The following is a 55413-nucleotide window of genomic DNA, read 5'->3' on the forward strand; positions in this document are numbered from 1 at the left end:
GCCACAAGGCGCTACACGTAAAGAACCCTGGAGAAACCAGCCCAGCTCCGAGCACTTGTCGGGCTCGGCGTTGACCGGCTCGCGCCCCTGATCCGCCCAGGCCTCGAAGAACCAGCCCATCCGGGGGTCCCCGGTCGGGGAGCGGTGCTGCATCACGAGGGCGACCTTCAGCTCCTCGGGCGCGAGGCGCAGCCCGATCTCCTCGTACGCCTCCCGGAGCACCGCCTCCCGGACGTCCTCACCGTCCTCGGCGTGACCGGACGGCGCGTTCAGCAGGCCGTCCGCGTAACCGGTGCCCGCCCGGCGCGCGAGCAGCACCTCCTCGCCACGCCGCAGCACGAGGTGGACGTCGACGATCTCCCTGTGCCGTCTTCTGTTCCGCAGACTCCTCATGGTGCGCGATCATCGCACCATCCCGCGACATCGGCGCCCCCCGTTCGAACGCGGGCCGGGCCGGGTGCGAGGACGGGGAGGCCGGGAGCCCCCCTCCCGCTCCCGGCCTCCCCGCGCGGCCGCCGGGCTCAGCCCATCGGCGCCGGCAGGTCCGCCGGCACGGCGAGCGCGGCGCGGTGGCGGTCGGGGGTGCCCAGCGCGATCTGGTCGGCCTTGGCGCGCTTGAGGTACAGATGCGCCGGGTGCTCCCAGGTCATACCGATACCGCCGTGGAGCTGGACGCACTCCTCGGCCGCCCGTACCGCCAGCTCCCCGCAGTGGGAGGCGGCCACCGCGACGGCCACGGGGGCGTCCGGGTCGCCGGTGGCCAGGGTGTCGGCGGCGTACCTGGCGGCGGCCCGTGCGCCGACCACCTCCAGCCAGAGATCGGCCAGCCGGTGCTTGAGCGCCTGGAACGAGCCGAGCTGCCGCCCGAACTGCCGCCGGTCCTTCAGATACGCGACGGTGGCGGCCAGGCACCACTCGGCGATGCCGAGCTGCTCGGAGGCGAGCAGTCCGGCGCCGGTCAGCAGCGCCCGCTCCAGTGCGGCGGGGGCCTGGCCGGCGCCGGCCAGCCGCCGGGCGGCGGTGCCGGTGAACGTCACGTCGGCCACCGGGCGGGTGAGGTCGAGGGAGGTGCGCGGTACGACGGCCAGGGCGGCGGCGGTGGCCTCCACCGCGTACAGCCCCGGCCCGTCCCGGCCCTCGGCCGGAACGATCAGGACGTCGGCGGCCGCGGCGTCGGCGACCGAGGTGACCGTTCCGGTCAGGGTGCCCGCGCTGTCGGCCCGTACGGCTGAGGGGAAGTCCCCGGTCCCGGGCACCGCGGAGAGCGGTACCGCCAGTGCGGCGGCGCGCTCGCCCGCGGCGAGGGAGGCGAGCAGCTTCGCCGCCTCCGCCGCGCCGTCGCCGCCGTCCGCGTCATCCAGTGCGAGCAGTGCGGTGGTGGCCAGGACGGCGCTGCCCAGGTACGGCGTCGGCGCCGCCGCCCGGCCCAGCTCCTCCAGCACCACGGCCACCTCGCGCACCGAGGCCCCCGCGCCGCCCGCCTCCTCCGGCACCGCCAGGGAGGCAGCGCCCAGGTCGCGGGCGAGGGTCTGCCACAGCGCGCGGTCGTAGGGCTCGCCCGTCTCACAGCGGGCCAGGGTGTTCTCGGGCGGGCAGCGGTCGGCCAGCAGCGCGCGGACGCTGGCGCGCAGCTCCTCCTCGATCTCCGAGTAGAGAAGGTCCGTCATCGGGCCAGTTCCTTCCAGGGGAGGTCCTTGTCGGTGCGGGGCTCGGCGGGCAGCCCCAGCACCCGCTCGGCGATGATGTTGCGCAGGACCTCCGAGGTGCCGCCCTCGATGGAGTTGCCCTTGGCGCGCAGGTAGCGGTAGCCGGCCTCGCGGCCGGTGAAGTCCACGGTCTCGGGGCGGCGCAGGGTCCAGTCGTCGTAGGACAGGCCCTCCTCGCCCAGCAGCTCGACCTCCAGGCCGCTGAGCTCCTGCGCCAGCCGGGCGAAGGCGAGTTTCATCCCGGCTCCCTCGGGCCCGGGGTGGCCCGCGGTGAGCTGCTGGCGCAGCCGTTCACCGGTGAGCCGGGCGACCTCGGCGCCGACCCAGCCCGACAGCAGCCGCTGGTGGAGGCCGTGGGTGCGCAGTTCGGGGCGCTCGCGCCAGGTGGCGGCGACCTTGCCGATCATGCCGCTCTCACGCGGCATGCGCTGGCCGCCGATGGCGACGCGCTCGTTGTTGAGGGTGGTCTGGGCGACCTTCCACCCCTCCCCCACCCCGCCGAGCCGGTGGGCGTCGGGGACACGGACGCCGGTGAGGAAGACCTCGTTGAACTCCGCCTCGCCGGTGATCTGGCGCAGCGGCCGCACCTCGACCCCGGGGTCGGTCATGTCGCAGACGAAGTAGGTGATGCCGCGGTGCTTGGGGACGTCCGGGTCGGTGCGGGCGATCAGGATGGCCCAGCGGGCGTTGTGCGCGCTGGAGGTCCACACCTTCTGGCCGTCCACCACCCAGGAGTCGCCCTCGCGTACCGCCCGGGTGGCCAGTGCCGCCAGGTCGGAGCCGGCTCCGGGCTCGCTGAACAGCTGGCACCACACCTCCTCGCCGGTCCACAGCGGGCGCAGGAAGCGCTCCTTCTGCTCCTCGGTGCCGTAGCGCAGGATCGTCGGCGCGGCCATGCCCAGGCCGATGCCGTTGCGGCCGGGGTCGTTGCCGGGGGCGCCGGCGGCGGCCAGCTCGGCGTCGACCACGGCCTGGAGGACGCGGGGCGCGCCGAGTCCGCCGTGGCCGTGGGGGAAGTGCACCCAGGCCAGGCCCGCGTCGTAGCGGGCGCGGAGGAAGTCGAGTGGTTCGGTGACGGCCGGATCGTGCTCCGCGAGCAGCGCCTGGGTACGTCGGCGCAGTTCGTCCGGGTCGGTCACGGGGGCGTTCGCAGGGGGCACGGGATCTCCTTCACGGGCCACGACTAAGCGCTTGCTTATCCTCGCGGCATACCGACCGGTACGTCAATGGCTCCGGCGCCGCGCCCGTGATGCCGGCCGCGTCCGCACCCGGTCTCGGCCGGAACCGGCGGTTTCACCGATGCGGAGCCGCGCGCTCCGGCACCACGATGCATCCGTCCGACCCCAGAAGGTCACCCCTCACACACCTGGAAAGGGTCAGCATGGAGCCGCAGCAGCACGACACGACCCCGGGCACTGCCACCAGAGGCCGCCGCACCCCCCACCGCCTGACGAAGCTGGGCGTGGCCCTGGCCATGGTCCTGGGCGGCGTGGGCGTCGCCCTGCCCACCGCCCAGGCCGCTCAGGACGCCGGCGCCGCGACGGCCGCCGTCCAGACCGCCGAGAACCCCTACGAGCGCGGCCCGGCCCCGACCGAGCGGAGCATCGAGGCCGTCCGCGGCCCCTACTCCGTCTCCGAGGAGCGGGTGTCCTCCCTGGTCTCCGGCTTCGGTGGCGGGACGATCTACTACCCGACCACCACCAGCGACGGCACCTTCGGCGCGGTCGCGATCTCGCCCGGCTACACCGCCGACCAGTCCAGCATGGCCTGGTACGGACCCCGCCTGGCCTCACAGGGCTTCGTGGTCTTCACCATCGACACCATCACCCGCTACGACCAGCCCGGCAGCCGCGGCGACCAGCTGCTGGCCGCGCTGGACTACCTGACCCAGCGCAGCTCGGTCCGCGGCCGCGTCGACAGCAGCCGCCTGGCGGTCATGGGCCACTCCATGGGCGGCGGAGGCAGCCTGGAGGCCGCCAAGGAGCGGCCCTCCCTGAAGGCCGCGATCCCGCTCACCCCGTGGAACCTCGACAAGACCTGGCGCGAGATCACCGTCCCGACCTTCATCGTCGGCGCCGACGGCGACAGCATCGCCCCGGTCCGCTCGCACGCCGAGCCCTTCTACGAGAGCCTGCCGTCCACCACCAACCGGGCGTACATGGAGCTCAACAACGCCACGCACTTCGCGCCGAACGTCTCGAACACCGAGATCGCGAAGTACAGCATCTCCTGGCTGAAGCGCTTCGTGGACAACGACACCCGCTACGAGCAGTTCCTGTGCCCGCTGCCCCGGCCCAGCCTCGCCATCGAGGAGTACCGCGGCAGCTGCCCGCTGCGCTGACCCGCGCCCCGGGCATCCGACGGTCTCGCACAGTGAAGGTGGCGGTCGCCGTGAGGCGGCCGCCACCGCCTTGTGCGCCCGCAGCCACGAGCGTGAGGTGAACCACAGGAATTGGCACCCTCCCGCCCGGCAGGGCAGGGTAGAGGGTTGACGCAGCGGGACACGCACGACAGAAGGAGCCCCATGAGAATCGGCATCGTCGGAGCCACCGGCCAGGTCGGTGCAGTGATGCGCGAGATCCTGGCCGAGCGCGACCTCCCGGTGGAGCGGCTGCGGCTGTTCGCCTCGGCTCGCTCGGCCGGACGGACGCTGCCCTGGAAGGGCGGCGAGATCACCGTCGAGGACGCCGCCACGGCCGACTACACGGGGCTGGACGTCGTGCTGTTCTCCGCGGGCGGCTCGACCTCGAAGGCCCTGGCCCCGAAGGTGGCCGCTGCCGGGCCCGTGGTCATCGACAACTCCTCCGCCTGGCGTCTGGACCCCGAGGTGCCGCTGGTGGTCTCCGAGGTGAACCCGCAGGCCGCCGCCGAGCGCCCCAAGGGCATCATCGCCAACCCCAACTGCACCACCATGGCCGCCATGCCGGTGCTGCGGCCGCTGCACGCCGAGGCCGGGCTGACCGCCCTGGTCGTGGCCACCTACCAGGCGGTGTCCGGCAGCGGTCTGGCCGGTGTCGCCGAGCTGGACGAGCAGACCCGCAAGGCGGTCGAGGGCGACGCCACCCGGCTGACCTTCGACGGCTCCGCGGTCGAGTTCCCCGAGCCCGACAAGTACGTGCGGCCCATCGCCTTCAACGTGCTGCCGATGGCGGGCTCCATCGTGGACGACGGGCTGGGCGAGACCGACGAGGAGCAGAAGCTCCGCAACGAGAGCCGCAAGATCCTGGGCATCCCGGAGCTGAGGGTCTCGGGCACCTGTGTGCGCGTGCCGGTCTTCACCGGCCACTCGCTCCAGATCAACGCCCGCTTCGAGCGGCCGATCAGCCCCGAGCGCGCCCGGGAGCTGCTGGAGGGCGCCCCCGGCGTGGTCCTCTCCGACGTGCCCACCCCGCAGCAGGCGGCCGGCCAGGACCCGACCTACGTGGGCCGTATCCGCGCCGACGAGACCGCCGAGCACGGCCTGGCCCTGTTCTGCAGCGGCGACAACCTCCGCAAGGGCGCGGCGCTCAACGCCGTCCAGATCGCGGAGCTGGTCGCGGCCGAGTCCCGCTAGTGCCGCCGACAGCCACCGCCCGGTGACGGCCCGGCCCCCGCCTCCTGAAGGAGGCGGGGGCCGGGCCGTCACCATGGGTGCGGGGAACCGTCAGCCGATCCGGACGCCGTGGTCGCGCAGCGCCTCGGTCAGCGGCTGGTAGAAGGTCTCGCCTCCCCGCGAGCAGTCCCCGCGCCCGCCGGAGGTGAGGCCGTGGCCGGTGGTGCCGGAGAACAGCGGGCCGCCGCTGTCGCCGGGCTCGGCGCAGACGTCGGTCTGGATCAGCCCGTCGACCCTGCCCTGCGGATAGGTCACGGAGACGTTCACCGCCGTGACCTGGCCGTCGTGGACCTTCGTGGTGCTGCCGCTGCGCCGCACCTGCTGGCCGACGATGGGGTCGGCGGCCCGGGTGATGGCCTGGCTGGACCCGTTGTACAGGTTCACCCGGCTCTGATGGTCCGTACGGGTGGTGTACCGCACCAGGGCGTGGTCGTCGCGGGGGAACTCGCTCGCCACCGTGATCCCGATGCTCCGCCCGGAGCGGGTGGCGGACCAGCGGTCGAAGAGCCGGGCGCAGTGGCCCGCGGTGAGGAAGTACGGCATGCCGTTCCTGACCACGTTGAAGCCGAGCGAGCAGCGCGCGCCGTCTCCGCGCCAGATCGCGTCGCCGCCCAGGGCCATGGGGGCGAACCTCCCCTCGGCCCGCCTGAGGACCGCCGTGCCGCCCTGCGCCGCCACCCGCTTCTCCAGGTCGGCCAGCTCCTCCTCCCCGACCGTGCTGTCTGCGGTGACGACGACCCTGTTGAGGCGGTGGTCGACGGCGCGCGCGGTGCCGGGGACGCTCTTGGCCGTGAGGTCCTTCTGCACGGTGTCGAGCCGGGCGAGGGAGTGCTCGACGACCCGGGGCTCGGCCCCTGCCTGCCGGACCTTCTCGGCGCCCGCCCCGCTGAGGACGTTGACCACCAGCTTGCGCCCCTCGGCGTCGTAGTAGGCGCCCGCCATGTCGTCCTTGAGGTCGCCGGCGAGGGAGGAGGCCAGCTGGCCCGCGGCGGTGGGGGTGAGCGGTCTGGGCGCGACGGGGGCCGGGGTGTCCGCGCTCGCCGGGGCGAGGGGGGCGGAGAGCATCGCCGCCACGCCCACGCCCGCGATGGCGACGCGCCGCGTGAGTGTCCGTCGGTGTTTCAGCACAGTGCCTCCCGTGGGGGGTGGGACCGCCTGTGGGGGTGCGGCCCCGGAGGAATGTCCGGCTCGGTCATCCTTTCCTCCACCGACGGGATTACACACCGAGAGTGCGCACACGGAGTCGGAGAGTGACGACCGACTCCGTCATTATCCCCGCGCCGGCGCCGTCCGGCACGCCGGGCCCGCCCGCCTCGTCCGGCGGGCACGGCATGCGCGGCGGGCGCGGCGGGCACACGGCGGAGCCCCCGCCCGGCGCGGCCGGACGGGGGCTCGGAAGGCGGTGGCGTCAGTAGACGCTCACGCCGTACGCGTTCAGCGCCTCCACGACCGGCTGGAAGAAGGTCGTGCCGCCGGTGCGGCAGTTGCCGCTGCCGCCGGAGGTGAGACCGAAGGCGGTGGTGCCGTAGTACAGCGGGCCGCCGCTGTCGCCGGGCTCGGCGCAGACGTTGGTCTGGATCATGCCGTAGACGACGTCGCCGCCTCCGTAGTTGACCGTGGCGTTCAGACCGGTGACGCGGCCGCTGTGGGTGCCGGTGGTGCTGCCGCGGCGGTAGACGGTCTGGCCCACGGACGGGTTGGCGGCGCGGGCGATGTCCTGGTTGCCGACCGTGCCGGGGCGGCTGATCGAGCTGGTGTAGCGGACGATGCCGTAGTCGTTGACCGGGAAGCTGGAGCCGGCCGTCGAGCCGATGGTGGAGGAGCCGTTGCTCCAGCTGGAGGTGCCGTTGGTGCAGTGCCCGGCGGTCAGGAAGTAGTCCACCCCGCTGCTGCTGCGGACGTTGAAGCCCAGCGAGCAGCGCCCACCGCCGCTGTAGATGGCGTCGCCGCCGGAGATCAGCTTGTTGAACTTGCCCGGGGTGCGCTCGATGCGGATGGCGTCCGCGCCCGCGCCGGCGGTCCTCTTGATCTTGGCTATCTCGGCCTGGCTGACGGTGCTGTCCACCGTGACGACCAGGGTGTTGGTCGCCTTGTCGGTGTACCAGGCGGTACCGCCGACGTCCGCGGTCTTCATCGCCTTGTCCGCCATGGCGACCTGGGCCGCGGGCGAGGGGGTGGGGGCCGCGCTCGCCGAGGTCGGCAGGGCCATGGCCGCGGCGGCGACGACGGCGGAGGCCGCGGCGATCAGGCGGATGCGGCCTCGTCTGGCGGAAGCGCCGCGGGGGGAGGTGCGCTCGGTCTTCACTGGCTGTTCCTCCTGTGAAGGAAATGGGGGGAACCCGCGATGGGGCGCGGGCACGCGGAGCCGCCGGGGACCCGCTGTCCGACGCGTCCCTGACAAGCACCGGGAGGGAGTATTCACACGTTCGATCCGTGCGCGCAAGGGTGCCGTTGCGCCAAGTTGCATCGCTCAGCGCACCGTTCACCCCGTATAACGGACATGAGCCGCCGTCAGTCACAGCCCCCGCAACCGCAGTTGCAGTCGCAGTCTCCGCCTCCACCACCCGACCCGCCGGAACCCCCCGACCCGCCCGAGCCGTTGCAGCATCTGCAGCAGTTGCCGCAGCACTCACAGCAGTCCGCGCAACCGGAGCAGTCGCAGGAACGGCACAACCCCTCGCGCCTGCGCCCCGTCCAGGGGCCCTCGTACTCCTTGCGGCAGCAAATCTGCCCGGTACAGAACAAGCCCGTCCACACCATGCAGCCGGCCACCGCGCCCCGGCGGCGCGACGGTCCGGGAAACGGTGCTCCGGGACGCCCCGGACGACCGGGATGTCCGGGATACCCCGGCCGCGGCGGGTGGACGCGCGCCGCGGCGAAGGCCCGGTCCACCGCGTGCCCCGCCTCGCGGCCCAGCAGCGCCCGCACCAGTTCGGCTCCCTCCTCGTCCGCGAACTCCACGTCCCGCAGGGCCAGTCGTATCCCGTGCACGGCGTCGTCGCACAGTCTGCGGACCTCCGGCAGAGGGGTGCCGGTGACGGTGACCGGGTTCCACGCGCCCGCCTCCTCGTCGGCGGCCAGGTCCTCGACGGCGTCCAGCAGATGCGCCAGCCGTCCGAAGAGCCGACCGGCCTCGGCCAGCGGCTCCGCGTTGCCGGGCCGGCCGGCGAGCCGGGCGGTGTGGGCGAAGGCCGCGGCGGTGGCGGTCTCGGTCGGCTCGGTGACCGCCACCAGCGAACTGCCCGGGCCCGCCGCGGCCTCCACCAGCGGCTGCCGCAGGGCGGCCCCGGTCAGCACCGCGGTGTCGAAGCCCAGCTCGACACCGGTACGCGCACCCGCCCGGTCCCAGCCGGCCGCGATCCGGCGGGCCGCCGCGGCGACCGGGCGGCGCGCCATCGCCCCGTCCCCGTCGGCGACATGGTCGCGCACCTTGACGGAGGCCAGCACCAGGGACACCGCCGCGGCCAGCCGGGCGCCCTCGCCGCGGGCCACGGAGGCGGTGCGCATACCGCGCAGCGGGCACGGGCCGGCGGTGCGCCGCAGGGCGCCCGGGCCGCCCGCCGGGCGCGGCGTCTGCGCCTCGGTCAGCGCGGAGACGACGATCCCGTCGTAGTTGGTGACGACGCGCGCGAACTGGCCGTGGTCGCCGCGCAGCGCGAGGCAGAGCCCGCACAGATGCGCGGTCCAGGCGGTCAGCAGCCGCTCGCCCAGCCGGTGACGGCACGGCCTGATGATGCCGAACAAGTTTCCCCCCGTTACCCCTGATGTATGAGTGCGCGTCACGATACCGGGCACTTCACCCGTATGCCCTTGGTGACCACTCGTCCGGCGGGGCCGCCCGGTTCGGCGCCACGTCACCGCCCTTACAGGCTCCCGGCCCTCGCCGCGGGGGCGCGCCACACGCGTGCTGTGCACCAGAACCGTCACGAATCCCGTGCGGAACGGGTAACTGTTTGGCGCGTTGTCAGCATCATGGACGACGATAGGGGTGCGGGCCCCGCGGCGGAGGCGCTGCCAGACACGGTGGACCGTGCATGTGAGAGGAGGCGTCCATGGGATCGGTGCGCAAGGCGAGTGCCTGGCTGGGCCTCGTCGACGACAGCGAGATGCGTTACTACGACGACGAGTACGCCGGGGGTTCCGAGCCCGAGGACGCCCGCGACGCCTGGGTCACCGACCCTCGGGTGCGCGTGACCGCCGAGACCGCCCAGGACCAGGGCACCCGGATCGCGACGGTCACCCCCGACGGCTTCCGGGACGCCCGGGGCATCGGCGAGCTCTTCCGGGAGGGCGTCCCGGTGATCGTGAACCTCACGGCCATGGAGCCCGCCGACGCCAAGCGGGTCGTCGACTTCGCCGCCGGCCTGACCTTCGGCCTGCGCGGTTCGATCGAGCGCGTGGCCACGCGCGTCTTCCTGCTGACCCCTCCCGACTACCAGGTGATCAGCGGTCAGGAGCGCCGCAGCCCCGACGGCTTCTTCAACCAGAGCTGACCGGCGCCCCGTCCGGCGCCGGTGCCGGACGAGGCGTTCACCGGAACGCGTCGACGCCGGTCAGCGCCTTGCCCAGCACCAGCTGGTGCATCTCCACGGTGCCCTCGTAGGTCAGCACCGACTCCAGGTTCGTGGCGTGCCGCATCACCGGGTACTCCAGGGAGATCCCGTTGGCGCCCAGGATCGTGCGGGAGGTGCGGCAGATCTCGATCGCCTCGCGCACGTTGTTGAGCTTGCCGAAGCTGACCTGCTCGGGACGGAGCCTGCCGGCGTCCATCCGCCGTCCCAGGTGGTGGGCGAGCAGGATGCCCTTGTGCAGTTCCAGCGCCATGTCGGCGAGCTTGGCCTGGGTGAGCTGGAAACCGCCGATCGGCCGGCCGAACTGCTCGCGGGTGCGCGAGTACTCGAGGGCCGCCTCGAAGCTGGAGCGGGCCGCTCCCATAGCGCCCCAAACGATGCCGTAGCGGGCGTGGTTCAGGCAGCTCAGCGGGCCGCGCAGCCCGGTGACCTCCGGCAGCACCGCATCGGTGGGCAGCCGTACGCCGTCCATGACCAGTTCGCTGGTGACCGAGGCGCGCAGGGACCACTTGTGCCTGATCTCGGGCGCGGAGAAGCCGGGAGTGTCGGTGGGTACGACGAAGCCGCGCACGCCCTCGTCGGTGCGGGCCCACACGACGGCGACCGAGGCCACCGAGCCGTTGGTGATCCACATCTTGCGGCCGCTGAGCACCCAGTCGTCCCCGTCCCGCTTGGCGTGGGTGCGCATCCCGGCCGGATCGGATCCGTGGTCGGGCTCGGTGAGCCCGAAGCAGCCGATGGCCTCACCGGACGCCATGCGCGGCAGCCACCGCTGCTTCTGCTCCTCGGAGCCGTAGCGGTGGATGGCGTACATCGCCAGCGAGCCCTGCACCGAGACCAGCGAGCGGATGCCGGAGTCGGCGGCCTCCAGCTCCAGGCAGGCCAGCCCGTACTGGACGGCGGACGCGCCCGCGCAGCCGTAGCCCTGAAGCGACATGCCCAGGGCGCCGATCGAGCCGAGTTCGCGGGCCAGCTCCCGGATGCCGGGCAGCTCGCCGCGCTCGTACCACTGGGCGATGTGCGGCATCACCCGGTCGGCGGCCCAGGAGCGGACGGTGTCGCGGACCGCCTTCTCCTCGGGGGCGAGCAGATCGTCCAGGCCGAGGGGGTCGGCGGGGTCGAAGGGGGGCGGGGCGGAGCTGGACACGGTGGCCTCCGGCTGGGGATCTTCGAGGGTCGCGCCCGACGTTACGGCCGGGTAATCCCGCTGGACAAGAGGGGGCCGCCAGGCTGCCCGGGCAGCTCGGCGGGGCCGGGGGACGCACAGGACCGCGCGGGGGCGGCGCCGCTCCCGTCCGCCCGGCCGGGCTCCCTCGGCGGCCTCCGGCCGGAGTCCTCGTCCTGTCCCGGGGCGCCCATCGCGCGCGGCAGCCGCAGCGCGGCCAGCGCGCCGAGCAGCAGGAGGCCCGCGCTGACCAGCAGCGCCACGTGCAGCCCGTGGACGAACGACTCCCGCGCCGCCTCGCGCAGTGCCTCGCCGGCAGGTCCGCCGAGCCGTTCGGCGACCTCGTACGCCGCGCCCAGCGAGTGGGCGGCGTCCTCCCCGGCCGCCTCCGGCACATCGGCCGCACCCCGCACCCCGGGGGCGTAGGCGGCGTTCATGACGGTGCCCAGGACCGCGATGCCCATCCCCGCGCCGAGCTGGTAGGCGGTCTCGCCGATCGCCGCGGCGCCGCCCGCCTGGTGGGCCGGTGCCTCGCTGAGCATCGACTCGTACGCGCCGAACAGCGTCGTCTCCAGTCCGAAGCCCAGCACGACGAAGCCGCAGACGAGCAGGGCGGGCTCGTCCCGCAGGCCGACGCCGGTCAGCGCCAGCACCGCGGCGGCGGTGAGCAGGAAGCCGACCAGCACCATGACGCGCGGCCCCAGCCTGCGCAGCATCCGGGAGCCGGCCAGCCCGGCGGCGATCGCGGCGAGACTGAGCGGCAGCAGCCGCAGCCCGGTCTGCAGGGGGGTGAGCCCGAGGACCAGCTGGAGGTACTGGGCCGCGATCAGCGCCAGGCCCACCAGCGCCAGCACCGTCAGCACGATGCAGGCCACCGCCGTGCCGAAGGCGGGCCGGGCCAGGGTCGCGCAGTCCACCAGGGGGTGACGGCGGCGCAGCTGGCGGCGTACGAAGAGGGCGAGCAGGGCCGCGCCCAGCACCAGCGCCACCAGCGTGCCCGGATGGAACGCCTCGCCGCCGCCCGCCCGCTTCACGCCCAGGATCAGCGCGCCCAGCCCGGCGGCGGCCACCAGGGCGCCGACCACGTCCCAGGGGCCGTCGCGGTCGCCGGTGGACTCCGGGAGCAGGCGGCGTCCGAGCGGGATGCACAGCAGCATCAGCGGGATGTTGACCAGGAAGACCGAGCCCCACCAGAAGTGCTCCAGCAGAAGGCCGCCGACCAGCGGTCCCACCGCGGCGCCGACCGCGGCCACCGCGCTCCACACGCCGATGGCCAGCGCCCGCTCGCGGCGGTCGGGGAAGACCTGGCGCAGTATCGACAGGGTCGCGGGCATGATCATCGCACCGCCGATCCCCAGCAGGGCGCGCGCCGCGATCAGCACCTCGGGGGTGTGCGCGTACGCCGCCAGCGCCGAGGCCGCCCCGAAGACGGCGTAGCCGAACAGCAGCACCCTGCGCCGCCCGACCCGGTCGCCGAGGGTGCCGAAGAGGATCAGCAGGGAGGCGCAGACCAGCGGGTAGGCGTCGACGATCCACAGCAGCTCGATGGCGCCGGGCCGCAGCGCCTGGGAGACCGCGGGGACGGCCACGTGCAGCACCGTCGCGTCGACGGCCACCAGGAGCAGGCTGGCGCACAGCACGACCAGCACGGTCCAGCGGCTCGCGCCGCCGCCCGGTGCGGCGGAACCGCCGCCGGGGCCGGCCGTTCCCGTCCGTCGCGGTCTCTGCCGGGGGACGTCCGCCGCCCTGGTGGCCTTGGCCGTGGTCGTCCCGGACATGTACGCACCTCCTGTAGCGCTCGCACCGCCGCCGGGGGGAGTGCCGGGACGCCGGGGGAGCGTCCGGCCCGGTGTGGAGGGTCGAGTAATGCGTCAGCGTACGCGAGTCCTCCGGACGGTCACGTGGCGCGCCTCACGTTGACGCCGGTCCGAAACCCGTCTCATCACTCCGCCCCGGCCCTATAGCCTCCCCGTTCATGCCCGCAAGCGAGCTGCTGCCCCCCTCTCTCCCGCCGCGGGGGGCCGAGACCCCGTCCCACGGCCCGCCCTCGGCCGTCATCGGCCGCCGACCCGGTCCCGGCCGTGCGGGCGGCGCCGGGGGCTGCCCCGGCCGCCCGGCCCCGGCGCCGCCCGCGCGGACCGCCGGCCGGGCCCTGCGGTACGCGGCGCCCGCACTGCTGGCCTACGCCGGGGTGCGGGCGCTGGGCCTGCTGGTGCTGGCCGGGTGGGCGGCGGCCGAGGGCGGGAGCGCGCACACGCTGCTGTCCGCGCGCTGGGACTCCCTGTGGTACGCCCGGATAGCCGAGGACGGCTACGGCTACACCGCCCGCCTGCCGGACGGCGGCACCCATCCCGACCTCGCCTTCTTCCCGCTGCTGCCCGCCCTGGAGCGGGCTCTGTCCGCCCTGTCGGCGCTGAGCGCGCCCGACGCCGGGCTGGCCGTCAGCGCCGTCTCCTCGCTGTCCGCCGCCGCCGCGCTGTTCGCGATCGGCGACCGCCTCCACGGCAGACGGGCGGGCGTCACCCTGGTCGTGCTGTGGGCCTCGCTGCCCGTCGGGATCGTGCAGTCGATGGCCTACAGCGAGTCGCTGTTCACGGCCCTGGCCGCCTGGGCCCTGTACGCCGTGCTGACCGGCCGGTGGGTGTGGGCGGGCACGCTGGCGGCCTTCGCCGGGCTGACCCGCCCGGTGGGGGCCGCGGTGGTCGCGGCGGTGTGGCTGGCCGCCGCCGAGCGGTTCCACCGCGAGCGGCGGTGGGACCCGCGCATGGCGGCCGGGGTGCTCCTCGCCCCGCTGGGCTGGTCCGTGTACGTGGGCTGGGTGGGGCTGCGGACCGGCAGTCCGGTCGGCTACCTCGACGTGCAGGGGCAGTGGGGCAACGGCTTCGACGGCGGGCTGGCCTTCGCCGCGTTCATCGGGGAACACCTCACCGGATCGGTGATCGGGGGCGTGGGGCTGCTCGCCGGAGTGGCCCTGGTGGTGTGGCTGTACGTGCTGTGCGTGCGGCAGGGGCAGCCGCTGCCGCTGCTGGCGTACGCGGGGACCGTCGTGCTGCTCGCACTGTGCGCCAAGGGCTACTTCGGCTCCAAGCCGCGGCTGCTGCTGCCGGCCTTCCCGCTGTTACTGCCCGTCGCGGTCGCCCTGGCACGGTGGCGTACGGCCGCCTCGGCGGCGGTCCTGGCCCTGGCGGCGTTCGGCGCCGCGGTGTACGGAGCGGTGTGGCTGCACGGTTCCGGGCCGCCCTGACCCGCCCCTCCCCGGCCCGGTCCGACGGCGTGCCGGTTAACGGCCGGTGGACCGTACCCGTCTTCGGGGAAAAAGAACACACGGCGCAGTTTCGATAACAACTCTGGGCGCGCCGGTCGGAAAATCCGCCGACTTCTCCCGGACGTGGGAAAACAGCCTCTCCGTGTACGGATGGAAGCCCGTTGCACATCACATAGGCATTACGAAGCAGGTGGCCGGTCCGGCACCGCCGGTCACCGCCTGTAATCTCATTGGAGTGCGTACCGACCGGATCTTCGCCCGCCTGGAACAGGAGCCAGCGCGGCCGCTCACCCCTCCACCGGGGATGAGCGGCACCCGCAGGGCGCTCTTCCTCACCACGCTGGGCCTCTACGCGGCCATCGTGGCGGCGGTGCTGACCACCTCCCGGCTGGTCCGGCTGGACTGGCAGGTCATGCTCTTCCGCCCGTACAAGCAGTGGCCGGAACTCCACGCCTTCCTCGACTACTTCGTGGTCCTGGGCCAGCGCGGCCCCACCGCGGTGCTGGTCGCCGCCTGGCTCGGCTGGCGCTCCTGGCGGCAGCGGACGCTGCGCCCGCTGCTGGCCCTGGGCACCTCCCTGCTGTTGCTGAACGTGACGGTGGGGGCGGCGAAACTCGGCATGGGGCGCGAGGGTCCGCACTACGCGAACCGCATAGGCGCCAACGAGATGTTCCTGACGGGGGACATATTCCCCTCCGGCCACACGGCGAACGCGGTGGTCACCTGGGGGATCCTGGCCTATCTGGCCACCACGCCGCGGGCCCGGCGCCGGCTGTCGGTCGTAGCGGCGGTCTTCGCCCTCGGCGTCGGCACCACCACCGTCTACATCGGCACCCACTGGGTCAGCGACGTGCTCCTGGGCTGGGCCTCGGGGCTGCTCATCCTGCTGGCGCTGCCCTGGTTCGAGCCCCTCATCGCCCGCGCGGAGGCGTATCTGCTGGGCCACTGGTACCGCTTCCAGGAGAGTGTCGCGCCCCTGTCGGCGCGGCTGCGCCCCGCCGGGACCCGCGGCCCGGCAGTCCCCGCCCGGCCCGGCGCGGGCGGGGCGTATCCGGCCTCCGGGCCCGAACCGGCCCTGTCGGCACCGCTCCTGTCCGAACCGGTCCTGTCGGACGCGGCGCTGTGCGAAGCGGCGCTGTCCGCCGAACCGCCCGCCGACCTGCCGCCCCGGGCCGGGGATCCGCGCACCCACCACCCCGCCCACGCGCGGCAGCACGCGGCCCGCCCGGAGCGCTCCCCCGTCACTCCCGCCGGCAGCCGCCGGCCGTACGGCGAGCGCACGGTGTCGCGGACCGCGCCGATGGGACCGCGCAAGTGACGGCGCCGTAGCGCCGGTCCGGCTCCCCGGGACGGTACGCACCCTCTTCCCTCCCCGCGGAGCCCGGCACATGCGGTGGCCCCGTCCCCCTCGGCCGAGGGGGACGGGGCCACCGCATGTGTCAGCCCTTCCAGCAGCGGACCACCGCGCCGTCCTCCACCGTGAAGTTCAGCCGTCCCGACAGGTACTCCATGGTGATGACCGCGTCCGGCGGAAGGGACCGCACGGTGGTCCAGCCGCGTTCGCGGGCCCGCCGTTCGGCGGTGGCCACGTCGAGTCCGACGTAGGTCTCGGGGTCGTCGTCCGGTGTCTGCGGGTTCACGGGTGCCGGTGCCATGACAGCACCGTACGGTGTCGGCGGTACGGCCGGAAGTTCCGGCCGGATCATGGCGGCGTCACAGCTGTGTCACAACTCCCCGTGATGCGGGCACCGTCCGGCCGCGCCGTCCGCATGGCCCGCGCACACCGCTCCCAATTCCGCCCGTCCCGCTCTCCGGACGCCTTGCGAGGGGTTTTCCGGGTGAATCCTGCGGCCCACCGCGTGTAACGCCGGAAGGGGAATTCGAAAAGACCCTCAATTCCCCCGGAAAACAGGCATGTTTACGGAAACCCTCTCGCGGTATCCGGGGTTGAGAGGAGCCCCATGACAGAGAAGAAGACAAGCGACGACAGCAAGCGGACGGCGGAGGACGAAGGCCGCCCCATACCGCTCGGCGAGGCGATGCGCACGGCCCGGTCGGAGTTCACCGACCTCACCGGCCTGCACGCCGAGAGCGTCTCCCGGTTCGAACGGACCGGGGACGGCTGGGCCCTGGAGGTGGAGGTCATGGAACTCGAGCGGGTTCCGGACACGATGAGCCTGATGGCCTCGTACGAGGTGACCCTCGACGAGGCCGGCCACCTCACCGGTTACCGCCGCGTCCGCCGTTACGAGCGCGGCCGGGCCGATTCGTCCCGCCGCGGCTGAGAGCTGCGACACCCGAGAGGAGTGGCTCCGTACCATGACTACGGCAGTTCCCGCACAGCGTTCCACCGGAGGTGGGGGCGGCAGCAGCGGTCTCTACGACGTTCTGGAACTCATCCTGGACCGTGGACTGGTGATCGACGCGTTCGTCCGCGTCTCGCTGGTCGGCATCGAGATCCTGAAGATCGACGTACGCGTCGTGGTCGCCAGCGTCGACACGTATCTGCGTTTCGCCGAGGCGTGCAACCGCCTCGACCTGGAATCCGGGCCCAGGAAGTCGCCCGGTCTGCCCGAGGTGCTGGAGAACGCCACCGAGAGCGGCGCCAGCAGCAAGACCAAGGGCGCCCTGGCCGGCGCCGCCGAGAGCATATCCGACGCCTTCCGCCAGGGCGGTTCCGACGACGAGGAGGAGTCGGCACCCCGCAGGCGCCGGGCCTCCGCCCGGCGCAAGGAGGAGACGGAGTGAGCGTCTACATCTACGGAATCGCGCGCTCGGACCACCCGGCGCTGCCCGAGAAGGCACCCGGCGTCGGCCAGCCGCCGCGCGAGGTCCGGATCGTCCGCGAGGGAGACCTCGCCGCGATCGTCAGCGACTGCCCGGACGACCTGCGGCCCAAGCGCCGCGATCTCCTGGCGCACCAGCAGGTGCTGACCGAGGTCGGCGCCAAGGGACCGGTCCTGCCGCTGCGTTTCGGCAGCCTCTCCGAGGACGAGGAGGCCGTGCGCGGGGTGCTCGCGGACCACGCCGCCCACTACATCCGGCAGTTGGAGGAGCTGGACGGCCGCTCCGAGTACAACGTCAAGGCCGTGCACCGCGAGGACGAGGTGCTGCGCCTGGTGCTCTCCCAGGACACCGAGGCGCGGAGCCTGGCGGAGCGCAACCGCGCCGCCGGCGGCGGCTCCCACGAGGACAAGCTGCGCCTGGGCGAGCTCGTGGCGAACGCCGTACGCGAGCGCGAGGCGGAGGACGCCCGGCTGGTCGAGGAGACGCTCGCGCCCCTGGCCCAGCGGTGCGTGCCGGGACCGGAGGGCTCCGGCTGGCTGGTGAACCTCTCCTTCCTCCTCGGCCGCGACAGGTCCGAGGAGTTCACCGCCGCCGTCGAGGAGCTGGGGCGCGCCAACCCCCATCTGGACATCCGCGCCACGGGCCCCCTTCCGCCGTACAGCTTCGTGGGCCGGCCCGACGAGGCCGGGCGGACCGCCCAGGCCGCGGGCTCGCCCGCGGGGTGAGTCGGCGTGGGGCTGATCGGCGGGCTCCTGAAGCTGCCCGCGGCACCGTTCCACGGCGCCGGCTGGGTGCTGCGGCAGGTGGTCGCCGAGGCGGAGCGGCAGTACTACGACCCGTCGGCGATCCAGCGTGAACTCCACGAACTGTCCAGGCAGTTGGATGAAGGCCTGATCGACGAGGAGGAGTTCGACCGCCGGGAGGACGAACTGCTCGACCGGCTGGAGGCCGTGCAGGAGCAGAGACGGCGCAACCAAGGAGACTACTGACATGACGAACCGGTCGGCATTGGCGCTGGCCTTCGCCACGGGCTATGTGGCGGGGCGCAGCAGGATCAAACTGCCCCTCGGCATGGGCGGGGCGCTGCTGGCCAGGCGGCTCGGGGTGGACCCCGGACGCCTCGGCGAGCAGTTCAAGGAGAGGACCCCGCAGCTCGCGGAGGCCACCGGCCGGCTGCGGAACAACGTCAGGCAGGCCGGCAGGGCCGCCACCGGCGCGCTGCCGACCGAGCGCCTGGAGTCGCTGACCGGCGGCGTACGGGGGCAGCTCGGCAGGGCGCCGTGGAAGAGCGGCGGCAAGGACGCCCCGGGCGACTCCGACGGCTCCGGCGACTCCGGCGCTTCGGAGAGGAAGCCGGAGAAGGGGTCCGGGAAGGACTCGAGCGGCTCGCGGAGCGCGGGCGGTTCCCGCAAGGAGTCCGCGGACTCCGGGAAGCCGGCGGAGAACGGGCAGGGCGCCTCCCGGCGCGCCCCGGCGAAGAAGACCGCGTCGCGGACCGCCAAGAAGACGGCCTCCGCGTCCCGCAAGCCGGCCGGGACCGCCAAGAAGTCCACGGGTTCGGCCGGCAAGCGGACCGGCAAGTCGGCCGGGACCGCCCGGAAGACGACCGGTACGACCAAGCGCACGGGAGGTTCCGAGCGTGGCTGACGCTGTCGGCGGCCGCCGGCAAACCGCCGTCGCCACCGCCGTTCCGGCCGCCGGACGCCTCCTGGAGGCGTCCGGCGGCCGGGCCGCGCGGGCCCGGCACCTGCTGCTCGCCGCCGCCCGCGGGCTGGGCGGGGCGGGACAGCGGGCCGGCGCCGCGGCCCGGCCCGTGACCGTCGGCGAGTGCGTCGAGGTCGGGGTACCGGTCCGCGAGGCGTACGACCGGTGGCTGGACTTCCTGGAGGACGGCGCCGGCGAGGACGCCCCGCGCGGCGCGCGGATCCTGTGGCCCGGGCGCGGCCGGACGGTGCGCGTGACCGACCGGATCCCGGGCGATCTCGTCGTATGGGACGCCCGCGACTCCAGGGCGGCGGTCAGGGGCGTGGCCACCTTCCACCAGACGGCCGGGAACCTGACCCGGGTGCTGGTCGTCCTGGAGTACCGCCCGCGGAGCCTGCCGGAGAGGGCCGCGGGCCTCTGGCACGCCCAGGCCCGCCGCGTACGGCTGGATCTCGCGGACTACCGGCGCTCGGTGAGCCTGGGCATCGAGATCGACGGCGGCGGCACGGCCGGCGTCGGTGAGGGCGAGCCCGGAGACCCGGCGGGCGAGGTGGACGGGACGGACGGAGCGGACGAGGCCCGGTGACCTCACAGCCCTCACAGCCCTTCCCTCACTCCCTCCCCCGGCCCTCCCCATCCGTCCGCCATGCCCGCGCCGCCCGGCCGAGGCGGTCCGCCAGCTCCTCTATCCGTCCGCCCAGCCCGGCTGGTTCGCGCACCTCGAAGTCGAAGCCCAGCATGAGGATGTGGAGGGCCATCTCGTCCAGGGAGGGGGCGCCGGTGCGCAGCAGGCAGGTGTGCCCGTCCACCGCTTCCAGCACACCGGCCGTGGGCGCGATCCGCTCCGCGACCAGATCCGCCGGGGCGTGCATCAGTACGGTCGCCCGCTGTGGGTACACCGCTGTGGAGATGCCCTCGGAGACATAGGCGGCCCAGTCCTCGGCGGGCGGCTGCCGGGGAGTGAAGCGGGGACCGTGCGGCGGGGTGAGGGCGAGCCGGTCGACGCGGAAGGTGCGCCAGTCGGCGCGGTCGGCGTCCCAGCCCACCAGATACCAGCGGTGGCTGCTGCACACCAGGCGGTACGGGTCGACGGTACGGCGCGAGCCGGAACCGTCGTGCCCCCGGTAGGTGAAGCGCAGCTGCCGGCGGTCGCGGCAGGCGTTCACCAGCTCGGTGATGGTCTCCACCCCGATCGCCGGGCCGCGCCGGCCGCCCAGCGGGTCGGTGAAGGCGGCGAGCGCGCTCACCCTGCGGCGCAGCCGGTCCGGCAGCACCTGTTCCAGCTTGGCCAGGGCCCGCACCGAGGACTCCTCCATCCCCTGCACCGCGTTGTGCGCGGCCGTGCGCAGCCCGACCGCGACGGCCACCGCCTCGTCGTCGTCCAGGAGCAGGGGCGGCAGCTCGGCGCCCGCGCCGAGCCGGTAGCCTCCGGCGGTCCCGGTGGTGGAGTGGACGGGATAACCCAGTGTCCGCAGCCGTTCCACGTCGCGGCGCACCGTCCGCGAGGTCACCCGGAGACGCTCGGCCAGTTCGGCGCCGGACCACTCCCGGTGGGCCTGGAGCAGGGACAGCAGACGCAGCAGTCGTGCCGATGTCTCCATCATGCGGCCGATTCTCCCACCCCTTGAGGACAGGAACCGTCCGCGATGCCCGCCGGACAGAGACCGCGCCCGCCCCGGGCTCTCCCGGAGCGGGCGGAACCCTCCCGGAGGGAGGCCGGTCCCCGCGGGCCGCGGAGGATCAGGAGCCGGCCGGCCCCGTGCCCTCCAGCCGCACGGCCAGGTCGTTGGCGCCGGTGTAGTACGGGCGGGCCTTCAGCCCTCCGCCCCCGTCCGCCTCGTCCGGTCCGCCCGCCCCGTCCGCGGCGACCGGCCGCGCCGGGTAGCGCAGGATCCTGTGCTTGTCGACGATGTCGTCCAGGATCCGGGCCACACGCACCGGCTCGGCGTCCTCGCCGGGACGCAGCCACAGCTGCCAGTCGCCCTCCGCGCCCCGCTCCCGGACCAGATCTCCGTACGCCAGCCGCGCGGTGAAGCCGTGCCCCTCGGCGGGCACGCCGACCGGGGTGACCGGCGCGGTCACGGGCCGCGCCTGCCCGCCGTCCGGGGCGGCGGCGCGGCGGGGACGGGCCTCCAGCCGCGCGGTGGGCGTCAGTTCGGCCCCGTACAGCCTCCCGTGGATGGTCAGCCCGCCGTCGGCGGGCCAGATGTCGCCCGCCTCGGCGTGCGGCCAGCGCAGCCAGGAGCACACCGAGAGGTTGCCGTACTTGGTGGCGTACGGGATGCGCACGCCCAGCCAGGTCCGGTCGGTGCGCGGCACCCGGTCGACCAGCGGGCGCAGGTCGCAGCGCCCGGGCAGCAGCCGCCGCGCTTCGCCCTCTCCCTCGCCGATCACCAGATAGGCGTCCCAGCGTCCTTCCGCCAGCGGGACCGTGCTGGGCAGGGCGGCGCGGAGCACGGAGCCGTCCGGGTCGCCGGAGAGCGGCTCCAGCGGCAGACGCACCGACTCCTCCGGATCGAAGTCGCGCCGCCGCAGCAGCAGGGCGGCGTCCCACCGCTCCGCGACACCGGGCAGCGTGACGTCGAAGCTGAGGCCGCCCGCACTGTCCGCCGTGCAGTCGGCCCGCGGTGCCGTCTCCCCGGGGACGCCGGGGGCGTCGGGGGCGTCGGGGGCGCCGGCGGGCCTGCGGGTGGTCGCGGTCATGCGGTCCTTCCTCTTCTCAGCGCGCCCCGGCGGGCACGTTCCAGGGCGTCCTTGGTGGCGTACGCCCCGCCCAGCAGGGCTCCCCGGGTCCGGTGCAGGGAGGAGCGCAGCCGGCCGATCCCGCCGCGTCCGCCACGTGCGACGAGGTCCGTGCAGAGCGAGGAGTACATCTCGCCGATCCGTGCGGGGTCGTAGCGGGCGGCGTCCGCGATCGCGGCGCGGCCCATCCTCCGGCGAAGTTCGTCGTCGTTGATCAGCTCCAGCAGGGACCCGGCGATGGCGTCGACGTCGCCGGTGGGCACCAGCCGCCCGTCCACTCCGTCGGCGATGATCTCCCCCGGCCCGTGCGGGCAGGTGGTGGCCACCACCGGCAGACCGCAGCGCATCGCCTCCACGATCGTCATCCCGAAGGACTCCAGACTCGACGTCACGGCCGCGACCGAACCCTTGACCCACTCGGCCTCGATGGGGTGGGCCGGTCCCATGAGGAAGGCGTGGTTGTACAGGCCGAGTTCCTCCACCATGGCCCGCAGCTTCGCCTCCTCGCGTCCGGCCCCGTAGAGCCTCAGCCGCCAGTCGGGCCGCTGCTCGACCACCTTGGCGAAGGCTTTCAGCAGCACGTCGTAGCGTTTGGCCGGAGCCAGCCGGCCGGCGGCGATCACCCACTTCCCGGTGCCGTCGGAGGGTTCCACCGCCGGTGCGGGGACGCCGTTGGGCACCGCCTGCACGTGTACCCCGGGCAGGCGCATCATGCGCCGGTAGTCGCGCGCGTCGGCCTCGGTGACGGTGGTGAGGGCGTCCAGGCGCGGGTAGGCGCCGCGCAGGGTCGCCCGCAGGGCCCGTGAGTGGGTGGAGAGCGTGAGGTGTTCCTGCCCCATGCGCACCGGACCGGGCCTGGTGTGCAGGGCGAGCATGGTGTTGAGGCCGGGGCGGGTGCCGATCACGACGTCCGCCTCGACGCCGGCCAGGTGCTCGGTGATCCGGCGGTCGGTGAGCGCGCTGTACTTGCGGTGGTTGCCGTCGGCGCGCGGGAACAGCCTGGACGGCCGGGCGTGCTCGGGGTCGCCGCCGTCGTAGTCCGGGCTGTGCTTGCGCATGTCCACCAGATGGCGCAGGCGTACCGCGGGATCCAGGTCGAAGACGGGACGGTCGCGGTGCCTGAAGACCGAGACGATCTCGACGTCGTGCTGCTGCGCGAGCGCGCACGCGAGGTTGAAGGTGGTCCGGATCGTCCCGCCCATGCCGTACCCGTGGTGCAGCAGAAAAGAGATATGCATCCGTCTCCATGTCCCACGAAAGCGCGCGGGTAAGCATCCCGGCGCCGTGTTTCCCGGTGTCGCACTCCTGTTGTGATGCCGCGTCTCCTGGGAAGAGACCTCGGAAGGCCGCAGCGGGTTGGCTCACTTGATCGCCTTGTACCCGAAAATTTCATCCGTTGTGAGACTTTTTCAGGAACCGAACGACTCGTTCCGCCGTCCGCGCGTCCCCGGCGAGGCTCCTGCCCGCTGGGGCGACGGCACCCCGGGACCGGTGCGGGAAGCGCCTCCGCTCGCTGGGGTTCCCCCGGTTCCCGCCGGTCTCCCTCCCGGCCGGCTCCGTCTCGTCGGGCACACCGGCGCGGGGGCCCCGGCGGCGTCGGACGGTACCGCGCCCGTGCCCGGCCCGGAGCGGCCGCACGACCGGGACGGCGCCGCGGCCGGGGCCGGTGGAGCGGCGCGGGGCGAAGCGGTGGTGGGGGCGGCCCGGGGGCCGAGGCGCATGTGCGGCACCTCTCCACGCTATGGCCGTGCAGGCGCGCGACCGGCGCAAACGCGCCAGCGCGGGGTCCGGGCCTCACCCGGTCGGCGGACCGCGTGCCGGGCGCCGAGGGCTCCTGGCCGACGCCGTCTCCCGCGCGCCCGCCGGTTCTCCGGGGGGAAGTGGAACGAACCGGCGCGCGCCGCGCGCCGCGCATCCGCCTGTGCGACCTGCGCTCCCCCCGGCGCGTTACCACGGCACTCGGTCCCCCGTTGTGCATGTGAACCAGAACCGAACGCCAGGAGTTTCCCCGTGTCCCCCATGCTCGATGTCAGCGACGACGTCCGCGCCGAGATCGGCGAGGAGGAAGCCGCCCGGCTGATCGCCGGTGACAGCGCCCCCGGCAGCTACGACTGCACCTCCTGCCGCGCCCCCGGCGACCCCGAGCAGGAGCGCACCAGCACCGTGCTCTTCCTCGGCGAGGAGACGGCCGTGCTCGCCTTCGCCCACGCGACCTGCATCCCGTCCCAGGTCGTCCCGGTCTCCGAGGAGCAGCTCAAGGACGCCGTGCGCACCATCACCGGCGGGCAGGCCGCCGACGCCCCCGCACCGGCCGGCGCGCCCCCCGCCGGGCCCGGCCCCGCATCCGCCCCGCGCCAGGCGGTGCTGGGCGTGACCTGCGGCCAGGTGCTCATCGACGACCAGCTCCACCCCGCCCTCGTCGTCGAGCCCACCGCGCCCATCACCCGCCCCGGCTCCGACGGCCTCGGCGACGACTTCCTGCCGCTCCTCATCGAGCAGGGTTTCATGCCGGTGAACGACGTGGCCCGGGCTCCCGCGCCGGTAGGCGGCTGGTCCGTCCTGCTGGCCATGGGACGGCTCCACGCCATCCTCCAGCCGGGGCCCGCCGGCGGGCAGCCCACCTCCTGGTGGCAGGCGCACCAGCCGCTGCCCGTCACCGACGACTGGCGGACGGCGGCCAACCGGAGCCGGACGGTTCATGTCTACGCCGCACCGGTCGGCACCATCGGTCAGCAGCCGCGCGAGGACCTGCTGCGCGACGCACTGGAGAAGGCCGCGGCCGGCGGCCTCCTGGTGGCAGCGGCCATGCCGCTGGCGGGCACCTGAGGATTCCGCGGCCCGCGTCCCCCTACCGGGGTTTCCCCCCGCCGGGCCCGCATCCGCCGGGCGGCGTGGTCGTTGGCACTGACGTGCAGCCTTACGAACCTTCCCGCGCCCACGACGCGTATCTCAACCGCGGCCGGATCCCGGGGATGCGCGCCCCCCACGAGCCCGTGTCGGGCCACTTCCCGGCCACTCCGATCTACGACGCGCTGTACGCCGAGTACCGGCGCCTGTTCCGGGCCCTGCCCGGGGACCGGAGCGGCGAGGAGGAGTTGCGGTTCACGGGCTTCGGCACCGGGACGGCCCACTGGCACGGCGGGCACCGGGCCGGCGGCTTCCTCCCCGCCGGCCCGGTGCCCGCCGTCCTGCCGCCCGCTCCGCGGGACGGCCGCCCCTACGACCGGTGAGGACCGCGCCCCACCGCCGGGGCGCGGTCCTCACCGGTCCTCCGAGGGGCGGGCGCCGGCGCCCGCCCCTCACCTCACTTCTTGCGCCCGCGCTTCTCGCGCACCCGCACCGAGATGTGGATGGGTGTGCCCTCGAAACCGAACTCCTCGCGCAGCCTCCGCTCGATGAACCGGCGGTAGCCGGCCTCCAGGAAGCCGGAGGCGAACAGCACGAAGCGCGGCGGACGGGTGCCCGCCTGGGTGCCGAAGAGGATGCGGGGCTGCTTGCCGCCCCGGATCGGGTGGGGGTGGGCGGCGACCAGTTCACCGAGGAAGGCGTTGAGCCGCCCGGTCGGCACCCTGGTCTCCCAGCCGGCCAGCGCCGTCTCGATCGCCGGCACCAGCTTCTCCATGTGGCGGCCGGTGCGCGCCGAGACGTTCACCCGCGGCGCCCACTTCACCTGGCCGAGATCGGTCTCGATCTCGCGCTCGAGGTAGTAGCGGCGCTCCTCGTCCAGGGTGTCCCACTTGTTGTAGGCGAGCACCAGCGCGCGCCCGGCGTCGACCGCCATGGTGATGATGCGGGTGTCCTGCACGCTGACCGGCTCGCTGACGTCGATGAGGACGACCGCGACCTCGGCCTTCTCCAGGGCGGCGGCCGTGCGCAGCGAGGCGTAGTAGTCGGCGCCCTCGGTCAGGTGCACCCGGCGACGGATGCCGGCGGTGTCGACGAACTTCCAGGTCCTCCCGCCGAGTTCGATCAGCTCGTCGACCGGGTCGCGGGTGGTGCCCGCGAGCTGGTCCACGACCACCCGGTCCTCCCCCGCCACCTTGTTCAGCAGCGAGGACTTGCCGACGTTGGGGCGGCCGATCAGCGCCACCCGGCGCGGCCCGCCGATCCCGCCGCCGAAGGTCTGCGGCGGCGCCTCGGGCAGTGCCTTGAGCACCTCGTCCAGCATGTCGCCGGTGCCCCGGCCGTGCAGGGCGGAGACCGGGTGGGGCTCGCCGAGGCCGAGCGACCACAGCATGGCGGCGTCCGCCTCGGCGGAGGGGCCGTCGACCTTGTTGGCGCACAGCACCACGGGCTTGCCCGCCTTGCGCAGCAGCCTGACGACCGCCTCGTCGGTGTCGGTCGCACCGACCGTGGCGTCCACCACGAAGACCACCGCGTCGGCGGCCTCGATCGCGAACTCCGCCTGGGCCGCCACCGAGGCGTCGATGCCCAGGACGTCCTGCTCCCAGCCGCCGGTGTCGACCACCTTGAAGCGGCGGCCCGCCCACTCGGCCTCGTAGGTGACCCGGTCCCGGGTGACGCCGGGACGGTCCTCCACGACTGCCTCACGGCGGCCGAGGATGCGGTTGACCAGGGTCGACTTGCCGACGTTCGGCCGGCCGACGACGGCCAGCACCGGCAGCGGCCCGTGCCCGGCCTCGCCGAGCGCCCCCTCGACGTCCTCGGCGTCGAACCCCTCCTGCGCGGCGAGCTCCATGAACTCCGCGTACTCGGCGACGCCGAGCTCACCGTGCCCGTGCTCGTCGCCGACGTGGGTCTGCTCGTTCATGAAGTCCTGTCCTCGTGTGTACGTGTTGTCCGTGGCTCTGCGTGCCCCGTGGGCGCGTTCCCGTCCGGGACCGCGGCGCCCCGCGCGGTGGGCGCGGGGCGCCGCGGGTGCAGAGGTCCAGTGTCGCCTAACCGTGCCCGGTGATGCGCCGGGCGTCGGCCAGGTGGGCCGTCAGCCGCTTGCCGATGCGCACCGTCGCCTCGTCCAGTGCCGACCGGGTGCGTCTGCCGCTGCCGTCGCCCGCCTCGAAGGGCTCGCCGAACACGATGTCGACGCGGGACCGCAGCGGGGGCAGCGCGGGTATCGCACGCCCCCGCCTCCCGGCCGTCCCCAGTACCGCGACGGGCACGACGGGCGCCCCCGACCGCAGGGCGAAGTAGGCCAGGCCGGAACGGAGCGAGGCGAAGTCGCCCTCGCCCCGGGTGCCCTCCGGGAAGATTCCCAGCACGCCGCCGGCGCCCAGCACGCCCAGCGCTCTGGTGATCGCGACGCGGTCGGCGGCCTTCCGGTCCACCCCGATCTGGCCGATGCCGGTCAGGAAGGGGTCGAGGGGGCCGGTGAAGGCCTCCTTCTTGATCAGGAAGTGCACCGGGCGGGGCGCGGTCCCCATCAGCAGCGGGCCGTCCACGGCGTGCGTGTGGTTGACGGCGAGGATCACCGGCCCGGACGCCGGGATCCGCCAGGCGCCGAGCACCCTGGGCCGCCACAGCCCGTACATCAGGCCGATCCCGATACGGCGTCCGACCGCGGCGCCCCGTGCGCTGGGCAGCCCCGGGCCGCCACCCCTGTCCGCTGCGCTCACCTGGCCTGCTGCTTGTCTTCGATCAGGGTGACGACGCACTCGATGACCTGCTCCAGGGTCAGCTCCGTGGTGTCCACCTCGACCGCGTCGTCCGCCTTGCGCAGCGGCGAGGTCTTGCGGCCGGCGTCGGCCGCGTCCCTCTTCAGGAGGGCCTCGCGGGTGGCGTCCAGGTCGACCGGGCGGCCGCCGCTGCCCTTCAGCTCGCCGCCGCGCCGGGTCGCGCGGGCCTCGGGCGAGGCGGTGAGGAAGATCTTCAGGTCCGCGTCGGGCAGGACGGTGGTGCCGATGTCGCGCCCCTCGACGACGATGCCGGTGGGGGCTCCCGCGGCGATGGCGCGCTGGAGCTCGGTGATCCTGGCGCGCACCGCGGGCACCGCGCTGACCGCACTGACCGCGCCGGTGACCTCCTGGGTACGGATCGGGCCGGAGGCGTCCGCGCCGTCCACCGTGATGGTCGGCTCGGCCGGGTCGGTGCCGGAGAGGATCTCGGGACGGTCCGCGGCGGCGGCGACGGCCTCGGCGTCCCGCACGTCGATGTCGTGGGTCAGCATCCACCAGGTGATCGCGCGGTACTGCGCGCCGGTGTCCAGGTAGCTCAGGCCGAGCTTGGCCGCGACGGCCCGGGAGGTGCTCGACTTGCCCGTGCCGGAGGGGCCGTCGATGGCGACGATGACGGGGACCGGGGCGTCCGGGGACACGGAGGACGCCTGCCGGGAGGTTGCTGCCACGGTGTCGGGCACCTTTCTCGAACTGCTCGGAGCACGGGTCGGGACGCGGGCGCGGGGCGCCGGCGAGGGGACGCCGGCACGCCCTCCCCGTCCGGCACAAGGCTACCGTCGGCCGAGGACACCTACTGCTGCCGGATGGCCCAGCCCCGCTCGCGCAGCGCCGCCGCCAGCACGGGGGCCGCGCTCGGCTCGACCATGAGCTGGACATGGCCGGCCTGCTGCCCGGTGGCGTGCTCGATCCGGACGTCCTCGATGTTGACGCCGACCCGTCCGGCGTCGGCGAAGATGCCGGCCAGCTCGCCCGGCCGGTCGCTGATGAGCACCGCCACCGTCTCGTAGGCGGCCGGGGCCTGCCCGTGCTTGCCCGGGATCCGGGCCCGTCCGCTGTTGCCGCGGCGCAGCACGTCCTCGATGCCCGCCGCCCCGCCGGTGCGCTCGGTCTCGTCGGCCGACTGCAGCGCGCGCAGCGCCCGCACCGTCTCCTCCAGGTCGCCGGCCACCGCGGCCAGGACGTCGGCCACGGGGCCGGGGTTGGCGGAGAGGATGTCGATCCACATGCCCGGGTCGGAGGCGGCGATCCGCGTCACGTCGCGGATGCCCTGGCCGCACAGGCGCACGGCCGTCTCGTCGGCTCCCTCCAGACGGGCCGCGACCAGGCTGGACAGCAGCTGCGGGGTGTGCGAGACCAGGGCGACGGCCCGGTCGTGGGCGTCGGCGTCCATCACCACGGGGACGGCGCGGCAGAGCGAGACCAGCTCCAGCGCGAGGTTGAGCACCTCGGTCTCGGTCTCCGGGGTGGGGGTCAGCACCCAGGGCCGTCCCTCGAAGAGGTCGGCGGTGGCGGCCAGCGGGCCGGAGATCTCGCGTCCGGACATCGGGTGCGTGCCCAGGTAGGTGGCCGGGTCGCAGCCCAGTGCCCGGGCCTCCCGGCGCGGGCCGCCCTTGACGCTGCCGACGTCCAGGTAGCCGCGTGCCGCCTTCCGGCGCTGGGCCGCGGCGAGGACGGCGGGGATGTGGGCGGGCGGCACGGCCACGACGGCGAGGTCCACCGGCCCCTCCGGGGGCCGGTCGGTCCCCGCGCCCAGGGAGGCGGCGGTACGCGCCTGGTCGGCGTCGTGGTCCTCCAGGTGCACCCGTACCCCGCGCCCGGCCAGCGCCAGGGCGATGGAGGTGCCGATCAGTCCGGTGCCGATGACGAGTGCGGTCCTCACCGCGCGACGCCCCCGCGCGGGGCGGCGGGGGAGCCGCCGCACGGGCCGGGGGCGGCTGCGGGCCGGGGGCCGGCCGGATCGCCGGCCGCCGGCGCGCCGCGCTCCGGAATCCCGGTGAGCGGCCGCGGAATCCGCTCGTCCCCGCGTCCGGCCTCCCGCCCGGCCATGCCCCGGTCCAACCGCACGGCGCACCGCACCGCTCCTACCGTCACCTGCTCGCTCCCCTGCGTCCGCGGCTTCGCTGCTGTCCCGACCAGCGTAGAGGCGCCGCTCCGGCCCCCGCCCCCGCGCCCGCCCTGCGAGACGGCCGCGTGCCACAATCGCGGCCATGTCCTCCGCGCCCGGCATACCCGCCCCGCACGACCAGGCACGGCACGATCCGGCGCCGCACGGCCTGGCACCGCACGATCTGGTGCGCGACCACACCGTCTACTCGTGTGTGATGGGCTCGCGCGCCTTCGGCCTGGCGACCGAGGGCAGCGACACCGACCGGCGCGGCGTGTACGCCGCGCCGACCCCGCTCTTCTGGCGCCTGGACAAGCCACCGACCCATGTGGAGGGCCCCGCCCGGAGGAGTTCTCCTGGGAGCTGGAGCGCTTCTGCGCGCTGGGGCTGGCCTCGAACCCGAACATCCTGGAGTGCCTGCACTCCCCCGTCGTCGAGCACCTGGACGAGACCGGCCGGGAGCTCCTGGCCCTGCGCGGCGCGTTCCTCTCCCGGTATGCGCACCGCACCTTCGCCGGGTACGCCGAGGGGCAGCACCGCAGGCTGCGGGCGCGGCTGCAGAGCCACGGCGAGGTGCGCTGGAAGCACGCCATGCACCTGATCCGGCTGCTGCTGTCCTGCCGCGACCTGCTGCGCACCGGGGAACTCGTCCTGGACGCCGGTCCGTACCGCGACCGTCTGCTGGCCGTCCGGCGCGGTGAGGTCTCCTGGCCCGAGGTGGAGTCCTGGCTGGCCCGCCTCCGCGAGGAGGTGGACGGGGCCGCCGCCGGCACCCCGCTGCCCGCCGGGCCGGACCGTGCCCGGGTGGAGGACTTCCTGGTCCGGGCCCGCCGCGCCTACGTCTGAGCCGTCCGCCCGGTGCCTGCGCCCCGGCCCCGGCCGGGGTTTTCCCCGGCCGGGGCCGACACCGGGCGGACGGGCGGCGGCCTAGAGGTCGACCTCCCGCATCAGCATACCGACCTCGGTGTTGGTCAGCCGGCGCAGCCAGCCGGACTTCTGGTCGCCCAGCGCGATGGGGCCGAAGCGGGTGCGCACCAGCTTGTCGACGGGGAAGCCGACCTCGGCGAGCATGCGGCGGACGATGTGCTTGCGGCCCTCGTGGAGGGTGACCTCGACGAGGTAGTTCTTGCCGGTGTTCTCCACGACCTTGAAGTGGTCGGCGCGGGCGTAGCCGTCCTCCAGCTTCACGCCGTCCTTGAGCCGCTTGCCCAGGTCGCGCGGGATGGGCCCCTGGATCGCGGCGAGGTAGGTCTTCGCCACGCCGTAGCGGGGATGGGTGAGGCGGTGGGCCAGCTCGCCGTGGTTGGTGAGCAGGATCAGGCCCTCGGTCTCGGTGTCGAGGCGGCCGACGTGGAACAGCCGGGTCTCGCGGTTGGTGACGTAGTCGCCCAGGCACTGGCGGCCTTCCGGGTCCTCCATGGAGGAGACGACGCCGGCGGGCTTGTTGAGCGCGAAGAACAGGTAGGACTGCGTGGCGATCGTCAGGCCGTCGACCTTGATCTCGTCCTTCTCCGGGTCCACCCGCAGCCCCTGCTCGACCACGATCTCGCCGTTGACCTCGACCCGGCGCTGGTCGATCAGTTCCTCGCAGGCCCGGCGCGAGCCCATGCCTGCGCGGGCCAGGACCTTCTGCAGCCTCTCGCCCTCCGCCTCGCCGAAGGTCTTGGGGAGCTTCAGCGCCGGCTTGGCGTGCCGTGCGCGGTTGCGCTCCTCGATCTGGGCGTCGTACTCGCGGGGGCGCGCCGGGACCGAGCGCCCGCGCGCGCTGCCCTTGCCGCCCTTGCCACCCTGCCCGGAACCGGCCTTGGGGCCCCTGGGGCCGCCCGTCCCGGCCCCCGCCCTCGGCCCGCCCCGGGAGGCGCCCCCGGGGCCCTGCCCCTGCCGGCCCTCCTGACCCTGGCCCTGCCGCCGGTCCTGGCCCTTGGCCCCGCCGGGCTTGGCGGACTTGCCCGGCCCGCCGGGCCTGCCCGGTTTGTCGGGCCTGCCGCCGGAGCCGGCGTCGTAACGGCGCTCCTCCGGGCGGGGGCGGCCCGCGCGCTTCTGCCTGTCGTCGCGGCTGTTGCCCGCGCCCCGGTGGTTCCGGTTGCTGTTCCTGCCGCTGCTTCGCATCAAGGTTTCCGTCTAACTGTCTCTAAGTCTGGGAATCGCCGCTGTCGTCCACGTCGAACGACGGCACACCCTCCTGGCTCTCGGCCTCGACCGCGTCCGCCTCGGGGAGGAAGGGCGCCAGTTCCGGAAGCTCCTCCAGACCCCGCAGGCCCATCCGCTCCAGGAAGTAGTTCGTCGTCCTGTACAGGATCGCACCTGTTTCGGGTTCGGTGCCCGCCTCCTCGATCAGCCCGCGCTGGAGGAGGGTGCGCATGACCCCGTCGCAGTTCACACCGCGCACGGCCGAGACCCGCGAGCGGCTGACCGGTTGACGGTACGCGACCACGGCCAGGGTCTCCAGCGCGGCCTGGGTCAGCCGGGCCTGCCGGCCGTCCAGGACGAAGCCCTCCACGGCGTCGGCGTACTCGGGGCGGGTGTAGTACCGCCAGCCTCCGGCGACCAGCCGCAGGTCGAAGCCGCGGCCCTGCCGGGCGTACTCGTCGGACAGCTCGCGCAGCGCCACGGCGATCGCGCGCCGGGGACGCTGGAGCACCTTGGCCAGGTGCTCCTCGGTGGCCGGCTCGTCGACGACCATCAGCACCGCCTCCAGGGCGGGCTTGAGGTCCAGCTCGGCGACAGAGGAGGCGCCGGCCGGCGGGCGGGGCTCCCCGGCCGCCTCCGTGCCCGCTCCCGTCCCGGTAGCGCCCGGTTCCGGGTCCGTTCCCGTGTCCGTGCTCATCCGAGGCCGTCCTTCCCGTCGTCTCCTGTGCTCCTGCCCGTGCCGTCGCCGGTGTCGAACTCGTCGGTGACCAGCGGTCGCGTCGCGTCCGCGCCGCTCCAGCGCACGGTGAGGCCGCCGAGCGCCTCCTCCTGTTCGAGGACGACCGCGCGCTCGCGGTAGAGCTCCAGCAGCGCCAGGAAGCGGGCGACGACGGTGAGTGTGTCGGCCGCGTCCTCGGTGAGCGACGCGAAGCTCGCCTCGCCCAGCTCCCGCAGCCTGGCGACCAGGATCTCCGCCTGCTCGCGCACGCTGACCAGCGGGGCGTGGATGTGGTCGACGTAGACCTGTGGTTCCGGTCTGGGCTGCATCGCCTTGACCGCGAGCCGGGCAAAACCCTCGGGACCGATGCTGATGACCACCTCGGGCAGCAGTTCGGCGTGGTGCGGCTCCAGCCCCACCGTACGCGGGTGGCGGCGTGCCTCGGCGGCCAGGCGGCCGTCGAAGATCTCGGCGACCCGCTTGTACGCGCGGTACTGCAGCAGCCGGGCGAAGAGCAGGTCGCGCGCCTCCAGCAGGGCGAGGTCCGCCTCGTCCTCGACCTCGGCGGCGGGCAGCAGCCGCGCGGCCTTCAGGTCGAGCAGGGTGGCGGCGACGACCAGGAACTCGGTGGTCTGATCGAGGTCCCAGTCGGGGCCCATGGCGCGGATGTGTGCCATGAACTCGTCGGTGACCTTCGACAGGGCGACCTCGGTGACGTCCAGCTTGTGCCGGGAGATGAGCTGGAGGAGGAGGTCGAAGGGGCCTTCGAAGTTGTCCAGGACCACCTTGAAGCGGCCGTCGCCGGGCTCTGCGGACCCGTCCTCGCCCTCTTCCTCCCGGGCGGCGGGCTCCCCGCCCTCCCCGCGCCCCGGGCTCCTGCCGGGCGGCGGCTGCCGCACCTCTTCCGATCCGGATCCGGGTTCGGGATCGCGCGGCGGTCCGGGCTCGGGTCCGGTGGCGGCCGGGCCGGGCTCGGGTCCGGTGGCGGCCGGGCCGGGCGGAGTGGCCGGTTCCGGCTCCTCCGGGGGCTCGGGTCCAGAGGCCGCCGGGGGTCCGGGAGGTCCCGGAGCGGCCGGCGCCGCCCCCGGCCCCCGGCCCAGTGGGCGGCGGGAGCGCCGGGGGGTCGGCGCGGGGTCGTCGGCGGTCGGCATCGCGGGGCAGGCTACCGCCCCGCGGGTCAGCGGCCGCGCAGGCGGCGCACCAGGATGCTCGCGTCGCCGCGCGCCTCCAGGTCCGCGAGGACCACGGCGACCGCCTCGCGGACGATCCGGCCGCGGTCCACGGCCAGGCCGTGCTCGCCGCGGAGCACCAGCCGGGCGTGCTCGAGGTCCATCAGCTCCTCGGCGGAGACGTAGACCGTGATCTTCTCGTCGTGACGCTCGCGCCCGCTGGGGCGCCGGGCCGCGGGCCTGCCGCGCCGGGGTGCCGCCGCGCCCACGGCCGTACGGCCCCTGCCCTGGCCCCTGGCAGCGCCCGCGGCGGGCTGGGCCGGGGGCTGGCCGGAGCCCGGGCGGGACTCCGCCGTGTCGCGGCCGCCGCGCCCGGCGTTCTGGCCGGGCACCGGGGGCTGCCGGGATTCCCGGCCGCCGGCCTCCGGGGCTTTGGCGGCGCCCGCCGTACGCTCCGGGCCGTCGGCGTCGCCGGTGGGTGTGTGCTCCGCCGCGGTGCCCTGTTCGCCCGCCGGGGCGGGGAGCCGGGCGGCGGCGGAGGCGTCGCCGCCGGTTTGCTGCTGGGGGGTCGACGGCTGGACCGGGGACCCTCCGGTGGAACGGAACAGTTCGTCGGCTGCCGGGAGACTCACTCGGCGTGGCACCGGGCGAGCACCTCCCTGGCGAGCTGGCGGTAGGCGGCGGCGCCGACGGAGTTGGAGGCGTAGGTGGTGATCGGTTCGCCGGCGACCGTGGTCTCCGGGAAGCGGACCGTGCGCCCGATGACGGTGTGGTACACGTTGTCGTCGAACGCCTCGACCACGCGCGCGAGCACCTCTCTGCTGTGCACGGTGCGCGAGTCGTACATCGTCGCCAGGATGCCGTCGAGCTCCAGTTCCGGGTTGAGCCGCTCCTGGACCTTCTCGATCGTCTCGGTCAGCAGCGCCACCCCGCGCAGCGCGAAGAACTCGCACTCCAGCGGCACGATCACCTTGTGCGCCGCGGTCAGCGCGTTGACGGTGAGCAGGCCGAGGGACGGCTGGCAGTCGATGACGATGAAGTCGTAGTCGGGCAGCAGCGGCGTCAGGGCGCGCTGGAGCGTCGACTCCCGGGCGACCTCGCTGACGAGCTGCACCTCGGCCGCGGACAGGTCGATGTTGCTGGGCAGCAGGTCCATGCCCGCCACGGCCGTCTTCAGCAGCACCTCGTCCGCCGACATGCCCCGCTCCATGAGCAGGTTGTAGACGGTCAGGTCCAGCTCCATCGGGTTGACGCCGAGGCCGACGGAGAGGGCGCCCTGGGGATCGAAGTCCACCAGCAGCACCCGGCGGCCGTACTCGGCGAGCGCGGCGCCCAGGTTGATGGTCGAGGTGGTCTTGCCCACCCCGCCCTTCTGGTTGCACATCGCGATGATCTTCGCCGGGCCGTGCTCGGTGACCGGGCCCGGGATCGGGAAGTACGGCAGCGGCCGGCCCGTGGGCCCGATGCGCTCACGGCGCTGGCGGGCGGCATCGGGCGCGAGGGTGGCCGCGTACTCGGGGTCGGGTTCGTACTCCGCGTCGGGGTCGTAGAAGTGCCCCTCGGGGAGTTCCTCGTAGTGGGGGTCCGCGTGGTCGGCCGGCCGGCCGGTCTCGCCGCCCCTGCGGTCGGCGGCCATGGCGTTCGCTCGGTGGCCGTCCATGCTCTGATTGGCTGTCATGCTCGCCTGGTTCTGGTGGGCTGCGAAAGTCTGGACAGCGACGGAGCCGACGGCTTCGAGTCCCGAGGGGGCTTCGCCCCGCGAAGGCATTCCCGGTCGTCCACCTGGGGGAGTAAATGTCGACTCATTCACAAGTCGTCCTACCTCCTTGGTGACCAGGAAACTTCTAGACAGGTCAGCGTGGCACCATGCCGATGATTGGCGACTCTATGGCGTGTCGGCCGTCCACAGCAACACAATCCGCCGCAGACGGCCGGATGTGTCGGCAACCATGTACCCGTCTGTCAAGGGTGTAACAGCCGCGCGGACGGGGTCTTCCGGGGGCGCGAAAGGTGCGAAGTACGACGATCGCGGCGAGTTGACGCCGCGTCGGCCCGGCACGGACCCCACCCTGGGGCCAACACCCCGGTCCCACCGGGGAAACCGCCGGCCGGCCCCCGGGAGGCCCGGGGTCCGGCCGGCGGAACGGCGGTGACGGTGTTGACGGGTGATGTTGACGCACGCCGTTGACCGTCACCGGCACTTCATATGACGACTTGTCTACTCAGTCGGCAGCCCGCCGACCGGCCCGACCGACCGGCCCGGCCGCCGGACGTCCGCCGGGCCGTCAGCCGAGCAGCGAGGCCGGCTCGCGCACCGGCAGCCCGTGCGCCTCGGCGACCGGACCGTAGGTGACCTCGCCCTCGTGGACGTTGAGGCCCCTGGCGAGCACGGGGTCGCGGCGCAGGGCGTCGCGCCAGCCGTGGTTGGCCAGCTCGACGATGTACGGCAGCGTGGCGTTGGTCAGCGCGTACGTCGAGGTGCTCGGCACCGCGCCGGGCATGTTGGCGACGCAGTAGAAGACCGAGTCGTGGACGGTGAAGGTCGGCTCCGCGTGGGTGGTGGGGCGCGAGTCCTCGAAGCAGCCGCCCTGGTCGATCGCGATGTCCACCAGGACGCTGCCCGGCTTCATCCGCGACACCAGCTCGTTGGTGACCAGCTTCGGCGCCTTGGCGCCCGGGATCAGCACCGCGCCGACGACCAGGTCGGCGTCGAGGACGGCCTTCTCCAGCTCGTACGCGTTGGAGGTGATCGTCCGCACCCGGGTGCCGAAGATCCGGTCGGCCTCGCGCAGCTTGCGCACGTCCTTGTCGAGCAGGGTGACGTGGAAGCCCATGCCGACGGCGATCTGGGTGGCGTTCCAGCCCGAGACGCCGCCGCCTATGACCACGGCACGACTCGGCGCGACACCCGGCACACCGCCGGGCAGCACCCCGCGGCCGCCGGCCGAGCGCATCAGGTGGTACGCGCCCACCTGCGGGGCGATCCGGCCCGCGACCTCCGACATCGGCGCCAGCAGGGGCAGCGCGCGGTCGGCGGTCTCCACCGTCTCGTAGGCGATGGCGGTGGTGCCCGAGCGCAGCAGCGCGTCGGTGCACTCGCGGGACGCGGCCAGGTGGAGGTAGGTGAACAGCGTCTGGTCCTTGCGCAGCCGGTGGTACTCCTCGGCGACCGGCTCCTTGACCTTCAGCAGCAGCTCGGCGGTGGCCCACACCTCGTCGGCGCTGTCCAGGATGACGGCGCCGGCCTCGGCGTACTCCCGGTCGGGGATGGAGGAGCCCTCGCCGGCGCTCCGCTCCACGTGGACCTGGTGCCCGTTGCGTACGAGCTCGTGCACACCGGCCGGGGTGATGGCCACGCGGAACTCGTTGTTCTTGACTTCGCGGGGGATGCCGACCTTCACGTCGATCACGGTCCTTGTCTCATGGGGGTGTCATGGTTGCGGAATGGACCGGGGCCCACCCCACCGCACCGGTACATGGGGTAAATGTCGGATGCGGTCGAGCGGCCGCAGCCCGGCCAGTTTAATGAAGGGTTTCGCCCTGTCCAGCCTTGCAAAGGGTTAATTTTTGCGAGGATCGCTGTCTATTTCGCAGGCCGACTGCCGCTCCCGGCGGCGCGCGGGGCTTCTTCCAGCATCCACCGCGCCCCCGCGGTACGCGAACGGGCGCCGTCTCCTCCGCCCGGTCCCCCGCCCGGCTCCGTGCCCCCGTCCCCGCGCCCGGCCCCCGGACGCCCCCACCGCAGGGCCCGGCGGCGGGTGCGCCGCGCCTCCTCGGCGCGGCCCGCGTACTCCTGGACCCTGGCCACCTCCTCCAGCGCCCGTGCGTACGCCTCGCCGTCCCGCAGCCGCCGGCAGGCCGCGGCGCAGGCCCGCCAGGCCCGCAGTGCCTCCTCCCACCGCCCCTCGCGCAGATACGCGGCCCCGATCAGCCCGTGCAGCCGGGCCTCGCCGGCCGGCTCGCCGCGGGTCTGGCACAGCGCCAGCGCCCTGCCGTACCAGTCGCCGGCGCGCCGGTCGTCCCCCAGGCGTGCGTAGGTGTCGCCCAGGGACTCCATCGCCCGCGCGGCCGCCGCAGCGCTCCGGTCGCCACCGCGCCCGCCGTCGGCCCGGGCCGCTTCCAGCGCGGCGCGGTAGCGCGTCAGCGCCCGGTGCGGACGGCCCGCGTGGGCGTCGAGGTCGCCGAGGTCGAGCAGGATCGCGGCGCGCTCGCCGTGCAGTCCGCGCCGCTCGGTGACCGGCAGCAGCAGTTCGTGGAGCCGGTACAGCTCGGGGGCGGCCGGCTCGGGTCCCGCGTGCGCGGTCAGGGCCCCGGCGAGGGCCGCGGCCAGCCGCCGGGCCAGGGTGTCCAGTTCCCCGTCCGCCACGGCGGTGCGGGCGGCCGCGCGCAGGCCCGGCAGCCGGGGGCCGAGCCAGGCGGCAGCGGCCGCGCGGCTTTCGAAACGCAGGGCGCGCGGCAACTCGGCCGCCGCACGGCGGGCCGGTGAGCCGGGCGGCTCGGCCGCGGCCCGGCAGGACCGCAGCAGCCGCACCGACCTCTCCAGCACCCGGGCCCGGGCCAGTCTCACGTCCTGCGGGCGCTCCCGTTCCTCCAGCACGGCCGCGAAGACGGGGGCGAGGCAGCCGGGGACGGCGTACAGCCCCGGGGTGGCGGTGGTGCGCAGCAGGCCGAGACCGGTGAAGGCCTCCAGCGTGGCCGCGGCCTCGTCCGCCCGGCAGCCGGCGAGGGCCGCGGCGGTGTGGGCGTCGGCGAGTCCGGCCGGGGCGAGCGCCAGCAGACGCAGAAAGCGCGCGGCGAAGGGCGGCAGCGAGCCGTGGACCAGGTGGAAGGCGCGGACCAGCGGCCGGGCGATCGGAGCGGGACGGGCGCGGGGACCGGGCAGGGCGGCTCGCGCGGGGCCGTGAGGGCCACTGGGAAGGCCGCCGAAGTGGCCGCCGGGCACCCGTCCCGACGCGTCCTCGGGTTCGTGGGCGTCGTCCGCCGCACCGCCGGGGAGGTCGTCGGGGAGGGCGGCGAACCGCCGGGCCGCCTCGGCCACGGACGCCGTGGGGTGGGCCGCCAGCCAGCCCCCGACCAGGGCGAGCGCCGCGGGACGCCCGCCACAGGCCTCGGCCAGGGCCTCCGCCGCACGCGGGTCGACGGTGACGCGCGGGGTGTCTCCGGCCCGCCGCTCCAGCAGGGCGACGGCAGCGGCCGTGTCGAGCCCCTCCAGCGTGCAGGGCCGCACGTCCGGAATGCCGGTCAGCGGGCCGCGGGAGACGGCCAGCACCAGGCAGCCCCGGCTGTCGGGCAGCAGGCCGTGAAGCTGCTCGGGAGCGGTCACGTCGTCCAGCACGAGCAGGGCGCGGCGGTCCGCCAGGGCTGCGCGCAGCGCCTCGGCGAGCTCGGCGTCCCCCGCCCCGGGGGGAGGCGCGGCCGCGGGCCCGCCGCCGGCGGCGAGAGCGTGGAGCAGATCACGGGCGGTGCGTTCGGTGGGGACGGGGGTGCCGTCCGGGTCGCTGAGCCGGGCGCGCAGGACCCCGTCGGGGTAGTCGGCGGCCACCCGCCGCGCGAACTCCTCCGCCAGCGCGGTGCGGCCCGAGCCGGGCCGGCCCGCGACGAGCAGGACGCGGCAGCGGGGCGGGGGGTGGCCGGAGAGGGTGTCGAGCCCGGCGTGCCCGACGTCGGTGCGCAACCGGTCCAGTTCGCGCCGCCGTCCGAGGAAACCGCCCGCCGCCCCGCCTCCGTCCACGGCTCCGGCGGACGGGGCCGGCCCGCCGGTGTGCACCGCCTGATCCGTCACGGCTGGAAGGGTAGTTCACCGCGGACGGTCCGCACCGGCGCCGCGTGCCCCGGGCGCGGAGCGGCCGCTCCGCGCCCGGGGCAGGGTCACACTCCGGCCGTCACGGCCGGCTCCTCACGCCTCGAAGGGCCTGGCGGGCCAGGCAGCCCCGGCCGGGCGCAGGGCGTCCAGGCCGCCCTCGGTCCGTGCGGCGGTCAGCGCCAGGACACCGGTCACCAGGCAGTTGTTGTGCAGGTCACCCGCCAGCGCGCCGCGCACCAGCTGCGCCAGGGGCACCCGGGTCACCTCCATCTCCGACTCCTCGTCGCTGACCTCGAAACGCTCGCCCTCGGCGTCGGACAGACCGCGGGCCAGGAAGACGCGCACCGCCTCGTCGCAGCCGCCGGGCGAGGTGTAGACGTCGATCAGCACCCGCCAGTCCTCGGCCTTGACGTGCGCCTCCTCGTACAGCTCGCGCCTGGCGGCGCTCAGCGGGTTCTCGCCGGGTACGTCGAGCAGGCCGGCGGGGATCTCCCACAGCTTGTGCCGCACCGGGTGCCGGTACTGGCTGATCACCAGCACCCGGTCCTGCTCGTCGAGGGCGAGGACGGCCACCGAGCCGGGGTGGACCTGGTAGTCGCGGGCGGCGACGGAGCCGTCCGGCATCACCACACGGTCGGTGCGCACGCTGGTCTTGGCGCCCTCGAAGGGCGTCTCGGAGGCGGTGACCCGCCACTGCTGCGGGACGTCCCGCAGCACCTGTCCGTCCGCGGGCCCTGCGGCCCGCCCGTCCCTGTCCGCCACGGCTCAGGCCTCCCGGCCCGCCGCGGCGGAGGCGGCCCGGGGGGCCGCGCCGGAGTCCTGCTGCCGCCTCACGGCCGCGCCGACCAGACCGGCGAAGAGCGGGTGCGGGCGGGTGGGCCGGGAACGCAGCTCGGGGTGGGCCTGGGTGGCGACCAGATAGGGGTGGGTCTCGCGCGGGTACTCCACGTACTCCACCAGCTTGTTGTCCGGGGAGGTGCCGGAGAACACCAGGCCGGTCTTCTCCAGCTCGGCCCGGTAGGCGTTGTTGACCTCGTAGCGGTGGCGGTGGCGCTCCTCGACGTACGGCTCGCCGCCGTAGACCTCGCGCACGATCGAGCCCTCGGCGAGCTTGGCCGGGTACATCCCCAGCCGCATGGTGCCGCCCAGGTCGCCCTCGCCGGCGACGATGTCGAGCTGCTCCTCCATGGTGGAGACCACCGGGTGGGGCGCGGCCTGGTCGAACTCGGTGGAATTGGCGCCCTCGATGCCGGCCAGGTTGCGGGCGGCCTCGATGACGATGCACTGCAGGCCCAGGCACAGGCCCAGCAGCGGAACGCCGTTCTCGCGGGCATAGGTGATCGCGGCGACCTTGCCCTCGACCCCGCGCTCGCCGAAGCCGCCGGGGATGCAGATCGCGTCCACGTCGCCGAGCTGCCTCCTCGCCCCGCCGGGGACGCGGCAGTCGTCGGAGGTGACCCACTTGATCTTCACGCGGGCGTTGTTGGCGAAGCCTCCGGCGCGCAGCGCCTCGGTGACCGACAGATAGGCGTCGGGCAGGTCGATGTACTTGCCGACCAGCGCGACGGTCACCTCGTGGTCGGGCTGGTGGACGCGGCGCAGCAGGTCGTCCCACTGGGTCCAGTCCACGTCGCGGAAGGGCAGGCCCATCCGGCGCACCACGTAGGCGTCCAGTCCCTCGGTGTGCAGCACCTTGGGGATGTCGTAGATCGACGGGGCGTCCTTGCAGGCCACCACCGCGTCCTCGTCCACGTCGCACATCAGCGAGATCTTGCGCTTGATGGAGACGGGCACGTCCCGGTCGGCGCGCAGCACGATGGCGTCGGGCTGGATGCCGATGTTGCGCAGGGCGGCGACCGAGTGCTGGGTGGGCTTGGTCTTCAGCTCGCCGGAGGGCCCGATGTAGGGCAGCAGCGAGATGTGGACGACGAAGACGTTGTCGCGGCCGACCTCGTGCCGCACCTGACGCACGGCCTCCAGGAACGGCAGCGACTCGATGTCGCCGACCGTGCCGCCGACCTCGGTGATCACCACGTCCACGTCCTCGGTGGCCATCCGGCGGATGCGGTGCTTGATCTCGTTGGTGATGTGCGGGATGACCTGCACGGTGTCGCCCAGGTACTCGCCTCGCCGCTCCTTGGCGATGACCGTGGAGTAGATCTGGCCGGTGGTGACGTTGGCGGAGCCGTCGAGGTCGACGTCGAGGAACCGCTCGTAGTGGCCGATGTCCAGATCGGTCTCGGCGCCGTCGTTGGTGACGAACACCTCGCCGTGCTGGAAGGGGTTCATCGTGCCGGGGTCGACGTTGAGGTACGGGTCGAGCTTCTGCATGGTGACCCGCAGTCCCCGCGCCTTGAGCAGGGCGCCCAGGCTGGAGGCGGTCAGGCCCTTGCCGAGCGAGGAGGCGACACCCCCGGTGACGAAGAGGTGCTTGGTCGTCATGGATGTCGAGGATCGAGTCGGCATGGCCAAGAGGGGGCTCCCGTGGTCGCGAGGTGACGTGCGCTGCGGCCGCCCCGGCCCGATCGGCTCGACCGGCGGGGTGCCGTCGCTGCGGTTCGGGGGTTGTTGTGCCCTCCGCTCCACGGGCTACCAGGGTATCAGCGGCGCGTCCGGGCTGCCGAGGCGCGGCCCGCCGCCACCCGGACCATGGCACAGTTACCGGGGCGGCTGCCGGGGCGCCCGCCCGTGCGACGGCCCCGGCGATCGTCACCGAAGCCGTACACCGCGGTTGTCAATCACCGGATTGTTGTCACCCGGAAGGCCCCGTCACCCCTAAGGTGACCTCGGCGCGGAACATCTGGCCGCGTCGTATCCTGCTCAGACTGTCCGCGCGGGCACACTCGCGCGGCAGGACGGAAGACCGCACGTCCCACGGGGCGTAGCCACTGTTCGACTGGAGATGCTCGTGGCCGGGCGCATCGAGGATTACGCACTCATCGGGGACATGCAGACCGCCGCCCTGGTATGCCGGGACGGCTCGGTGGACTGGCTGTGCCTGCCCCGGTTCGACTCGCACGCCGTCTTCGCCGGGCTCCTGGGCACCGAGGAGCACGGCTTCTGGCGTCTGGGTCCCGCCCACCCCGCCGGTCAGGAGCCGCCGGCGGCCAGCCGCCGCCGCTACCGGGGCGACTCCCTGGTTCTGGAGTCCGAGTGGGACACCCCGCGCGGAACAGTACGGGTGATCGACTTCATGCCGCCGCGCGAGCACCACGCACCGCAGCTCATCCGCATCGTGGAGGGCGTCAGCGGCCGTGTGCCGATGCGCTCGGCGCTGCGGATGCGGTTCTCCTACGGCTGGGTGGTGCCGTGGGTGCACAAGGTGGACGGCCGCACCGTCGCCGTCGCCGGCCCCGACTCCGTGTGGGTGGACTCCGAGGCCGACACCTACGGCGAGGACCTGACCACCTACGCCGACTTCACCGTCGCACCGGGCGACCGGGTGGCGATGACCATCAGCTGGCAGCCCTCGCACAAGGAGCCCCCGGCGCCGGCGGAGCCGGAGGCGTCCCTGGCCGCGACCGAGGACTTCTGGCGCGACTGGGTGCGCCAGTGCACCTACCACGGCCCCTACCGGGAGGCGGTGGTCCGCTCCCTGATCACGCTCAAGGCGCTCACCTACGCCCCGACCGGCGGCATCGTCGCGGCCCCCACCACCTCGCTGCCCGAGCACATCGGCGGTGTGCGCAACTGGGACTACCGCTTCACCTGGCTGCGCGACGCGGCGATCACACTGTCGTCGCTGCTGCGCACCGGCTACCGCAGCGAGGCGCTGGCCTGGCGCGAGTGGCTGCTGCGCGCGGTCGCCGGCGATCCGGAGAACCTGCAGATCATGTACGGCATCGCCGGTGAGCGCGAGCTGGGCGAGACGGAGCTGTCCTGGCTGCCCGGCTACGAGAACTCCCAGCCGGTGCGGGTCGGCAACGGCGCCGCCTCCCAGCTCCAGCTCGACGTCTACGGCGAGGTCATCGAGGCCCTGCACCTGGCGCACATGACCGGCCTGGCGCGCAACGACTACGCCAGCCTCCTGCAGATCAAGCTGATCACCTACCTGGAGGACCACTGGAACGAGCCGGACGAGGGGATATGGGAGGTGCGCGGCCCGCGCCGCCACTTCGTGCACTCCAAGGTCATGGCCTGGACGGCGGTGGACCGCACCATCCGCCTGATCGAGTCCGGCGAGGCCGACGGCCCGCTGGAGCGGTGGCGCGCGCTGCGCGACGAGATACACCGCGACGTCTGCGAGAAGGGCTACGACCCCGAGCGGAACACCTTCACCCAGTCCTACGGGTCCAAGGAGCTGGACGCCTCCCTGCTGCTGATCCCGCAGGTGGGCTTCCTGCCGCCGGACGACAAGCGGGTCATCGGCACCATCGAGGCCATCCAGCGCGAGCTGTCCACGCCGGACGGCTTCGTGCTGCGCTATCCGACCTCGGGCGAGCACGCCGGGCTGGACGGGCTGGAGGGCGACGAGGGCGCGTTCCTGGCCTGCTCCTTCTGGCTGGCCGACGACCTGGCGATGATCGGCCGGGTGGAGGAGGCGCGCAGGCTCTTCGAGAAGCTGCTCTCGCTCCGCAACGACCTGGGGCTGCTCGCGGAGGAGTGGGACTCCCGCCTGGGACGCCAGGTGGGCAACTTCCCGCAGGCGTTCAGCCACGTTCCGCTGATCGACACCGCCCTGCGTCTGACCGCCTCGGGCGCCTACGGCGGCTGACGGCCCACCCGCGCGACCACGCCGCGCCCCGCCCGGTGACGCCGGGTACCGCCCGGTGACGTCCGTTTCCCGGACGCGCCGGGCGGTGCCGTGCAACGGTGCTGTAGAACGTACGGCGGAGTTGTGAAAGCGCTCTCACCCGCGGAGTGGACCGGCCCCCCGCGTCCGGCGGTAGCGTCGGGGTTCCGCGAGATAAGGAGTTGTTCGCCCGTGCACGGTCCCAGACCCACCCTCGAAGCGGTCGCCGCCCACGCCGGGGTCTCCCGCGCCACCGTCTCGCGCGTGGTCAACGGGGGCGCCGGTGTCCGCAAGTCCCTGCGGGACCGGGTCCAGGCGTCCGTGGCCGAACTGGGCTACGTCCCCAACAGTGCGGCGCGCAGCCTGGTCACCCGCCGCACCGGAGCCGTCGCCGTGGTGATCGCCGAGCCGGAGACCCGGGTGTTCTCCGACCCCTTCTTCGCCCAGCAGTTGCGCGGCATCAGCCGCGAGCTGGCGGCGTGCGACACGCAACTGCTGCTCATGCTGCTGGAGGGCCGCACGGACTACGACCGCATCGGCCGCTATCTGTCGGGCGGGCACGTGGACGGCGCGCTGATGTTCTCGCTGCACCGCGACGACCCGCTGCCGTCCATGGCGAACGCCTCCGGCCTGCCCACGGTCTTCGGCGGGCGGCCGGGCTGGCCCGGCGCCGAGGACGACCCCGAGCTGCTGTACGTGGACACCGACAACCGGGGCGGCGCCCGGCAGGCGGTGGAGCATCTGCTTCGGCGGGGGCGGCGGCGGATCGCGGTGATCACCGGCCCGCTGGACCAGACCTCCGCCCTGGACCGGCTCGACGGCTACCTCGACGCCCTGGGCCTGTCCGAGCCCGACCCCGCCCTGGTCGCCCACGGCGACTTCACGGCCGAGGGCGGCGAGCGGGCCATGGCCGAGCTGCTGGACCGCTCGCCCGGCCCGGACGCGGTTTTCGCGGGCAACGACCTGACGGCCACGGGCGCGCTGCGGACGCTGCGCGCCCGCGGGGTGCGGGTGCCGCAGGACGTGGCGGTGGTCGGCTACGACGATCTGGAGCAGGCCGCCTGGGCCGAGCCCGCGCTGACCACCGTGCGCCAGGACATCCAGGGGATGGGACGGATGATGGCGGAGCTGCTGCTGCGGCGGCTCGGGCTGGTCGGCGCCTCCGGCGGCGAGCGGCCGACCCCGGTCGTCACCCCCGCGCGACTGGTCGTCCGCGCCTCCGGCTGACCCGCGCCGGGCCCAGGGCCCGGCGCGGGGCCGGGCAGGGCGGCGGTCCGGTCCGGCGGCGGTCCGGGCTGTCAGGTTCCCTGTGCCAGTTCGTCGTACACGCTCAGCACCTGGGCCACCGTGTCGTCCTCGCTCGGCCAGGTCGCGGCCTGGGCGCGCCCGGCCTCGGCCAGCCCGCGGCGCCGGGCGGGGTCGCCGAGCAGTCCGCCGACCGCCTCCGCCAGCGCGTCCGCGTCGCCGTAGGGCACCAGCAGCGCGGCGTCGCCGACCAGCTCCGGCAGACCGCCCACCGCGCTCGCCACCAGCGGCACCCCGGCCCGCAGCGCCTCCTGCGCCACCACCGCCCGGCCCTCCCAGCGCGCGGGCAGCACGGCGACATCGGCGGCGGCGAGCAGCTCCAGGGCGTCCTCGCGCCGCCCCAGCAGCCGTACCGGCAGTTCCTCGGCCTCGATGCGGCGCTGCAGCGCGGGGCGCGCCGGGCCCTCCCCGGCGATGGCCAGCAGCGGCTGCGGATCCAGCCGGCGCCAGGCCCGGGAGGCGGTCAGCAAGGTGGTGTGCCCCTGACGGGGGACGAGCCGGCCGATGGCGAGGACCAGCGGGCGGCCGGTGACGCCCAGTTCGGCCCGGGTCTTCTCCCGCGCCGCGTCGTCCGCCCCGCCCGGCCCCTCCCCGTATCTCCCGCCCGGCCCTTCCCTGTAACCCTCGTGCCCTCCACCCGTCACGGCCACGGTCACGGGAGCCAGCCGGGCGTCGCGGGCGCCGTGGCGGCGGGCCCGGTCCACCAGGTCCGAGGTGGTGCCGAACACCACCCGAGCGGCCCGCACCACCCGCCGCTCCAGCAACCGCATCAGCCGGGCCCGCACCCCCGCCGGCTGAGCCCGGGCGTGCCAGGTGACCACCAGCGGTGTCCGGCGCCGTCCGCACAGTGCCAGGGCGGCCGGCGCACCGGCGCGCATCCCGTGGGCGTGCACCACCGCGGCGTCCGCGCACACCACGCGCAGCACCCCGGCCGCCTCGGGACCGGTGCCGCAGGACAGGGGCACGAAGTGGGCGCCGAGGCCGGTGAAACCGTAGTCGGGTTCGGTGCCCGGCGGCGCGCAGACGGTCACCCGCACCCCCCGCGCCACCAGTCCGGCGGTCAGGGAGCGCACATGTGCGCAGACGCGGGCGCTGCCGCCGCCGATCACCTGCACGACGTGCAGCGGCGGCCCGCCGTGCGGGGGAACCGGGGTGGTGGTCTTCACTGGGTGCCGGGACTCCTGGGGTGGGGGCTCGAAGGATTCGGACGGCTCGGACCGGCGGATCCGCCCCGCCGGGGCCGCGGATCACGCACAGCAGCGTACGGCGTACAGACCGTGCGGCGCCTCCAGGATGCCACCCCGGCCCCGGTTGGACGCCACGCCGTACGGGTGAAACACCGGCGGCCGGAACGGGGTGCCCGGAGCCCGGCGTCAGATGCCGGAGCGGGCCGCCTCCAGCAGCTCCTCGGCGTGGGCGCGGGCGAGTTCCGAGTCCTCCTGCCCGGCCAGCATCCGGGACAGCTCGCGCACCCGGTCCTCGCCCCAGAGGGTCTTCACACCGCTGCGCGTCACCGAGCCGTCGGAGGTCTTCTCCACCACCAGATGCCGGTCGGCGAACGCCGCCACCTGCGGGAGGTGGGTGACGACCACGACCTGCGCCGACTTCGCCAGCCGCGCCAGCCGCCGCCCGACCTCCACCGCGGCCCGGCCGCCCACACCGGCGTCCACCTCGTCGAAGAGATAGGTCGGCACCGGGGCGGTGCCCGCGAAGACGACCTCGACGGCGAGCATCACCCGCGACAGCTCACCGCCCGAGGCGCCCTTGGCGATGGGGCGGGGCGGGGCGCCGGGGTGGGGGGCCAGCAGCAGCTCCACCTCGTCCACGCCGTGGGGGCCGAAGACGACCGGCCGCCCGTCCACCTCGATCCCCGACTCCTCGTCCGCCGTCTCGTGCCGGCGCAGCTCCACGGTGACGCGTGCGTGCGGCATGGCGAGCTCGGCCAGCTCGGCGGTGACCGCGTCGGCGAACCGCTTGGCGGCCTCCGTCCGCGCCTGCGTCAACCGCTGCGCGAGAGCCGCCAGTTCGGCGCGGAGCACATCGCGCTCGGCGGCCAGTTCCCCGATCCGGTCGTCGTCCCCCTCGAGTTCGGCCAGCCGGGCGGCGCTCTCCTCGGCCCAGGCCAGGACGGCGGCGGTGTCCTCGCCGTACTTGCGGGTCAGGTGGGACAGGACGGCCCGGCGCTCCTCGACGGCGGCCAGCCGCGCCGGGTCGGCGTCCAGGTCGTCGGCGTACCCGGCCAGCTCCCCGGCCACGTCCGCCAGCAGGATGCCCACCTCGCCCAGCCGGTCGGCCAGCGCCGCCAGCGACGGATCGTGCGACCGCACGGCCTCCAGCGCGCGCTGGGCGCCGGCGACCAGCGCGCCCGCGTCCACAGACTCCGGGTCGGCCGGATCGCCGGCCAGCGCGTCGTGGGCGGTGGCCGCGGCCGACGCCAGGGCCTCGGCGTGGCCGAGCCGCTCGGCCTCGGCGGCCAGTTCGGTGTCCTCCCCGGCCCGGGGCTCGGCCGCGGCGATCTCCTCCAGGCCGAAACGCAGCAGATCGGCCTCCTGGGCGCGCTCGCGGGCACGCGTGGTCAGCTCGGCCAGCTCGGCGGAGACCGTGCGCAGCCGCCGGTAGGCCCGGCCGTACTCGGCCAGGGGGGCGGAGACCGCCTCGCCCGCGTACCGGTCCAGCGCCTCACGCTGCCGGGCGGGCCGCAGCAGGCCCTGCTGGTCCGTCTGGCCGTGCACCGCGACCAGGTCCTCACCCAGCTCCGACAGCAGGCCGACGGGCGCCGAGCGCCCGCCGACATGGGCGCGCGAGCGCCCCTCGGCCGAGATCGTCCGGCTGACCAGCAGTACGCCCTCGTCCAGCTCCGCGCCCGCCTCCTCGGCGCGCCGCGCCGCGGGCGCGTCGGGCGGCAGCACGATCCGGCCCTCCACCACGGCGGCCTTGGCTCCCACCCGTACCAGGGCGGCGTCCGCCCGTCCGCCGAGCAGCAGTCCCAGACTGGTGACGACCATGGTCTTGCCCGCGCCGGTCTCGCCGGTCACCGCGGTGAAGCCGGGGGACAGCTCGACGACGGCGTCATCGATCACGCCCAGGGCCCGAATCCGCATCTCCTCCAACACGGATACGACCATACGAGGTTCCACGGCAGGATCCGCACTCACGGTCCGCACCACACGCCCCGCGCGCCCCTTCCTCCCCGCCGCGCGCACGCACGGCCGGCGCGGCAGACGCGGTCGCCCCGGCAGGCGGGCCGGCGCGGCGCGGTCAGTGCGGCGCCCCGCGCCACCCGGCCACCGGCAGGGCGAACTTCGCCACCAGGCGGTCGGTGAAGGAGGCGTGGTGCAGCCGCGCCAGCCGTACCGGCACCGCGCTGCGCCGCACCTCCACCCGGGCCCCGGCTGGCAGTTCGGCGGTGCGCCTCCCGTCGCACCACAGGACGCCCCCCTGGGTCTGCGGCTGCACCTCGACGGCCAGCACCGAATCGGGCGTGGTCACCAGGGGTTTGGCGAACAGCGCGTGGGCGCTGATGGGCACCAGCAGCAGCGCCTCGACCTCCGGCCAGACCACCGGCCCGCCCGCGGAGAAGGCGTAGGCCGTCGAACCGGTGGGCGTGGCGCACACCACACCGTCGCAGCCGAAACGGGAGACCGGCCGGCCGTCGACCTCCGCGACGACCTCCAGCATCCGCTCGCGGGCGGCCTTCTCCACCGAGGCCTCGTTCAGCGCCCAGTCGCGGTGGAGGACGTCCCCGTCGCTCAGGACGAGCACGTCGACGGTCATCCGCTCCTCCACCTCGTAGGAGCGCGCGACCACCCGCCGCACGACCTTGTCCAGATCGTCGCGCTCGGCCTCGGCGAGGAAACCGACCCGGCCGAGGTTGACCCCCAGCATCGGCACCCCCGAGGCCCGGGCGAACTCGGCGCCGCGCAGCAACGTCCCGTCCCCGCCGAGGACGACGATCAGCTCGCAGCCCTCCACGGCCTTCTCGCAGAGCTCGCCGTCCGCCACTGTCTGCACGGACGGCGGCAGCGTCAGGTCGGCCGCCTCCTGGGCCAGGACGCGCGCGCCGATGCCGTTGCGCAGCAGCCCCTGGACGACGAGCTCGGCGCTGCGGACGGCGGCCGGGCGGCCCGTGTGGGTGATCAGGAACACGGTCCGTCCCGCGCCCTCCGCGCTTCCGGCGCTCCCGGCGGCCGGCGCGGTCCGCCCGGTCGTGCTCTGCTTCGTGTTCTGCGTGGTCACTGGGGGCCCTCCGCCACGGCTCGGTCGACATCGGCCGGGTCCAGTTCGGGTGCCCCGGCACGCAGCCACAGGAAGTACTCGACGTTACCGGAGGGTCCCGGCAGAGGACTGGCGGTCACTCCGAGCACTCCGAGACCCAGTTCCGCCGCCCGGCCGGCGACGGTGCGGACCGCCTCGGCCCGCAGGGCCGGGCTGCGCACCACGCCCCCGCTGCCCAGCCGTTCCCGGCCCACCTCGAACTGCGGTTTGACCATCAGCACCAGATCGGCCCCGGGCGCCGCACAGCGCGCGAGGGCGGGCAGCACCAGGCCGAGCGGGATGAAGGACAGATCGCCGACGACGAGGTCCACCGGCTCACCTCCGATCTGCTCCAGGGTCAGCTCGCGGACGTTGGTGCGGTCGCGCACCAGCACCCGCTCGTCGCTCTGCAGCGACCAGGCGAGCTGCCCGTAGCCGACGTCCACGGCCACCACCCGCGCGGCGCCGGCGCGCAGCAGCACGTCGGTGAACCCGCCGGTGGACGCCCCGGCGTCCAGCGCCCGCCGCCCGGCCACGGTCAGCCCGCGCGGGGTGAACGCCTCCAGGGCGCCGGCCAGCTTGTGGCCACCGCGCGAGACGTAGTCGGGGTCGGCCGCGTCCTCGGTCACGACGACGGCGGCCCCGGTCTCCACCTGGGTGGCGGGTTTGGTCGCGGTGGCGCCGCCGACGGCGACCCGGCCAGCGGCGATGAGCCGGCCGGCGTGCTCGCGCGAGCGGGCCAGGCCGCGGCGCACCAGCTCCGCGTCGAGCCGGTTGCGCCGGCCACGCTGGTTTCGTGACGCTGCCACGTGCGGTTCAGCTCCCGGGGTTGTGCGGCACGCCCGGTACGGGCGGCCCGGGTCGCTGGTCGAGCGCGGTCAGCGTGTCACGCAGCCCGCGGTGCACATCCTCGTACACCTCCAGATGCCCGGAGACGGCGAGGTGGTCGGCGTCCGCCAGGCGACGCAGCCGGGCGTCGACGTCTGCGTCCCCGGTGGGAGTCACCCCCACCCCCAGGGGCCGCGGCCCGCCGTCCCCGGCCGGGGGCTCCTCCCCCGGCGCCGTTCCCGCGCCCACCGGGTCCTGTGCTGCTGGTTCCGTCTCCGGCGCGGTGCCGGACATCGGCTCGTCCATGGTCACGACGCTACCGCGCGCGGCGTCCTGGGCGACGGCGGGCACTCCCCCTGAGGTACCGTCGTGAGGCGATGGCGACCACACAGCAGTGCCGGACCGCGCTGGAGCGGCTGGCGAGGAACCTCGCGGACGCGGACGACGACGTGCGCAGCGCCGCCGCCCTGGAGCGCTCGGTCAGCTGCCATCTCACCGATCTGGACACCACCTTCACCGGCCGACTCGTCCACGGCCGCATCGAGGACATGGCCACCGTCCACGGCCCGCCCTCCGAGCGCGCCCAGATCAGACTGGCCATGACCAGCGACGATCTGGTCTCGCTGGTGGACGGACGGCTGAACTTCGCCGGGGCCTGGGCCCGGGGCCGCGTCAGACTGGAGGCGGGCCTGCGGGACCTGCTGCGGCTGCGGTCGCTGCTCTGACCACCGGCCCGGACACCTCCCGGCCGGACGCGCGGCCGGGAGGCTCTGCCTGAGAGCCGCGGAAACCGGATATGGGCGAAGGCCCCGGGCGGCGACGATGACCGTATGACCACCGCCTCCCACGCCCGCTCCTTCGACTCCGCCGCGGCCCTGTACGCCGCGGGCCGTCCCTCCTACCCGCCCGCCCTCCTGGACACCGTCGAGGAGCTCTGAGGCCGCGCCCTGGCCGGCGCCCGCGCCGCCGACGTCGGAGCCGGCACCGGGATCCTCACCGCGCTCCTGGCCGCCCGCGGCGCCCGTGCCGTGGCCGTCGAGCCCGGCGGCATGGCGGCCGAGTTCCGCCGCGCCCTCCCCGGCGTCCCCCTGGTGCGCGGCGACGGAGACCGCCTGCCGCTGGTCTCCGGCCGCTTCGACCTGGTCACCTACGCCACCGCCTGGCACTGGACCGACCCCGGGCGGTCGGTGCCCGAGGCCCTCCGCGTGCTGCGCCCCGGCGGCGCCCTCGCCGTCCTGCGCAACGACTCCGACGAGTCCGTCGGCTGGATCGCCGACCAGGCCGCCCGGGTGCGCCGCTTCTTCGGCGCCGACCAGGAGACGGTGGAGGCGGCCCGAGACCGCTCGCTGCCGTCCGGACCCGGTTTCGCCCGCCGGCGGGTGCGCTGGTCCCGACGGGTGCCGCTGGAGACCCATCTGGCCAACCTCGCCGGCCACTCCGACTTCCTCGTCATCGGCGAGGAGCGCGCCGCCGCCTTCCTGGCCGGGGAGCGCGAGCGACTGGACGGCCTCTTCCCCGACGGTACGGTCGAGGAGTCCTATGTCGCCTCGGCGAGCGTCGCCCTGCGCTGACCGCACCCGGCCCCAGGCGGCCACACCGCCCGCGCGCCCGGGGCGGGGCCGCCCGCGGACACGGAAGGCGGTGTCACAGGCCGAGAGCCGCCAGCGCCCCGTCCGCACCGGCCCGGCAGACGCCCTCCCCGGCCTGACTCCACGCGACCGCGCACAGCGCCCTCAGTCCGTCCAGCGGATCCTCCCCGCGGCCCTCCAGCCGCAGCGCGCCGCCCTCCGCCGAAGCGGTCCAGCCGCCGCACAGGAACCGGCTCCGCTCCCCGTCGCGCAGCTCCTCCACCTCCGGCTGCGCCCGGTGCAGCGCCCGCAGGTCGGCGGCCACATACGTCGGCCGGTGCTCGGGGGGAGCGGCCAGCAGCTGCACCGCGTCCGTGACTCCGGTGAGCACCAGCAGCGAGTCCACACCCCCCGCGTACGCGCCCTCGATGTCGGTGTCCAGCCGGTCCCCGACCACCAGCGGCCGCCGTGCGCCCGTACGCAGGATCGTCTCGCGGTGCATCGGCGGCAGGGGCTTGCCCGCCGTCCTCGGCTCCGGTGCCGGGCGCATCCATCGCGTCGCGATCCGCACCACCTCCACGGCCGCGCCGTTGCCCGGCGCGATGCCCCGGCCGCTGGGAATCGTCAGATCCCCGTTGGAGGCGAACCACGGCAGCCCGCGCCCCACCGCGATCGCCGCCTCCGCCAGCCGCCCCCAGGGCATCTCCGGCCCGCCGTAGCCCTGCACGACCGCCGCCGGATCGTCGTCCGCCGACTCCACCGGTTCCAGACCGCGCTCGCGCAGCGCCACCCGCAGGCCCTCCGCGCCCACACACAGCACCCGCGAGCCGGCCGGCAGCTCCTCGGAGATCATCCGCGCCACCGCCTGCGCCGAGGTGACCACCTCCCCCGGCTCGGCGGGCACCCCCAGCCGCGTCAGGTGCCCGGCGACGGTCGCGGGGGTGCGCGCCGCGTTATTCGTCACGTACGCCAGCCGCATCCCGGCCGCCCGGGCCGCCGCGAGCGACTCGACCGCGTGGACGACCGCCTCGCCGCCCGCGTAGACCACACCGTCCAGATCGAGCAGCGCGGTGTCGTACACCTGGCTCGGCGGGGCTCCGCAGCCCTCCGGCCGGATACGTATCGGGTGGCGGTGTCCGGTCATCGTCGTCTCGCTCCTCGCGCCGGCGGTCTTCCTCCCCCGATCATCTCCCACCCGGCACACCGGCATAACATGCACCAATGCTGCGATCCCCGGGCCCCGAACACCCCTCGGGCGGCCTTCTCCTCGCCCCCTTCCGCGGCCTGCGCTACGCCCCCGACCGGGTCGGCAGCCTGGCCGCCGTGACCTCGCCCCCGTACGACGTCGTGGTCCGGCCCGACGGCCTGCACCATCTGCAGACCGCGGACCCCCACAACATCGTGCGACTGATCCTCCCGGAGGCCGCCGACCCGGCCGCCCGGCACCTGCAGGCCGCCCGGACCCTGCGCCGCTGGGAGGCGCAGGGCGTCCTCGTACGGGACCCGGAGCCGGCCCTGTACGTCTACGAGCAGCGCCGGGGCGACGTGCTCCAGCGCGGCCTGATCGGCGCCCTGCGGCTGACCCCGCCGGAGGAGGGCCTCGTACTGCCCCACGAGGACGTGATGCCGGAGGTCGTCGAGGACCGCGCGGCCCTGATGCGCGAGACGGCCGCCAACCTCGAGCCACTGCTGCTGTCCTACCGCGGCGACGGCACCGCGACCGGCGCGACCGCCGTCATCGAGCGCACCACCGGCAGACCCCCGCTGCTCTCCACCACCACCGAGGACGGCTTCTCGCACCGGCTGTGGGCGGTCACCGACGCGCGGGAGATCGCCGAGGCCGGGCGCGACCTCTCCCGCCGCCAGGCGCTCATCGCCGACGGCCACCACCGCTGGGCCACCTATCTGCGCCTGCGGTCCGAGCGCGTCGGGGGGGCCACCGGCCGGCGCGGCTTCTGGGACCACGGCCTGGTGCTGCTGGTGGACACGGCCCGCTACCCACTGCGGGTGCAGGCCATCCACCGTGTGCTGCCCCGCCTGCCGGTGGCCGAGGCCCTGTCCCGGCTGCAGGGCGCCTTCCGCGTACGGACCGTCGACGGCCCGCTCCCCCACGCCCTGCGCGCTCTGGAGACCGCCCCCGGCAACGCCTTCCTGCTCACCGGCGACGGCGCCTTCCACCTGCTCCACGACCCCGACCCGGACCTGCTCGCGCGCACCGTCCGCGACGGCCCTCCCGAGGAGTGGCGGCGGCTGGACGCCACGGTCCTGCACTCGACCCTGCTGGCCGCTGTCTGGCACGTCCCGGACAACTCCGCCGAGATCGGCTACCTCCACGACACGGCGGCGGCCGTGGAGCAGGCCGAGCGGCTGGGCGGCTCGGCGGTCCTGATGCGCGCGGTCGCGGAGGAGACCGTGCGCGGGCTGGCCCGCCAGGGCGTGACCATGCCGCGAAAGTCCACGTCCTTCGGTCCCAAGCCGGCCACCGGCCTGGTGCTGCGCGCCCTCGACGGACTGCCGGAGGGGCCCGCCTGACCATACGGTGAGGGCGGGGCCCGTCCTTGGAACGGGCCCCGCCCTCACCGTATGACGCGCCTCAGAAGCCGCTCAGCGCTCTTCCTCCGTGCCCCGGTCACCGTCCCGGCCGCTGTCCCGGTCACGGCTCCCGTACTCGTTCCCCCGGTCCTCACCGCCGGCCTCGGCAGTCTCGACGGGGCCCTCCTCGCCCGTCTTCTCCGGCTCGGGCACCTCATCCAGGTCCGCCTCCGGGTCGAGCGCGTCCAGGAACTCCACACCGTCCAGCTGGGCCAGCCGGTCCGACGCGTCGGTCATCCCGCCCTGGTCCGCCTCCAGTGCCCTGGCGAACCATTCACGGGCCTCCTCCTCACGACCCACGGCCAGCAGCGCGTCGGCGTACGCGTAACGCAGCCGGGCCGTCCACGGCTGTACGGAGTTCGACGCCAGCTCGGGGCTCTGGAGCGTGACCACGGCTGCCTCGGCCTGTCCCATGTCGCGCCGTGCTCCCGCCGCGACCAGACGCATCTCCACCTGTCCGGCCTTGTCGAGCTTCTGCACCTCCGGCTCACCGGCCATGGCGAGCGCCTTCTCCGGTCGGCCGAGACCACGCTCGCAGTCGGCCATCACGGGCCACAGGTGGGAAGAACCGGTCATCCGGCGGGCAGCCCTGAACTCGGCCAGCGCCTCGGCGTACTTCCCCACCCCGTAGGCGGCGAAGCCCGCGGCCTCGCGCACCGCGGCGACACGGGAGGCCAGCCGCAGCGCGACCTTGGCATAGCCGTACGCCTGCTCGGCGTCCTCGTCCAGCAGCTTCGCGACCATCACCAGATTCCTGGCGACGTCCTCGGCGAGCGTCTTGGGCAGGCTCATCAGCTCCTGCCGCACGTCCTTGTCGAGTTCCTGCCCGGTGACATCCTCCGGGATCGGCAACCGCTTGATGGGCTCCCTGTCCTGGCCGCGGTCACCCGGACGCTCCTCACGCCGGTAACCGGCGCCTCCGCCCTCGCGCCGCCCGCGGAAACCACCACGGTCGTCGCGGCCCCGGCCGTACGGGCGCCTTCCCCGGTCGTCGTCACGGCGGAACGACGGCCGGTCATCGCGACGCTCGTCCCGGCGGTCATCG

At 74.5% G+C, this 55413-nt stretch carries 48 protein-coding genes and 3 pseudogenes; 19 read left to right on the forward strand and 32 right to left on the reverse strand.

Annotation, left to right across the window (positions count from 1 at the left end; genetic code table 11):
* Nucleotides 1-33: 33 nt before the first annotated feature.
* The 3 genes and pseudogenes from ACW69E_RS21655 to ACW69E_RS21665 all read right to left on the reverse strand — a co-directional run.
* Nucleotides 34-369: pseudogene (locus tag ACW69E_RS21655) on the reverse strand (NUDIX domain-containing protein); the annotation flags it as partial.
* A gap of 152 nt (nucleotides 370-521) precedes the next feature.
* Nucleotides 522-1667 (reverse strand): acyl-CoA dehydrogenase family protein, encoded by a 1146-nt coding sequence (locus tag ACW69E_RS21660; protein ID WP_457499936.1) that lies wholly within the window; start codon nucleotides 1665-1667, stop codon nucleotides 522-524.
* On the reverse strand, nucleotides 1664-2845 hold the full coding sequence (locus tag ACW69E_RS21665; protein ID WP_457499981.1) for an acyl-CoA dehydrogenase family protein: 1182 nt from the start codon (nucleotides 2843-2845) through the stop codon (nucleotides 1664-1666). Before ACW69E_RS21665 ends, ACW69E_RS21660 begins: the two co-directional genes overlap by 4 nt.
* A gap of 242 nt (nucleotides 2846-3087) precedes the next feature.
* Here ACW69E_RS21665 and bdeA point away from each other — a divergent pair, with 242 nt between their 5' ends.
* Entirely contained in the window at nucleotides 3088-4047 is a 960-nt protein-coding gene (gene bdeA, locus ACW69E_RS21670) for a bis(hydroxyethyl) terephthalate hydrolase (protein WP_457499937.1), read from the forward strand.
* Between the two features lie 183 nt (nucleotides 4048-4230).
* Nucleotides 4231-5259 carry an aspartate-semialdehyde dehydrogenase gene (locus tag ACW69E_RS21675; RefSeq protein WP_457499938.1) on the forward strand — a complete coding sequence of 343 codons (1029 nt, stop codon included), beginning with the start codon at nucleotides 4231-4233 and terminating at the stop codon, nucleotides 5257-5259.
* A gap of 90 nt (nucleotides 5260-5349) precedes the next feature.
* On the opposite strand, the gene ACW69E_RS21680 is transcribed toward ACW69E_RS21675, so the two are convergent.
* The 3 genes from ACW69E_RS21680 to ACW69E_RS21690 all read right to left on the reverse strand — a co-directional run bounded on the left by ACW69E_RS21680 (nucleotide 5350) and on the right by ACW69E_RS21690 (nucleotide 9042).
* Nucleotides 5350-6423, reverse strand: a complete 1074-nt coding sequence (locus tag ACW69E_RS21680) for a S1 family peptidase (RefSeq protein WP_457499982.1) — start codon at nucleotides 6421-6423, stop codon at nucleotides 5350-5352.
* Nucleotides 6424-6706: 283 nt separating this feature from the next.
* Complete coding sequence (locus ACW69E_RS21685) at nucleotides 6707-7603, reverse strand: S1 family peptidase (protein ID WP_457499939.1); 897 nt, start codon at nucleotides 7601-7603, stop codon at nucleotides 6707-6709.
* 206 nt (nucleotides 7604-7809) lie between these two features.
* Nucleotides 7810-9042, reverse strand: a complete 1233-nt coding sequence (locus ACW69E_RS21690; protein ID WP_457499940.1) for a DUF5685 family protein — start codon at nucleotides 9040-9042, stop codon at nucleotides 7810-7812.
* 308 nt (nucleotides 9043-9350) lie between these two features.
* Between ACW69E_RS21690 and ACW69E_RS21695 the strand changes: the two genes are divergently transcribed.
* Nucleotides 9351-9791: a cell division protein SepF gene (locus ACW69E_RS21695; RefSeq protein WP_457499941.1), complete on the forward strand. Its 441-nt coding sequence runs from the start codon at nucleotides 9351-9353 to the stop codon at nucleotides 9789-9791.
* Nucleotides 9792-9828: 37 nt separating this feature from the next.
* Here the strand turns inward: ACW69E_RS21695 and ACW69E_RS21700 are convergent, their stop codons facing one another.
* Both ACW69E_RS21700 and ACW69E_RS21705 read right to left on the reverse strand, forming a co-directional pair.
* Nucleotides 9829-11016 (reverse strand): acyl-CoA dehydrogenase family protein, encoded by a 1188-nt coding sequence (locus tag ACW69E_RS21700; RefSeq protein WP_457499942.1) that lies wholly within the window; start codon nucleotides 11014-11016, stop codon nucleotides 9829-9831.
* 41 nt (nucleotides 11017-11057) lie between these two features.
* A complete protein-coding gene (locus ACW69E_RS21705) occupies nucleotides 11058-12812 on the reverse strand; it encodes an MFS transporter (protein WP_457499943.1) in 1755 nt (584 codons plus the stop codon).
* Nucleotides 12813-13009: 197 nt separating this feature from the next.
* Between ACW69E_RS21705 and ACW69E_RS21710 the strand changes: the two genes are divergently transcribed.
* Both ACW69E_RS21710 and ACW69E_RS21715 read left to right on the forward strand, forming a co-directional pair.
* Nucleotides 13010-14278: a hypothetical protein gene (locus ACW69E_RS21710; protein WP_457499944.1), complete on the forward strand. Its 1269-nt coding sequence runs from the start codon at nucleotides 13010-13012 to the stop codon at nucleotides 14276-14278.
* A 256-nt stretch (nucleotides 14279-14534) separates the two neighbouring features.
* Complete coding sequence (locus ACW69E_RS21715; protein ID WP_457499945.1) at nucleotides 14535-15617, forward strand: phosphatase PAP2 family protein; 1083 nt, start codon at nucleotides 14535-14537, stop codon at nucleotides 15615-15617.
* 121 nt (nucleotides 15618-15738) lie between these two features.
* On the opposite strand, the gene ACW69E_RS21720 is transcribed toward ACW69E_RS21715, so the two are convergent.
* On the reverse strand, nucleotides 15739-15954 hold the full coding sequence (locus ACW69E_RS21720) for an I78 family peptidase inhibitor (protein WP_457499946.1): 216 nt from the start codon (nucleotides 15952-15954) through the stop codon (nucleotides 15739-15741).
* 306 nt (nucleotides 15955-16260) lie between these two features.
* Here ACW69E_RS21720 and ACW69E_RS21725 point away from each other — a divergent pair, with 306 nt between their 5' ends.
* The 6 genes from ACW69E_RS21725 to ACW69E_RS21750 are packed head-to-tail and all read left to right on the forward strand — an operon-like array spanning nucleotide 16261 to nucleotide 19376.
* Nucleotides 16261-16584, forward strand: a complete 324-nt coding sequence (locus tag ACW69E_RS21725) for a gas vesicle protein GvpO (RefSeq protein WP_237879246.1) — start codon at nucleotides 16261-16263, stop codon at nucleotides 16582-16584.
* A 34-nt stretch (nucleotides 16585-16618) separates the two neighbouring features.
* Nucleotides 16619-17047 (forward strand): gas vesicle structural protein GvpA, encoded by a 429-nt coding sequence (locus ACW69E_RS21730; RefSeq protein ID WP_457499947.1) that lies wholly within the window; start codon nucleotides 16619-16621, stop codon nucleotides 17045-17047.
* Nucleotides 17044-17811: a GvpL/GvpF family gas vesicle protein gene (locus tag ACW69E_RS21735; RefSeq protein ID WP_457499948.1), complete on the forward strand. Its 768-nt coding sequence runs from the start codon at nucleotides 17044-17046 to the stop codon at nucleotides 17809-17811. The genes ACW69E_RS21730 and ACW69E_RS21735 overlap by 4 nt, the downstream gene beginning before the upstream one ends.
* Nucleotides 17812-17817: 6 nt before the next feature.
* A complete protein-coding gene (locus ACW69E_RS21740; protein ID WP_457499949.1) occupies nucleotides 17818-18075 on the forward strand; it encodes a gas vesicle protein GvpG in 258 nt (85 codons plus the stop codon).
* Between the two features lies 1 nt (nucleotide 18076).
* The gene (locus ACW69E_RS21745; RefSeq protein ID WP_457499950.1) at nucleotides 18077-18733 is read left to right on the forward strand and encodes a hypothetical protein; all 657 of its coding nucleotides are present in this window, start codon (nucleotides 18077-18079) and stop codon (nucleotides 18731-18733) included.
* Nucleotides 18726-19376, forward strand: a complete 651-nt coding sequence (locus ACW69E_RS21750; protein ID WP_457499951.1) for a hypothetical protein — start codon at nucleotides 18726-18728, stop codon at nucleotides 19374-19376. The genes ACW69E_RS21745 and ACW69E_RS21750 overlap by 8 nt, the downstream gene beginning before the upstream one ends.
* 25 nt (nucleotides 19377-19401) lie before the next feature.
* Here ACW69E_RS21750 and ACW69E_RS21755 read toward each other — a convergent pair whose 3' ends face one another.
* The 3 genes from ACW69E_RS21755 to ACW69E_RS21765 all read right to left on the reverse strand — a co-directional run bounded on the left by ACW69E_RS21755 (nucleotide 19402) and on the right by ACW69E_RS21765 (nucleotide 22770).
* Entirely contained in the window at nucleotides 19402-20394 is a 993-nt protein-coding gene (locus tag ACW69E_RS21755; RefSeq protein ID WP_457499952.1) for a helix-turn-helix transcriptional regulator, read from the reverse strand.
* A gap of 136 nt (nucleotides 20395-20530) precedes the next feature.
* A complete protein-coding gene (locus tag ACW69E_RS21760; RefSeq protein WP_457499953.1) occupies nucleotides 20531-21493 on the reverse strand; it encodes a hypothetical protein in 963 nt (320 codons plus the stop codon).
* On the reverse strand, nucleotides 21490-22770 hold the full coding sequence (locus ACW69E_RS21765) for a glycosyltransferase family 4 protein (RefSeq protein ID WP_457499954.1): 1281 nt from the start codon (nucleotides 22768-22770) through the stop codon (nucleotides 21490-21492). Before ACW69E_RS21765 ends, ACW69E_RS21760 begins: the two co-directional genes overlap by 4 nt.
* Before the next feature lie 781 nt (nucleotides 22771-23551).
* Here ACW69E_RS21765 and ACW69E_RS21770 point away from each other — a divergent pair.
* Nucleotides 23552-24358, forward strand: a complete 807-nt coding sequence (locus ACW69E_RS21770; protein ID WP_457499983.1) for a hypothetical protein — start codon at nucleotides 23552-23554, stop codon at nucleotides 24356-24358.
* A 146-nt stretch (nucleotides 24359-24504) separates the two neighbouring features.
* Nucleotides 24505-24762, forward strand: coding sequence for a hypothetical protein (locus tag ACW69E_RS21775; protein ID WP_457499955.1), 258 nt, complete (start codon nucleotides 24505-24507; stop codon nucleotides 24760-24762).
* A gap of 74 nt (nucleotides 24763-24836) precedes the next feature.
* On the opposite strand, the gene der is transcribed toward ACW69E_RS21775, so the two are convergent.
* The 4 genes from der to ACW69E_RS21795 all read right to left on the reverse strand — a co-directional run bounded on the left by der (nucleotide 24837) and on the right by ACW69E_RS21795 (nucleotide 29044).
* Nucleotides 24837-26303 (reverse strand): ribosome biogenesis GTPase Der, encoded by a 1467-nt coding sequence (der, locus tag ACW69E_RS21780; protein WP_457499956.1) that lies wholly within the window; start codon nucleotides 26301-26303, stop codon nucleotides 24837-24839.
* Between the two features lie 127 nt (nucleotides 26304-26430).
* Entirely contained in the window at nucleotides 26431-27105 is a 675-nt protein-coding gene (locus tag ACW69E_RS21785; protein ID WP_457499957.1) for a lysophospholipid acyltransferase family protein, read from the reverse strand.
* Complete coding sequence (gene cmk / locus ACW69E_RS21790; protein WP_457499958.1) at nucleotides 27102-27833, reverse strand: (d)CMP kinase; 732 nt, start codon at nucleotides 27831-27833, stop codon at nucleotides 27102-27104. Before cmk ends, ACW69E_RS21785 begins: the two co-directional genes overlap by 4 nt.
* Nucleotides 27834-27955: 122 nt before the next feature.
* Complete coding sequence (locus ACW69E_RS21795; RefSeq protein ID WP_457499959.1) at nucleotides 27956-29044, reverse strand: prephenate dehydrogenase; 1089 nt, start codon at nucleotides 29042-29044, stop codon at nucleotides 27956-27958.
* Between the two features lie 394 nt (nucleotides 29045-29438).
* Between ACW69E_RS21795 and ACW69E_RS21800 the strand changes: the two are divergent.
* Nucleotides 29439-30115: pseudogene (locus ACW69E_RS21800) on the forward strand (nucleotidyltransferase domain-containing protein).
* An 81-nt stretch (nucleotides 30116-30196) separates the two neighbouring features.
* Here the strand turns inward: ACW69E_RS21800 and ACW69E_RS21805 are convergent.
* The 9 genes from ACW69E_RS21805 to ACW69E_RS21845 form a co-directional block, all read right to left on the reverse strand.
* Complete coding sequence (locus tag ACW69E_RS21805; RefSeq protein WP_457499960.1) at nucleotides 30197-31378, reverse strand: pseudouridine synthase; 1182 nt, start codon at nucleotides 31376-31378, stop codon at nucleotides 30197-30199.
* Between the two features lie 22 nt (nucleotides 31379-31400).
* Entirely contained in the window at nucleotides 31401-32096 is a 696-nt protein-coding gene (gene scpB / locus ACW69E_RS21810; protein WP_457499961.1) for an SMC-Scp complex subunit ScpB, read from the reverse strand.
* Complete coding sequence (locus tag ACW69E_RS21815) at nucleotides 32093-33268, reverse strand: segregation/condensation protein A (RefSeq protein ID WP_457499962.1); 1176 nt, start codon at nucleotides 33266-33268, stop codon at nucleotides 32093-32095. The genes scpB and ACW69E_RS21815 overlap by 4 nt, the downstream gene beginning before the upstream one ends.
* A gap of 26 nt (nucleotides 33269-33294) precedes the next feature.
* Nucleotides 33295-33918 (reverse strand): hypothetical protein, encoded by a 624-nt coding sequence (locus ACW69E_RS21820; RefSeq protein ID WP_457499963.1) that lies wholly within the window; start codon nucleotides 33916-33918, stop codon nucleotides 33295-33297.
* Nucleotides 33915-35054: a ParA family protein gene (locus ACW69E_RS21825; protein ID WP_457499964.1), complete on the reverse strand. Its 1140-nt coding sequence runs from the start codon at nucleotides 35052-35054 to the stop codon at nucleotides 33915-33917. The genes ACW69E_RS21820 and ACW69E_RS21825 overlap by 4 nt, the downstream gene beginning before the upstream one ends.
* Nucleotides 35055-35571: 517 nt before the next feature.
* Complete coding sequence (gene ald, locus ACW69E_RS21830; protein WP_457499984.1) at nucleotides 35572-36687, reverse strand: alanine dehydrogenase; 1116 nt, start codon at nucleotides 36685-36687, stop codon at nucleotides 35572-35574.
* Between the two features lie 182 nt (nucleotides 36688-36869).
* A complete protein-coding gene (locus ACW69E_RS21835; RefSeq protein WP_457499965.1) occupies nucleotides 36870-39068 on the reverse strand; it encodes a tetratricopeptide repeat protein in 2199 nt (732 codons plus the stop codon).
* A 114-nt stretch (nucleotides 39069-39182) separates the two neighbouring features.
* A complete protein-coding gene (locus ACW69E_RS21840; protein WP_457499985.1) occupies nucleotides 39183-39806 on the reverse strand; it encodes an NUDIX domain-containing protein in 624 nt (207 codons plus the stop codon).
* 48 nt (nucleotides 39807-39854) lie between these two features.
* Entirely contained in the window at nucleotides 39855-41555 is a 1701-nt protein-coding gene (locus ACW69E_RS21845; protein WP_457499966.1) for a CTP synthase, read from the reverse strand.
* A gap of 436 nt (nucleotides 41556-41991) precedes the next feature.
* Here ACW69E_RS21845 and ACW69E_RS21850 point away from each other — a divergent pair, with 436 nt between their 5' ends.
* A complete protein-coding gene (locus ACW69E_RS21850; protein WP_206348265.1) occupies nucleotides 41992-43803 on the forward strand; it encodes a glycoside hydrolase family 15 protein in 1812 nt (603 codons plus the stop codon).
* A 210-nt stretch (nucleotides 43804-44013) separates the two neighbouring features.
* Complete coding sequence (locus tag ACW69E_RS21855; RefSeq protein WP_457499967.1) at nucleotides 44014-45048, forward strand: LacI family DNA-binding transcriptional regulator; 1035 nt, start codon at nucleotides 44014-44016, stop codon at nucleotides 45046-45048.
* Nucleotides 45049-45119: 71 nt separating this feature from the next.
* Here the strand turns inward: ACW69E_RS21855 and ACW69E_RS21860 are convergent, their stop codons facing one another.
* The 5 genes from ACW69E_RS21860 to ACW69E_RS21880 form a co-directional block, all read right to left on the reverse strand.
* Nucleotides 45120-46292, reverse strand: coding sequence for a glycosyltransferase family 4 protein (locus ACW69E_RS21860; RefSeq protein WP_457499968.1), 1173 nt, complete (start codon nucleotides 46290-46292; stop codon nucleotides 45120-45122).
* Between the two features lie 207 nt (nucleotides 46293-46499).
* Complete coding sequence (gene recN / locus ACW69E_RS21865; protein WP_457499969.1) at nucleotides 46500-48251, reverse strand: DNA repair protein RecN; 1752 nt, start codon at nucleotides 48249-48251, stop codon at nucleotides 46500-46502.
* 133 nt (nucleotides 48252-48384) lie between these two features.
* The gene (locus tag ACW69E_RS21870; protein WP_457499986.1) at nucleotides 48385-49272 is read right to left on the reverse strand and encodes an NAD kinase; all 888 of its coding nucleotides are present in this window, start codon (nucleotides 49270-49272) and stop codon (nucleotides 48385-48387) included.
* 86 nt (nucleotides 49273-49358) lie between these two features.
* Nucleotides 49359-50189, reverse strand: a complete 831-nt coding sequence (locus tag ACW69E_RS21875) for a TlyA family RNA methyltransferase (RefSeq protein ID WP_457499970.1) — start codon at nucleotides 50187-50189, stop codon at nucleotides 49359-49361.
* A gap of 7 nt (nucleotides 50190-50196) precedes the next feature.
* Nucleotides 50197-50502, reverse strand: a complete 306-nt coding sequence (locus tag ACW69E_RS21880; RefSeq protein WP_457499987.1) for a hypothetical protein — start codon at nucleotides 50500-50502, stop codon at nucleotides 50197-50199.
* A gap of 83 nt (nucleotides 50503-50585) precedes the next feature.
* Between ACW69E_RS21880 and ACW69E_RS21885 the strand changes: the two genes are divergently transcribed.
* Both ACW69E_RS21885 and ACW69E_RS21890 read left to right on the forward strand, forming a co-directional pair.
* On the forward strand, nucleotides 50586-50933 hold the full coding sequence (locus ACW69E_RS21885; RefSeq protein ID WP_457499971.1) for a sterol-binding protein: 348 nt from the start codon (nucleotides 50586-50588) through the stop codon (nucleotides 50931-50933).
* Between the two features lie 105 nt (nucleotides 50934-51038).
* A pseudogene (locus ACW69E_RS21890) lies at nucleotides 51039-51779 on the forward strand (class I SAM-dependent methyltransferase).
* A 73-nt stretch (nucleotides 51780-51852) separates the two neighbouring features.
* On the opposite strand, the gene ACW69E_RS21895 reads toward ACW69E_RS21890, so the two are convergent.
* Nucleotides 51853-52920, reverse strand: a complete 1068-nt coding sequence (locus ACW69E_RS21895; protein WP_457499972.1) for an HAD hydrolase-like protein — start codon at nucleotides 52918-52920, stop codon at nucleotides 51853-51855.
* 77 nt (nucleotides 52921-52997) lie between these two features.
* On the opposite strand from ACW69E_RS21895, the gene ACW69E_RS21900 reads away from it, so the two are divergent.
* Nucleotides 52998-54308 carry a DUF1015 family protein gene (locus tag ACW69E_RS21900; protein ID WP_457499973.1) on the forward strand — a complete coding sequence of 437 codons (1311 nt, stop codon included), beginning with the start codon at nucleotides 52998-53000 and terminating at the stop codon, nucleotides 54306-54308.
* Nucleotides 54309-54380: 72 nt separating this feature from the next.
* Here the strand turns inward: ACW69E_RS21900 and ACW69E_RS21905 are convergent, their stop codons facing one another.
* Entirely contained in the window at nucleotides 54381-55175 is a 795-nt protein-coding gene (locus ACW69E_RS21905; protein ID WP_457499988.1) for a hypothetical protein, read from the reverse strand.
* Nucleotides 55176-55413 lie beyond the last annotated feature (238 nt).

The sequence above is a fragment of the Streptomyces sp. SS8 genome (assembly GCF_054072955.1).

Bases quoted from the DNA above. Each gene is read 5' to 3' on its own strand.
- ACW69E_RS21660 (WP_457499936.1), bottom strand. From the start codon at position 1,667: ATGACGGACCTTCTCTACTCGGAGATCGAGGAGGAGCTGCGCGCCAGC.
- ACW69E_RS21695 (WP_457499941.1), top strand. From the start codon at position 9,351: ATGGGATCGGTGCGCAAGGCGAGTGCCTGGCTGGGCCTCGTCGACGAC.
- ACW69E_RS21675 (WP_457499938.1), top strand. From the start codon at position 4,231: ATGAGAATCGGCATCGTCGGAGCCACCGGCCAGGTCGGTGCAGTGATG.
- ACW69E_RS21805 (WP_457499960.1), bottom strand. From the start codon at position 31,378: ATGCGAAGCAGCGGCAGGAACAGCAACCGGAACCACCGGGGCGCGGGC.
- ACW69E_RS21880 (WP_457499987.1), bottom strand. From the start codon at position 50,502: ATGTCCGGCACCGCGCCGGAGACGGAACCAGCAGCACAGGACCCGGTG.
- ACW69E_RS21900 (WP_457499973.1), top strand. From the start codon at position 52,998: ATGCTGCGATCCCCGGGCCCCGAACACCCCTCGGGCGGCCTTCTCCTC.
- ACW69E_RS21705 (WP_457499943.1), bottom strand. From the start codon at position 12,812: ATGTCCGGGACGACCACGGCCAAGGCCACCAGGGCGGCGGACGTCCCC.
- ACW69E_RS21710 (WP_457499944.1), top strand. From the start codon at position 13,010: ATGCCCGCAAGCGAGCTGCTGCCCCCCTCTCTCCCGCCGCGGGGGGCC.
- der (WP_457499956.1), bottom strand. From the start codon at position 26,303: ATGAACGAGCAGACCCACGTCGGCGACGAGCACGGGCACGGTGAGCTC.
- bdeA (WP_457499937.1), top strand. From the start codon at position 3,088: ATGGAGCCGCAGCAGCACGACACGACCCCGGGCACTGCCACCAGAGGC.
- ACW69E_RS21845 (WP_457499966.1), bottom strand. From the start codon at position 41,555: ATGCCGACTCGATCCTCGACATCCATGACGACCAAGCACCTCTTCGTC.
- ACW69E_RS21730 (WP_457499947.1), top strand. From the start codon at position 16,619: ATGACTACGGCAGTTCCCGCACAGCGTTCCACCGGAGGTGGGGGCGGC.
- ACW69E_RS21765 (WP_457499954.1), bottom strand. From the start codon at position 22,770: ATGCATATCTCTTTTCTGCTGCACCACGGGTACGGCATGGGCGGGACG.
- ACW69E_RS21775 (WP_457499955.1), top strand. From the start codon at position 24,505: ATGCGCGCCCCCCACGAGCCCGTGTCGGGCCACTTCCCGGCCACTCCG.
- ACW69E_RS21720 (WP_457499946.1), bottom strand. From the start codon at position 15,954: ATGGCACCGGCACCCGTGAACCCGCAGACACCGGACGACGACCCCGAG.
- ACW69E_RS21825 (WP_457499964.1), bottom strand. From the start codon at position 35,054: ATGCCTTCGCGGGGCGAAGCCCCCTCGGGACTCGAAGCCGTCGGCTCC.
- ACW69E_RS21850 (WP_206348265.1), top strand. From the start codon at position 41,992: ATGCTCGTGGCCGGGCGCATCGAGGATTACGCACTCATCGGGGACATG.
- ACW69E_RS21815 (WP_457499962.1), bottom strand. From the start codon at position 33,268: ATGCCGACCGCCGACGACCCCGCGCCGACCCCCCGGCGCTCCCGCCGC.
- ACW69E_RS21895 (WP_457499972.1), bottom strand. From the start codon at position 52,920: ATGACCGGACACCGCCACCCGATACGTATCCGGCCGGAGGGCTGCGGA.
- ACW69E_RS21760 (WP_457499953.1), bottom strand. From the start codon at position 21,493: ATGACCGCGACCACCCGCAGGCCCGCCGGCGCCCCCGACGCCCCCGAC.
- ACW69E_RS21745 (WP_457499950.1), top strand. From the start codon at position 18,077: ATGACGAACCGGTCGGCATTGGCGCTGGCCTTCGCCACGGGCTATGTG.
- ACW69E_RS21755 (WP_457499952.1), bottom strand. From the start codon at position 20,394: ATGATGGAGACATCGGCACGACTGCTGCGTCTGCTGTCCCTGCTCCAG.
- scpB (WP_457499961.1), bottom strand. From the start codon at position 32,096: ATGAGCACGGACACGGGAACGGACCCGGAACCGGGCGCTACCGGGACG.
- ACW69E_RS21770 (WP_457499983.1), top strand. From the start codon at position 23,552: ATGCTCGATGTCAGCGACGACGTCCGCGCCGAGATCGGCGAGGAGGAA.
- recN (WP_457499969.1), bottom strand. From the start codon at position 48,251: ATGGTCGTATCCGTGTTGGAGGAGATGCGGATTCGGGCCCTGGGCGTG.
- ACW69E_RS21725 (WP_237879246.1), top strand. From the start codon at position 16,261: ATGACAGAGAAGAAGACAAGCGACGACAGCAAGCGGACGGCGGAGGAC.
- ACW69E_RS21885 (WP_457499971.1), top strand. From the start codon at position 50,586: ATGGCGACCACACAGCAGTGCCGGACCGCGCTGGAGCGGCTGGCGAGG.